The sequence below is a fragment of the Neisseria montereyensis genome (assembly GCF_024834045.1).
In the GTDB taxonomy this organism is placed as follows: domain Bacteria; phylum Pseudomonadota; class Gammaproteobacteria; order Burkholderiales; family Neisseriaceae; genus Neisseria; species Neisseria montereyensis.
Genome location: NZ_JANUXW010000003.1, coordinates 286,506 through 344,176 on the forward strand (window position 1 = coordinate 286,506; position 57,671 = coordinate 344,176).

At 45.5% G+C, this 57,671-nt stretch carries 50 protein-coding genes, 1 tRNA gene and 1 pseudogene (2 of these 52 cut by a window edge); 31 read left to right on the top strand and 21 right to left on the bottom strand.

The features are described 5' to 3' along the window. The 4 genes from glnD to NXS09_RS05660 form a co-directional block, all read left to right on the top strand. Positions 1-2,313: the 3' portion of a [protein-PII] uridylyltransferase gene (gene glnD, locus NXS09_RS05645; protein ID WP_259291580.1), read on the top strand. It extends 258 nt beyond the left edge of the window; only the last 2,313 of its 2,571 coding nucleotides appear in the window; its start codon lies beyond the left edge, outside the window; its stop codon occupies positions 2,311-2,313. Positions 2,314-2,583: 270 nt separating this feature from the next. Beyond that, a complete protein-coding gene (locus NXS09_RS05650) occupies positions 2,584-3,588 on the top strand; it encodes a bile acid:sodium symporter family protein (RefSeq protein ID WP_259291581.1) in 1,005 nt (334 codons plus the stop codon). Positions 3,589-3,808: 220 nt separating this feature from the next. Further along, positions 3,809-5,155, top strand: a complete 1,347-nt coding sequence (gene pcnB / locus NXS09_RS05655; protein WP_259291582.1) for a polynucleotide adenylyltransferase PcnB — start codon at positions 3,809-3,811, stop codon at positions 5,153-5,155. Beyond that, positions 5,145-5,408: a glutaredoxin family protein gene (locus tag NXS09_RS05660; protein ID WP_151051565.1), complete on the top strand. Its 264-nt coding sequence runs from the start codon at positions 5,145-5,147 to the stop codon at positions 5,406-5,408. The genes pcnB and NXS09_RS05660 overlap by 11 nt, the downstream gene beginning before the upstream one ends. Before the next feature lie 37 nt (positions 5,409-5,445). Here the strand turns inward: NXS09_RS05660 and NXS09_RS05665 are convergent, their stop codons facing one another. The 3 genes from NXS09_RS05665 to NXS09_RS05675 form a co-directional block, all read right to left on the bottom strand. Further along, positions 5,446-6,339, bottom strand: a complete 894-nt coding sequence (locus NXS09_RS05665; RefSeq protein ID WP_259291583.1) for a DMT family transporter — start codon at positions 6,337-6,339, stop codon at positions 5,446-5,448. A 138-nt stretch (positions 6,340-6,477) separates the two neighbouring features. Further along, entirely contained in the window at positions 6,478-7,227 is a 750-nt protein-coding gene (locus NXS09_RS05670) for an ABC transporter permease (RefSeq protein WP_259291584.1), read from the bottom strand. 194 nt (positions 7,228-7,421) lie between these two features. Next, a complete protein-coding gene (locus tag NXS09_RS05675) occupies positions 7,422-8,198 on the bottom strand; it encodes an MOSC domain-containing protein (RefSeq protein ID WP_259291585.1) in 777 nt (258 codons plus the stop codon). A gap of 189 nt (positions 8,199-8,387) precedes the next feature. Here NXS09_RS05675 and serB point away from each other — a divergent pair, with 189 nt between their 5' ends. Next, positions 8,388-9,224 (top strand): phosphoserine phosphatase SerB, encoded by an 837-nt coding sequence (serB, locus tag NXS09_RS05680; RefSeq protein WP_259291586.1) that lies wholly within the window; start codon positions 8,388-8,390, stop codon positions 9,222-9,224. Between the two features lie 116 nt (positions 9,225-9,340). Here the strand turns inward: serB and NXS09_RS05685 are convergent. Then, a tRNA-Glu gene (locus NXS09_RS05685) sits at positions 9,341-9,416 on the bottom strand. Positions 9,417-9,608: 192 nt separating this feature from the next. Between NXS09_RS05685 and NXS09_RS05690 the strand changes: the two genes are divergently transcribed. The 18 genes and pseudogenes from NXS09_RS05690 (at position 9,609) to NXS09_RS05775 (ending at position 36,152) form a co-directional block, all read left to right on the top strand. Beyond that, on the top strand, positions 9,609-10,517 hold the full coding sequence (locus tag NXS09_RS05690) for a recombination-associated protein RdgC (RefSeq protein WP_259291587.1): 909 nt from the start codon (positions 9,609-9,611) through the stop codon (positions 10,515-10,517). A 104-nt stretch (positions 10,518-10,621) separates the two neighbouring features. Beyond that, complete coding sequence (dcd, locus tag NXS09_RS05695; RefSeq protein ID WP_151051575.1) at positions 10,622-11,188, top strand: dCTP deaminase; 567 nt, start codon at positions 10,622-10,624, stop codon at positions 11,186-11,188. A 136-nt stretch (positions 11,189-11,324) separates the two neighbouring features. Continuing rightward, a complete protein-coding gene (locus tag NXS09_RS05700; protein WP_259291588.1) occupies positions 11,325-12,095 on the top strand; it encodes a J domain-containing protein in 771 nt (256 codons plus the stop codon). A gap of 181 nt (positions 12,096-12,276) precedes the next feature. Then, positions 12,277-12,446: pseudogene (locus tag NXS09_RS05705) on the top strand (integrase core domain-containing protein); the annotation flags it as partial. Between the two features lie 780 nt (positions 12,447-13,226). Continuing rightward, positions 13,227-13,937: a vWA domain-containing protein gene (locus NXS09_RS05710; protein WP_259291589.1), complete on the top strand. Its 711-nt coding sequence runs from the start codon at positions 13,227-13,229 to the stop codon at positions 13,935-13,937. Positions 13,938-13,958: 21 nt separating this feature from the next. Next, positions 13,959-14,228, top strand: coding sequence for a WXG100 family type VII secretion target (locus NXS09_RS05715; protein ID WP_259291590.1), 270 nt, complete (start codon positions 13,959-13,961; stop codon positions 14,226-14,228). A gap of 14 nt (positions 14,229-14,242) precedes the next feature. After that, on the top strand, positions 14,243-15,571 hold the full coding sequence (locus tag NXS09_RS05720) for a hypothetical protein (protein ID WP_259291591.1): 1,329 nt from the start codon (positions 14,243-14,245) through the stop codon (positions 15,569-15,571). Next, entirely contained in the window at positions 15,561-15,938 is a 378-nt protein-coding gene (locus NXS09_RS05725) for a hypothetical protein (protein ID WP_259291592.1), read from the top strand. Before NXS09_RS05720 ends, NXS09_RS05725 begins: the two co-directional genes overlap by 11 nt. Then, a complete protein-coding gene (locus NXS09_RS05730) occupies positions 15,931-16,152 on the top strand; it encodes a hypothetical protein (RefSeq protein WP_259291593.1) in 222 nt (73 codons plus the stop codon). Before NXS09_RS05725 ends, NXS09_RS05730 begins: the two co-directional genes overlap by 8 nt. Then, entirely contained in the window at positions 16,145-19,330 is a 3,186-nt protein-coding gene (locus tag NXS09_RS05735; RefSeq protein WP_259291594.1) for an FtsK/SpoIIIE domain-containing protein, read from the top strand. Before NXS09_RS05730 ends, NXS09_RS05735 begins: the two co-directional genes overlap by 8 nt. Beyond that, positions 19,327-21,087, top strand: coding sequence for a Card1-like endonuclease domain-containing protein (locus NXS09_RS05740; RefSeq protein WP_259291595.1), 1,761 nt, complete (start codon positions 19,327-19,329; stop codon positions 21,085-21,087). The genes NXS09_RS05735 and NXS09_RS05740 overlap by 4 nt, the downstream gene beginning before the upstream one ends. Beyond that, positions 21,084-21,671: a vWA domain-containing protein gene (locus tag NXS09_RS05745; protein WP_259291596.1), complete on the top strand. Its 588-nt coding sequence runs from the start codon at positions 21,084-21,086 to the stop codon at positions 21,669-21,671. Before NXS09_RS05740 ends, NXS09_RS05745 begins: the two co-directional genes overlap by 4 nt. Next, entirely contained in the window at positions 21,664-22,392 is a 729-nt protein-coding gene (locus tag NXS09_RS05750; protein ID WP_259291597.1) for a PP2C family serine/threonine-protein phosphatase, read from the top strand. The genes NXS09_RS05745 and NXS09_RS05750 overlap by 8 nt, the downstream gene beginning before the upstream one ends. Beyond that, the gene (locus NXS09_RS05755; RefSeq protein WP_259291598.1) at positions 22,389-23,885 is read left to right on the top strand and encodes a protein kinase domain-containing protein; all 1,497 of its coding nucleotides are present in this window, start codon (positions 22,389-22,391) and stop codon (positions 23,883-23,885) included. Before NXS09_RS05750 ends, NXS09_RS05755 begins: the two co-directional genes overlap by 4 nt. Continuing rightward, entirely contained in the window at positions 23,882-27,271 is a 3,390-nt protein-coding gene (locus tag NXS09_RS05760) for a DEAD/DEAH box helicase (protein WP_259291599.1), read from the top strand. The genes NXS09_RS05755 and NXS09_RS05760 overlap by 4 nt, the downstream gene beginning before the upstream one ends. Continuing rightward, positions 27,268-29,403, top strand: coding sequence for a hypothetical protein (locus tag NXS09_RS05765; protein ID WP_259291600.1), 2,136 nt, complete (start codon positions 27,268-27,270; stop codon positions 29,401-29,403). Before NXS09_RS05760 ends, NXS09_RS05765 begins: the two co-directional genes overlap by 4 nt. After that, positions 29,403-32,099, top strand: coding sequence for a DUF8727 domain-containing protein (locus tag NXS09_RS05770; RefSeq protein WP_259291601.1), 2,697 nt, complete (start codon positions 29,403-29,405; stop codon positions 32,097-32,099). Before NXS09_RS05765 ends, NXS09_RS05770 begins: the two co-directional genes overlap by 1 nt. 3 nt (positions 32,100-32,102) lie before the next feature. Next, the gene (locus tag NXS09_RS05775; RefSeq protein WP_259291602.1) at positions 32,103-36,152 is read left to right on the top strand and encodes a DUF2357 domain-containing protein; all 4,050 of its coding nucleotides are present in this window, start codon (positions 32,103-32,105) and stop codon (positions 36,150-36,152) included. 772 nt (positions 36,153-36,924) lie between these two features. Here NXS09_RS05775 and NXS09_RS05780 read toward each other — a convergent pair. The 4 genes from NXS09_RS05780 to NXS09_RS05795 form a co-directional block, all read right to left on the bottom strand. Beyond that, on the bottom strand, positions 36,925-37,434 hold the full coding sequence (locus NXS09_RS05780; RefSeq protein ID WP_151051591.1) for a single-stranded DNA-binding protein: 510 nt from the start codon (positions 37,432-37,434) through the stop codon (positions 36,925-36,927). Then, positions 37,418-38,818 carry an MFS transporter gene (locus NXS09_RS05785; RefSeq protein ID WP_259291603.1) on the bottom strand — a complete coding sequence of 467 codons (1,401 nt, stop codon included), beginning with the start codon at positions 38,816-38,818 and terminating at the stop codon, positions 37,418-37,420. Before NXS09_RS05785 ends, NXS09_RS05780 begins: the two co-directional genes overlap by 17 nt. A gap of 122 nt (positions 38,819-38,940) precedes the next feature. Further along, positions 38,941-39,570: a lytic transglycosylase domain-containing protein gene (locus tag NXS09_RS05790; RefSeq protein ID WP_259291604.1), complete on the bottom strand. Its 630-nt coding sequence runs from the start codon at positions 39,568-39,570 to the stop codon at positions 38,941-38,943. 129 nt (positions 39,571-39,699) lie between these two features. After that, positions 39,700-42,996, bottom strand: a complete 3,297-nt coding sequence (locus NXS09_RS05795; RefSeq protein ID WP_259291605.1) for a DNA translocase FtsK — start codon at positions 42,994-42,996, stop codon at positions 39,700-39,702. Between the two features lie 292 nt (positions 42,997-43,288). Here NXS09_RS05795 and NXS09_RS05800 point away from each other — a divergent pair, with 292 nt between their 5' ends. Continuing rightward, positions 43,289-44,182, top strand: a complete 894-nt coding sequence (locus NXS09_RS05800) for a cupin-like domain-containing protein (protein WP_259291606.1) — start codon at positions 43,289-43,291, stop codon at positions 44,180-44,182. 64 nt (positions 44,183-44,246) lie between these two features. Here the strand turns inward: NXS09_RS05800 and NXS09_RS05805 are convergent, their stop codons facing one another. The 4 genes from NXS09_RS05805 to NXS09_RS05820 all read right to left on the bottom strand — a co-directional run bounded on the left by NXS09_RS05805 (position 44,247) and on the right by NXS09_RS05820 (position 46,636). Then, positions 44,247-44,546 (bottom strand): YrhK family protein, encoded by a 300-nt coding sequence (locus tag NXS09_RS05805; protein ID WP_259291607.1) that lies wholly within the window; start codon positions 44,544-44,546, stop codon positions 44,247-44,249. Positions 44,547-44,682: 136 nt separating this feature from the next. Beyond that, positions 44,683-45,720 carry a dihydroorotase gene (gene pyrC / locus NXS09_RS05810; RefSeq protein WP_259291608.1) on the bottom strand — a complete coding sequence of 346 codons (1,038 nt, stop codon included), beginning with the start codon at positions 45,718-45,720 and terminating at the stop codon, positions 44,683-44,685. Positions 45,721-45,813: 93 nt separating this feature from the next. Further along, positions 45,814-46,398, bottom strand: a complete 585-nt coding sequence (locus tag NXS09_RS05815) for an NMCC_0638 family (lipo)protein (protein ID WP_259291609.1) — start codon at positions 46,396-46,398, stop codon at positions 45,814-45,816. Positions 46,399-46,411: 13 nt separating this feature from the next. After that, a complete protein-coding gene (locus NXS09_RS05820) occupies positions 46,412-46,636 on the bottom strand; it encodes a sulfurtransferase TusA family protein (protein WP_151051448.1) in 225 nt (74 codons plus the stop codon). 432 nt (positions 46,637-47,068) lie between these two features. On the opposite strand from NXS09_RS05820, the gene NXS09_RS05825 reads away from it, so the two are divergent. From NXS09_RS05825 to era, 7 genes are all read left to right on the top strand, one after another. Continuing rightward, the gene (locus NXS09_RS05825) at positions 47,069-47,746 is read left to right on the top strand and encodes a sulfite exporter TauE/SafE family protein (protein ID WP_259291647.1); all 678 of its coding nucleotides are present in this window, start codon (positions 47,069-47,071) and stop codon (positions 47,744-47,746) included. Between the two features lie 85 nt (positions 47,747-47,831). Next, positions 47,832-48,263 carry a type II toxin-antitoxin system RatA family toxin gene (locus NXS09_RS05830; protein ID WP_259291610.1) on the top strand — a complete coding sequence of 144 codons (432 nt, stop codon included), beginning with the start codon at positions 47,832-47,834 and terminating at the stop codon, positions 48,261-48,263. Continuing rightward, the gene (locus NXS09_RS05835; protein WP_151051456.1) at positions 48,256-48,549 is read left to right on the top strand and encodes an RnfH family protein; all 294 of its coding nucleotides are present in this window, start codon (positions 48,256-48,258) and stop codon (positions 48,547-48,549) included. The genes NXS09_RS05830 and NXS09_RS05835 overlap by 8 nt, the downstream gene beginning before the upstream one ends. 47 nt (positions 48,550-48,596) lie before the next feature. Further along, positions 48,597-49,169: an aminoacyl-tRNA hydrolase gene (gene pth, locus NXS09_RS05840; protein ID WP_259291611.1), complete on the top strand. Its 573-nt coding sequence runs from the start codon at positions 48,597-48,599 to the stop codon at positions 49,167-49,169. A gap of 192 nt (positions 49,170-49,361) precedes the next feature. Further along, complete coding sequence (gene adk / locus NXS09_RS05845; RefSeq protein ID WP_259291612.1) at positions 49,362-50,009, top strand: adenylate kinase; 648 nt, start codon at positions 49,362-49,364, stop codon at positions 50,007-50,009. A gap of 154 nt (positions 50,010-50,163) precedes the next feature. Further along, positions 50,164-50,883 (top strand): ribonuclease III, encoded by a 720-nt coding sequence (gene rnc, locus NXS09_RS05850; protein WP_259291613.1) that lies wholly within the window; start codon positions 50,164-50,166, stop codon positions 50,881-50,883. Between the two features lie 49 nt (positions 50,884-50,932). Continuing rightward, positions 50,933-51,856: a GTPase Era gene (gene era / locus NXS09_RS05855; RefSeq protein ID WP_259291614.1), complete on the top strand. Its 924-nt coding sequence runs from the start codon at positions 50,933-50,935 to the stop codon at positions 51,854-51,856. A gap of 84 nt (positions 51,857-51,940) precedes the next feature. Here era and bamJ read toward each other — a convergent pair whose 3' ends face one another. From bamJ to NXS09_RS05900, 9 genes are all read right to left on the bottom strand, one after another. Then, positions 51,941-52,720: a BamJ family beta-barrel-assembly machinery protein gene (gene bamJ / locus NXS09_RS05860; RefSeq protein ID WP_259291615.1), complete on the bottom strand. Its 780-nt coding sequence runs from the start codon at positions 52,718-52,720 to the stop codon at positions 51,941-51,943. 600 nt (positions 52,721-53,320) lie between these two features. Then, on the bottom strand, positions 53,321-54,082 hold the full coding sequence (locus tag NXS09_RS05865; protein WP_259291616.1) for a DUF6630 family protein: 762 nt from the start codon (positions 54,080-54,082) through the stop codon (positions 53,321-53,323). A 2-nt stretch (positions 54,083-54,084) separates the two neighbouring features. Continuing rightward, positions 54,085-54,372 (bottom strand): immunity protein Tsi6 family protein, encoded by a 288-nt coding sequence (locus NXS09_RS05870; RefSeq protein WP_259291617.1) that lies wholly within the window; start codon positions 54,370-54,372, stop codon positions 54,085-54,087. A 35-nt stretch (positions 54,373-54,407) separates the two neighbouring features. Further along, positions 54,408-54,998: a suppressor of fused domain protein gene (locus tag NXS09_RS05875; RefSeq protein ID WP_259291618.1), complete on the bottom strand. Its 591-nt coding sequence runs from the start codon at positions 54,996-54,998 to the stop codon at positions 54,408-54,410. Positions 54,999-55,267: 269 nt separating this feature from the next. Further along, entirely contained in the window at positions 55,268-55,765 is a 498-nt protein-coding gene (locus NXS09_RS05880; RefSeq protein ID WP_259291619.1) for a hypothetical protein, read from the bottom strand. A 70-nt stretch (positions 55,766-55,835) separates the two neighbouring features. Continuing rightward, positions 55,836-56,483, bottom strand: a complete 648-nt coding sequence (locus NXS09_RS05885; RefSeq protein ID WP_259291620.1) for a hypothetical protein — start codon at positions 56,481-56,483, stop codon at positions 55,836-55,838. Continuing rightward, the gene (locus tag NXS09_RS05890) at positions 56,484-56,984 is read right to left on the bottom strand and encodes a hypothetical protein (RefSeq protein ID WP_259291621.1); all 501 of its coding nucleotides are present in this window, start codon (positions 56,982-56,984) and stop codon (positions 56,484-56,486) included. It abuts the gene before it with no gap. Then, a complete protein-coding gene (locus NXS09_RS05895) occupies positions 56,985-57,641 on the bottom strand; it encodes a hypothetical protein (RefSeq protein ID WP_259291622.1) in 657 nt (218 codons plus the stop codon). Beyond that, a protein-coding gene (locus NXS09_RS05900; RefSeq protein WP_259291623.1) for a hypothetical protein crosses the window boundary here: on the bottom strand, positions 57,638-57,671 show its end. Its footprint extends 608 nt past the window's final position; the window shows 34 of its 642 coding nt (coding positions 609-642); its start codon lies off the right edge, out of view; its stop codon occupies positions 57,638-57,640. The genes NXS09_RS05895 and NXS09_RS05900 overlap by 4 nt, the downstream gene beginning before the upstream one ends.

The following is a 57,671-nucleotide window of genomic DNA, read 5'->3' on the forward strand; positions in this document are numbered from 1 at the left end:
ACCGAAGACGAACAAGACGCCATCAGCCGCTTTATACAAACCCTTTGGGATATGCACCTTGTGCCTGCCCTCAAAGCCGGCAGCGTTGATGAATTGTGCGAAAGCGCCGCCGAAGACATTACCGGCGACACCGCTTTTCTCGAAGCCCGTTTTCTGGCGGGTAATGAAGCACTGGCAGAACGTTTTCTGCACCAAATGAACCTGCAACGCGATACCGCTTCGTTTATCGAAGCCAAATGGGTCGAAATGGAACAGCGCCATGCCAAATCGCAAGGTTCGGCCGCCGTATTGGAACCGAACATCAAAACCAGCCCGGGCGGTTTGCGCGATATTCATACTATGTTTTGGATTGCCAAAGCACAAGGTTTGGATACATTCTTAAGTTTGTCTTCTTCCGACGATATCCTCACCCATACCGAAGCCACTATGTTGCTTGACAGCTATAAACAGCTTGCCGCCATACGCATCAATCTGCATCTGGCAGCGGGCAGACAGGAAGACCGCCTGATTTTCGATTTACAATCGCAAGTTGCCGAAAACATGGGTTGGCAGGATGGCGAACGGCGGATTAAAAGCGAAAAACTGATGCGGGTATTTTACCGTGCCAGCAAAACCGTTACCCAACTGAACGGTATTTTGTTGCCGATGCTGCGCGGCCGTGTTTTTTCACTTCTGCGCCAATTTGTCGGTTTGATTGACGACCATTATTATCAAATCGATAATCAAATCGCGGTATACGACAAACAACTATTTGAACGCGAACCCGAACATTTATTTAAAATTCTAGAAATTATTCAAACCCATAACAATATCGACACCATCGCCCCGCAAACCTTGCGGGCATGGTGGGCGGCAACCTTCAAAATCGATCAAAATTTTTACAATAACCCCGCCAACCGCCAACGCTTTATCGGCTTTTTCAAACATGGCGAAGGGCTGACCCACCTGATGCGCTTTCTAAATCTATACGGCGTATTAGAACGTTATCTGCCCGCATGGAAAAATATTGTCGGCCTGTTGCAACACGATTTATTCCATATCTATCCGGTAGACGACCATATCCTGACCGTATTGCGTAATGCCCGTCGCTTGGCGATGGATGCCCATAGCCACGAGCTGCCTTTTGCTTCCGCACTGATGCATGGTTTTGAGCGACAATACATTATCTATCTGGCTACTATGTTTCACGATATCGCCAAAGGACGGGGCGGCAATCATGCCATCGAAGGCATTGGCGACGCCCGCCGTTTTGCCGCCGACCATTTTTTGGATGAAGAGGAAAGCGAGATACTTTGTTGGTTGGTGGAAGACCATCTATTGATGTCTTCCGTTGCCCAAAAAGAAGACATACAAAACCCCGATGTCATCGGCCATTTTTGCGAACGTGTGAAAACGCAAGAGCGCCTAACCGCGCTTTACCTGCTCACCGTAGCCGATATTCGCGGCACCAACCCCAAACTATGGAACAACTGGAAAGCCGGCCTATTTGAAACGCTGTTTCACGCTGCCAGCCACCGTTTGGCAGGCGGAAAAGACAACCGCAGCGCAATGATCAGCCGCCGCCAACAAGCCGCAACCGATCAACTCAACCACGCCGGCACGCCGGAAAAACTGCAAAAGCAACTTTGGCGCATGCTTGGCTCGGCTTATATTGTCCGCCATGAAATGCACGATATCCTTTGGCATACCGCCAACCTTATCCACCATATAGAACAACCGTTGGTACGCTGCCGCCTGTTTGATCCTGAAGGCGATGCTTTGCAGGTGATGGTTTTTATGCCGAATGCACCGCGCCTGTTTGCCCGACTATGCCGTATTTTCAATCATCACAATATGGATATTTTGGCCGCCCGTGCGTTTATAACCGATCACGACTATATTCTCGACACTTTCACGGTGCAAATGCCGCCGCAACACACACCGGGCGATTATCTTGATATACAGAGCGCACTCGAAGCCGAGATCAATAATTTTGTTCACGGCTACGACACCACCGAAAACCATGCCACCCTCCGACCCGTGCCAAGCAGCCGCCGCAGCCGCCATTTGCCGATAGCACCGGTTATCCGCCTGAATTCCGATCAAGACAATCCCGACTGGTACACATTGGAAATTGTCGCCGTCGACCGCCCTTATCTGTTGGCGGATATGGCCGAAATCTTTTCCGCACAAGATATCAGCCTGCGTTATGCCAAAATTTCCACTTTGGGCGAACGGGCGGAAGACGGATTTGTGATTTTCAGTACCGCCTTAGCCAACCCTAAAAAACAGCTTGCATTAAAACGGGCATTGTTTGAACAGTTAACAGTTTAATCAACCCATTTTTATCCGGAGCATTTTGAAACGGGTAAAATCTATTTTGTACCATTATTAGAAAGCAGATAGTTTTAAAACGCCAATCTGTTATTAATGAATTAATAACCTTTAAAAACAGTATAGTCAATTTTAACTAGAATAAGTAAAATACCGCCAAATTCTATTTATTTCTGACAACCCAGCATAACAAGGCCTTTTTTAAAAAAGGTTCGGCTGGGTAGTCAACAATAATATTAAAATCAGATACTACCAAAGGAGTGATTGGCGATGCGTTTTTTGGCTATATTGAGTTATCAGTTAACTCGTTTTACTGCCATAGTGATTTTATTGGCCGCCGGCGTAACTTTTATTGAGCCGGCGACTTTCAGTTGGGTTAAGGGCGATGCCCAAGTTTTGGTTTTGGGCATTATTATGCTTGCCATGGGTATGACGCTGGGTAAACAAGATTATCAAATATTGCTTCAACGCCCTTTTGATATTTGTATCGGCACATTGGCGCAATTCACCATTATGCCGCTGTTGGCGATTTTGGTGGCTAAGTTATTGAATCTGTCGGTAGGATTAACGCTGGGGCTTGTACTGGTCGGCAGCTGCCCGGGCGGTGTTTCGTCCAATATTATGAGTTACTTGGCCAAAGGCGATGTGGCTTTTTCCATCGGCATGACAACCTTATCGACCATTATCGCACCCGTGGTAACGCCTTTATGGCTAACTTACTTGGTCGGGCAAACCGTTGAAATGGATGGCTGGGGCATGTTCCGTTTTATGGTGTTGGTTACCTTGATGCCGATTGCAATCGGATCAATCTGTAATATTTTATTTCATAATCAAAAATGGTTTGAAACCGTTCGGGCCATTATGCCGGGCGTAGCAGTTATCGCTTTTGCCTGTATTGTTGGCGGTATTGCTGCAGTATTTGGTAATCAACTGTTCGAATCCGCATTAATTGCCATTATTGCCATTGCCATTCATAACTTTTTGGGTTATGTCTTAGGGTATTGGGCCGGTAATTTAGTGGGAACAAGCACGGCTAAGAAACGTACACTTGCGATTGAAGTCGGTGTACAAAATGCAGGCCTTGCAACGGGTTTAAGCACCAAATTTTTCCCAACCAATGCTGAATCAGCCATTGTGGCCGCTGTCGCGACCATTTGGCATTCCGTTACAGGTTCGGTTTTGGCAAATTTATTCGCCTGGTGGGATAAATATCAAATGAACAAACAAAAAACCAAGCTTACCAATAATACGGAATCGGTAAGTATTGGTGAATAAAATCGGCATCAATCAAGCGGCAATCGGCATTCACGATTGCCGCTTTTGTATGATTGCGCCCTACTCAATGATTCACCCTGCTTCTGATAAGGTATAATGTGCCGTTTTCTTAAATATTTACTCAGCCGTCTGAAACTTTTGCAGAAACATTTACTATAGATTTTTCTGCAAAAGTTTCACTCAAGCATTTCAGACGGCTCGTATATAAAGACGAGTCCTTATGTTAAAAAAATGGTTACACAAGGTTTTGCCAGGTAAATCGGCCAAACCGCGTCGCACACAAAAACAAGTTATCCCGTTCGGCGAACACCGCATCAGCGCCGATATGTTGAGTTTTGCTGCGGAAAAAGTGGTTCGCAGATTGCACAATGAAGGTTTTGAAGCCTATGTGGTCGGCGGCGCCGTGCGCGATTTGCTATTGGGTATCGAACCGAAAGATTTTGACGTGGCCACCAATGCCACCCCCGAACAGGTACGCAAAATTTTCCGCCGCAGCCGCATTATCGGCCGCCGCTTTCAAATCGTGCATGTGATGGTCGGGCCGGAAACCATTGAAGTAACCACGTTTCGCGGCGGCGGCAAGGTTCAGCAAAACGAACACGGCCGCATTATGAAAGACAATGTGTACGGCTCGATGGCAGAAGATGCCATGCGCCGCGATTTCACCTGCAACGCACTGTATTACGACCCCATCACCCAACAGATTATTGATTTTCATCATGGCTTGGCCGATATTCAAGCCCGCCAACTGGTGATGATTGGCAACCCTGCCGAACGCTATCAGGAAGACCCGGTACGCATTTTGCGCGCCGTGCGTTTATCGGGCAAACTCGGTTTTGAAGTGGAATATGAAACCGCCGCACCGATTACCGCATACGCAGGCCGTCTGAAACTCGAACCGGTCGCACGGCTATTCGATGAAATCATGAAACTGCTGTTTTCCGGCCATGCCATCCAATGTTTGGCGCAGCTCGATAAACTAGGCATTCCCGATAATATCCACCCGATTCTAACCGCCTTACAGCACGCCGTTGCCGATGGCGACAATATCGTTTCCCTAGCCCTACGCAATACCGACGAACGCTTACGCGCCGATAAATCGGTATCGGTCGGCTTTGTTTTGGCGGCAGCGATGTGGCCGCGCTTAAATGAAATTTGGCAGCGCAATACCGCGCAAGGTATGAAACCGGTTCCGGCGTTAACTCAGGCGATTAACGAATTGCTCGATGCGGAAAAAGGCTGGGGCGTACCGCAACGTTTTTCCGCCACCATGCGCGAAATTTGGCAGTTGCAACCGCAATTTGACAACATTAAAGGTGCCCGTCCACACCGCCTTATTGCCCAACAACGCTTCCGTGCCGCTTATGATTTCATGTTGTTGCGCGCCGAAACGGGCAATGCCGATAAAGTATTGGCCAGATGGTGGACCACTTTCCAAAGTGCCGACGATGAAACCCGCTTGCAGATGACTGCCGTAGCACAAAACAACCACAACAACGGCGAGGGCAAACGCAAGCGCCGCCGCAAACCCCGTAAAAAGAAAGAAAACCCACAAGATGCCGTCTGAAAAGCAAGCGCCTAAGCTAACGTTAATGTTTCGCGAATATTGCAGCCTATGCCATAAAATGCGCGATGCCCTGCAACCGTATCAGGCCGAATACGGTTTTGATCTTGATATTATCGATGTGGACGACGATCCCGTATTGGAAGAAAAATACAACGAACTTGTGCCGGTATTATTGGCAGGCGATACGGAAATCTGCCATTGGTTTTTAGATGAAAACAAGCTAAAGGCTTTTTTAGACCAAGAGGCCGTCTGAAAAGCGATAGGGCTAACCATTATCGAGCCGCCAAACTTTAACGGCCTGCCCGATGGTTCACCATCATCACCCCCGCAATAGAAAGCGCCCCGCCGACCACCATCGACCACAAAACCGGTTCGCCAAGCAATAAGGCCGACAGCAATACCCCGAACAAGGGTACCAGATTGGTAAAAATCACCGTTTTAGAAGGCCCCACCGCCCTAATGCCTTGGTAATACCACACAAAAGCCACCACCGTGCCGAACGCCCCCATATAAAAAAGTGCCGCCCATGCCGGCCAGCCCAACGCCGCCCAGTCCACCGAAGCAATATGCCCTGCCGCACTCAGCCCGAGAAACAAACAACCCCATAAAGCCGAATAAGTTGTTGCCGCAATCGGGCTTAGAGAAACCAATGCCCTGCGCGACAATAGTGTATAAGCCACCCAAGCCAAAACCGCGCACAACATCGATAACTCACCCGTGCCAAACGAGCGGCTAATATCCTGAACGGTTCCCGCCAAATCACCCCGCGTAATAATCACCGCCGCCCCCACCAACGCCAACACAATGCCCAACCAACGCAAACGCCCCAAGCGTTCGCCGAAGAAAACGGCGGAACATACCGCAACGGTAATCGGGCTGAGGGTAACAAATAAAGCCGTGCGTCCGGCCGGAATATGCGCCAGCGCACCGAAGAAAAACAAGTTATAGAGAAACACACCGGTCAGCCCTAAAAGCGCCGTTGCGAAAACCTGCTGCCGATTCAGGTGCGGCAATCCGCCTTCCATTCTAAAGGCCACCCATACCAAGAGTAACGAAGCAATCAGATAGCGGCCGAATGCCGCCACACTCAACGGCATCGCCTGAGCCAGCACCCTGCCGCCGATAAAAGTGCCGCCCCAAAACAGGGCGACCAAAACTTGTTTGAACGCGAGCGAGGCAGGCATGTGGTTTGTCTGTATTTTCATATTGTTGTCTAAATCAATGGCAATAGATACAAAAGCAGCTATATCCGCCTTATCTTTTAAATCAGGCCGTCTGAAAAATATTTCAGACGGCCTATATTATTTAAACCATTCAAATCATTAACTATGCCGCCACCACTGCCCCAATTTGCGGGCACCGCTGTCTAAAGCCCAACCGATCAAACCGATTAACACAATCGCCGCCATTAATTCGGAATAGGCCAAACGGTCGCGCGTATCGAGAATAAAATAACCCAAACCTTCATTCACCCCCAACATTTCGCACGGTACCAACACCACCCACACAATACCGATGGCCAAGCGCAAACCGTTGAGAATATCGCCCGTTACCGCAGGCAGCATAATTTTAAACAGCATTTCTTTTTTCGTTGCCGAAAGCGAGCGGCCGAGTTCCAACCATTGGCGATTAATATTTTTCACCCCCGAAGCCGTGTTCAACATAATCGGCCACACCGCCGCAAACGCCAATAAGAAATAAATCGGCGCGTCCCCAATACCAAACAGCATCACCACCACCGGCATCCACGATAAAGGCGAAATCATGCGTAAAAATTGAAAAGCCGGGCTGCTGGCCTGTTCCGCTTTAGACGATAACCCGACCATAAAACCTACCGGCACTCCGATAAGCAAAGCAAAAAACAACCCCACAAACACGCGTTTCAAACTGGCGCCGATATGCGGCCACAATTGGCCGTCTGAAAGCAGATGGCCGAGATTATCAAAAGCGGGCGCGGGTGCGAGCAAATTGGCCAGCGACATATTTTGTGCCAGCAATAACGCCCCTGCCTGCCATAGTGCCACTAAAATCACTAAGCCGAACCCGCCTAGCAAATAACGGTTCCATTTCATTATTTTTCTTCCGTGAAATCTGTTTCAGACGGCCTCAAGATAAGCGAACGTCTGGCTGTCTGTATCAAGTCAATTTTTTTGAAAACACCGGACAAACCGGGATAAAGGAATATAACAAAGGCAGTAAAAATTATCCAGACAATCCGCTGCTACACCGACTGTTTAAACTTACCGCAGGCCGTCTGAAAAATACTTTACAAATAGCTCAATACTTCAACTTCATCACCCACCCGAACACGCCCCTGATTCAATGCCACCAGATTCACTCCGAACACGGCATTTCTCACCTTAGCCAATGTTTTAAGCGGCTCTAGAGACGGATCTTTCTGCCCGTTCTGCAAATCCACCGTCGTCATCACGCAGCGGGTACACGGTTTGAAATTTTCAAATTCCACCTCACCGATGCGGATACGATGCCATTGTTCTTCTTCATACGCCTGCCCGCCCGAAACCACTAAATTGGCACGAAAACGCGCCATTTCCACCGGTTTGTCCAACATATGATTCAAGTCGGTCAAAGAAGCGGTATTGGTGAGTAAAAACGGTGCCCCGTCGGCAAAAGAAAGCGGTGTTTGAGAATAAGACAGCATACGGCGGCTTTGTTTGCCCAACCAATACAAACGCACTTCCATACCGAGTTGCTCAGAGAGCCATTTATCCGTTTCAATACTGCCGCAACGGGCGGCAAAAGAATCTTTCCATACGGTAACATCGGCGCTATCGGTCATTTCAGACACCGAAACCTCACGACAGCTGCCGTCAGGTGCCGTTAATACCAATCCGTCCAATCGAGCATCGGCCTGCCAAAGCAGCATCTTCGGAAACTTGCGCGCGGTCACAAACCCGCCCTGCGGCGTGGCCACCAGCCATTCGCGGTCATGCGGCAAGCCGGTCGGCAAAATATCGGCTTCTGCAAGGGTATTGCCGCCCATAGACTTAACAGGATAACGGATCAATTCGCTTAGCTTCACGGTATTTATTCCATGCTTATCAATGTGTTTAAAAATCATAACAAAATAACCATACGCCGTCTGTATCGGGCTTGAATAAAACAGCGGCCAAAATATACCGCCACCTAGCCATTTCCATAAATTCGTCATTCAGTTTATGAATGATGTTGGCTATAATACCCGCTTTATTCTTTATTCCAAGCCAATACAATGCCATATACTCTAATTCTGCAACACCCCGCCCTTGCCCAATGCGATCTCAGCGTTTTGAACACCTTAGACCTGCCCGAAGGCAAAACACACCGCCATACACTACGGATTCCCGTTTCCGAAACCTTCGCCCTGCCCGATTCGGCCGCTGAAAGTTTAAGCAGCCAATCCATAGACTTTGCCGTTTTGCCCGATATGGCATTTTCCGATTTAGGTTTAATCGTGAGCGATATGGATTCGACCCTGATTACCATCGAATGTATTGATGAAATCGCCGCCGGCGCCGGGTTGAAAGCGCAAGTAGCCGAGATTACCGAACAGGCCATGCGCGGCGAATTGGATTTCGAACAGTCGCTACGCCGCCGAACCGCCCTGCTGAAAGGTTTGGACGAACATTTTTTGCAAGACGTATACGATAATGTTTTACAACTTTCGCCCGGCGCGGAAGCATTGCTCGAAGAATGCCGCCAAAACAATGTAACGTTTATGTTGGTTTCCGGCGGGTTTACATTCTTCACCGAAAAACTGCAAAAACGGTTCGGGTTCGACTATCAATACGCCAATGTTTTAGGAATAGAAAACGGCAAACTCACCGGCCAAGTATCCGGCAGGGTGATTGATGCAAAAGCCAAAGCCGATTTATTAGTCGAACACCGCCAAAAACTCGGTCTGGCCAAGCATCAGGTTGTCGCCGTCGGCGACGGTGCCAACGATATCCCCATGATTACCGAAGCCGGTATCGGCATTGCCTACCATGCCAAACCGAAAACGCAGGCACAAGCCGACGCCTGTATCCGTTTCGGCAATTTGCAAGCCGTTCGCGGTTGGTTCCGCTAATACCGCCTAAAAGCTTTTCAGACGGCCTTATATTTTCAGACGGCCTGATAAAAGTAACCATATTATTTTAAAAACAAAAAAAATCCGCTTGAATAACCAAGCGGATTTTTATAATCTGGCACGCCCACGGGGATTCGAACCCCGGTTGCCGCCGTGAAAGGGCAGTGTCCTAGGCCTCTAGACGATGGGCGCATATATATCCGGAACGCGCACTATAACGATATACGCGCGCGCTGTCAATAAAACGGCGGCATATCGTTTTTCAGACGGCCTAATCCTTCTATTCCGATAGAATAAAATCATAATATAGATTTTACATCACACCGGCCTATAATTAGGCACTTTATTTGCTATAATGCGGCGGTTTAATCCGAAAGAAATATCATGTGGTTCAAACAAGTCAGTTTTTATCCCTTGAATAAAAACAAACTGCCCGAATTGGAAACCTTAGCCGCCAAACTCACCGAAGCCGAATTCACCCCCTGCATGGGTTTGGATTGGTTTAGCGAAGGCTTTTCCGCTCCGGTTTCATTTTCACCCGAAACCGTGTTTCCCGCCGACTATACTTGGCGCATCGCCCTCAAAAAAGAAGAAAAAGTGCTGCCTGCCGGCGTGATTCGCGATATTCTCGACGAAAAAGTGGCGGAAATTCAAAATGCCGAAGCCCGCAATGTCGGCCGTAAAGAAAAACAAGAATTAAAAGAACAGATTACCGACGATTTATTACCGCGCGCCTTTACCCGCAGCAGCCGCACCCAAGCCATTTTCGATATCAAACACGGTTATCTTTTTATAAACAATGCTTCGTCTGCCAAAGCGGAAGCCATGCTGACCAAATTGCGCGAAGCCTTAGGCGGCCTTGAAGCCCGCTTGCCGAACACCAAACAATCACCCTCTTCCAAAATGACCGACTGGCTTTTACAGGGCGCAGCCGAAGGCGGTTTCGAGCTCGATAGCGATTGCGAATTAAAAGGCACCGGCGACGTTGCCCCCGTAATCAAAATATCGAAACAGGATTTAACCGCAGACGAAGTGGTTCAGCATGTGAAAAGCGGCAAAACCGTTACCCAACTCGGCTTGGTATGGCGCGAACAAATTGCATTCGTTTTAACGCAGGATTTCACCCTCAAACGCATCCAATATTTAGACGTTTTGCAGGAAGAAGCCGAGAGCCACGGCGACGATGCCGCCGCTTTAACATTTGCCTCCCAGATTTTAATGGTCGAAGCATTAAGCACCATGCTGGAAGAATTGGCCGGCTATTTAGGCGGCTGGCAGGAAAGCGCGGAATAATCCGCCTACCGATAAACCAAACACCCACGGGCAAAACACCATACGGGTTTCAGACGGCCTGAAACATTCACGGCAACCCCGTGCCCCAACTTAAAGGAAAAACCATGAGCATTAAATCAGACAAATGGATCCGCCGTATGAGTGAAGAGCACGGCATGATCGAACCGTTCGAACCCAATCAGGTTAAAGAAGTCAACGGCCAAAAAATCATTTCATACGGCACGTCCAGCTACGGCTACGATATCCGCTGCGCCAACGAATTCAAAATTTTTACCAATATCAACAGCACCATTGTCGACCCGAAAAATTTCGACCCGAAAAACTTTGTTACCGTAGAAGACGACTGCTGCATTATCCCCCCCAACTCATTCGCCCTTGCCCGCACGGTCGAATATTTCCGCATTCCCCGCAACGTATTAACCGTATGCTTAGGCAAATCCACCTATGCGCGTTGCGGCATTATTGTGAATGTGACCCCGTTCGAGCCCGAATGGGAAGGCTATGTAACCCTAGAGTTTTCCAACACCACCCCGCTGCCCGCCAAAATCTACGCCGGCGAAGGCGTGGCACAAGTGCTGTTTTTTGAAAGCGACGAAGTATGCGAAGTTTCCTATAAAGACCGCAGCGGAAAATACATGGGGCAAACCGGCGTTACCCTGCCCAAAACCTAATCGAAACCCGGCAGCCGAAATCAAACCAAACCGATTTTGGCTGCTATTATCCGTTTCAGACGGCCTAACCGTTTCAAACCGATTTCACCGTTATATTAAAGCCATTCTTTAATCAACGGCCTGCAAGGTAGGGAATATGTCGCAACGCATACGCACCCATTATGACAACCTCAAAGTCGCACAAGACGCACCGATTGAAGTCATCCGCGCGGCTTACCGTTCCCTTTGCAAAAAATACCACCCCGATCAAAACCCGAACAACCCCGATGCCGAACGCATTATGAGCCTGATTAACCGCTCCTATGCCGTTCTATCCGACCCCGAACAACGCCGCGCCCACGATGATTGGATTGCCGCCCAATCCCACCATCACCACCCTACACCCTCAAACACCCCCAAACATCAACCGAGCGAAACATTCAGGCCGTCTGAAAACCCTCCTCAAGCCCAAGCAACCTTTACCCGCTTCTGGCTCGGCCTGGTATTTTTTGCCATTATCCTCAGCCTCCTATTTTGGTTTGCCAAACAACAGCGCGAAGCCGCCCCCGCCTACCCGACCACCCGCCTCGACACCCACACCCCCGCCACCTATCCCGAATTCGCCCAATACATGCCCGGCTACCCCGTTTTAGCAGAACAAGGGCACAATATGGTTAAAATCGACAATCAAAACAAACACTCCGCCGTATTGGCACAAATTTTCCCAAACAATAGCAAAACCGCCATCCGCACCATTTACATACCGCCCCAAGCCGACTTTACCGCGTTTAAATTAGCCGCCGGACAATATCGGCTGCATTACCGGCAATTGGCCGATGATACGCAGGAAGAAGTTTTATTTGAATTGGATGAGCAGCAGGCAGACGCACGGGTGATTGTTTTGGAAGATAGGGGGTTGGGGATTTGAGAGAGTTGGGAAAGATAAGGGGAATATACTTACAAGGCCGTCTGAAAGGTTAAATGGCTTTCAAACGGCCTAATCAAGGTCAAGTATTAAATATAATTATTGTATTAGAAAAAGCTTAATCAATATTATATAAACCAACTTATTTTTTAATAAAGAAGATAAATATGAATAATAAAAATCTATTAAGCGATTTAATCGCAGTTATCAGACGGAGGTTTTAGACTACACCTTTTTAATAATTTAAATGAAGTGAATCAACTTACTGAAGATTGGATCAAGGTTTATAATACCGGAAGACCTTATAATTCACTGAATGATATGACGCCCTCTAGGTACAGACAACGGGCTTAAATAGTCTACGATAATGGTCGTATTAAGAATGGGGTATTTATAATATAAAGCTAAATCGGCAAAGAATATTTGACATCTGGTATTCATTTCAATATATTTTCAAGGTAAATTATATTGTGGGTTATTTTATTTGAAGCATTCCTTAACTGTCTCTATTGAGGTCATGGCAAAACGCAATAGCCCCCAAGAGGAGTATGAGACATAGCCAAAGATAGATGATCGCTGGTTATCAGTGGACGAAATCAAGTTTTCAAATCAGGTTGATGCATTTTAAACTGGGTTTAAAATGCATCAACCTGATTTGAAATACAATCAAAGCCTTATCAATAACAGTAATTTTGTAAGACATGTAATATCAGCATGTTATGACCTCTTGAATTATTTGGCACACCGGTTGCTAAAGACCAAGTGCAGAAAGAAACGCAATTGGTTGAAAAAGCAAAAGGAGCAACGATGCTATCATTTATAGTCACTTCAATTATCGACGGAGATACCTTCGAGGTGTCACCGGAGTGGAAATGGAACGGTGAGACCGGAACCAAGTCCGTCCCGCCGGTTATAATGCTCCGGAATTGCACACCGCCAAAGGTCAGAAAGCGAAGGATGCTTTGTCAAAGCTTATCCATTGGCAGCAGGTTGAACTCAGGACCGCTTACAAAGTGGATCGGGGCCGACTGGTCTGCGAAGTATTTGTCGGGAGCAGAAACCTTGCTGAGTTTTTCCCCGAGTATTGAGAATTGTATGAAATTGAAACCAGCAAATTAATCAGGAGAATGATCCATGTTTGATCCTAAAAAGTTCACCACCCCAACCGCCAAACCGCTTCCCATCGTTCTGCTTCTGGATGTCAGCTCCAGCATGTACGGAGATAAAATCGAGAACCTTAACAAGGCCGTCGAGGATATGCTCGACACCTTTGCGCAAGAAGAAAAGATGGAGACTGATATTCTTGTTTCCGTCATCACTTTCGGAAACCAAGTTGAACTACAGGTGCCCTATACCAAGGCTTCTCAGGTGCAGTGGCAAGGTCTGCAGGCAAATGGTATGACCCCGATGGGAACAGCCCTCAAAATGGCTAAGGCCATGATCGAGGACAAGGAGACCACTCCATCCCGCGCTTACCGCCCGACTGTTGTCCTTGTTTCTGACGGCCAGCCTAATGACAGCTGGGAAAGACCGCTAGAGGACTTTATCTCCGAAGGACGCTCTTCCAAATGTGACCGCATGGCAATGGCTATCGGACGTGATGCTGATGAGACGGTTCTTAAGCGTTTTATCGAGGGGACGCCCCATGACCTTTTCTATGCGGAAAACGCTGGACAACTCCATGAATTTTTCCAGCGTGTGACCATGTCGGTGACAATGCGTACCCAATCCAAGAACCCGAACGTGGTACCGGCTCCGTCGGAGATCAAGCTGGACGGTGGCAGCGTTAAGTCGTTGACAACCGGAAATGCGGCTGCTTCATCTGATGATGAAGGTTACTGGTAAACAAAAATTTGGAGGTAAATCATGCCACAAGCAATTGGCGATCCTGATGAACTTGACCGTTTCGCGCAGTCTCTGATGCAGTTCATCGACACGTTGAATGAAGCGGTTAACGGTTTGAATCATAGCTTTAGTTCCCTCAGGGATACCTGGCAGGACGAAAAACGAGCGAGTTTTGAAGAGGACTATAACGCGCTGGTGCAGCAACTTTCTCATTTTGAAGTGAGCGCATCGGAACAGGTCCCTTATCTTCACGCACTGGCATCACGTTTAAGAGATTATTTACAGAGTTAGAGTTAAGGTGGGGAATGGCGCACGTATCAGTTGGACAAATTGAGAACCTCGAGGAGGCAATAGCCGGTCTTCAGTCGGCCTATGACTCGATGGAGAGTGCCTGTCAAGCCCAGATTGCTGCGGCTGAAGCCAAGTTGGCTGAAACGCAGCAGGAAGCTGATAGCAGTGCTCAACTACTGGACGCTGCTATGGAAGCCGAGATGGAGGCCGGGCAACAGCTGGAACAGACTAATGAGCTGCTCGCCTCGGCCAATGAGCAGTTGAGCTCTACTTGTTCATCTCTTTCTGCCTGCGAAGCGAGTGGCAGTTATGATGAGGATGGCAACTATGAACCTCCCAACTGTTCGTCTGAAGAAGCTGATTTCGCCGCCGCTGAATCAGCGGTCGCCGAAGCGGAATCCACTGTTATGGCAGCTGAGGAAGCGTTGGAAGCAGCGAAAAACCATCGCATGCAGATGGGGCAGAGAAATGAAATGGCTCGTCAGTGTCTTGATATGGCGAGTCAGCTGGCGGAAACCGTTCAGACGGAGTGTGCGACCCGGCTTGCCAGTGCGGCGGCTCACCTTGAGACTGGCAGAGCCCGGCTGAAAAGCGCGAAAACGGCTCTGAACGCCTACCTTGATACGCACCCTCCTGCAGCGGAGTTTTATTCATGGCTGAAATGGTCTCCGGACCCTAGCAAACCGGTTACTCCGAAAGACCTGCATTCTCGCCTGAATCTCTCAGTTGAACAGCTGCTCTATTATTTTGAATACCTCGCCGATCGTGATCCGGCATTCAGAGCCAAGATTGCCGACTACAGAAGCCAGCTTGAAGCTGCAAACGGTCCAGCAGAAAGGCATGCGGTTCAGCTCAAGATTCGCCGAAACCTGAGTGGATATTGTGCGGAAAAAATTGTGGAACAGGCATTAGGCCCGCTCGGATATAAGGCGGACACGCAGGCCCATACCACATTTGAGGACGGCCGATATACCAAAACAGATCTGATCATAGAGGACCTCAAAGTGCCAGTTATTCTCAGTCGCGGTGAAGTCATGAGTGCGCCTGCCGGTGGATCTATCGCCATTGAAGTGAAGTGCGGCCGGGCGTCGTACCTCTATTCTCAGAAAGACCACATGGTTTTTCAGTCCGGCGGACATCAGAAAGCCAATACCTCGATGACGGTATGTTCACGCGACATCAAGGATTTAACTCCAGAACAGGAAGAAGAACTGCGTGAAGCCCTTCGGAATGCCGGTTCACCTATAATGGGTATGCTCCCGACAAAAGACGAGATCGACAAAGCCTGCTGGGACATGGTGACCGATTCTATTGCAAATAACGGAGGAGCTTATGAAAATTAAAATCGCTCTGATACCCAGTGAACACACCAGTAAGGCTCAGGATCTTTCCTCCAAGCTCCAGAATGCGATGGAGGCAGGTGAGATGAGTACTGTTGACCAGCTCACGGAAGAGCTGATTTCATTAACGGATAGCGAGCAATCCTTGTCTCTGTCGGAAAAATACTGGCACCAGCTGATTGAAAAGGTCAGAAGCTTTGATGACGTTTTCAAGTCTGACTACGTCATGGCCAAACCGCAACTCGAGACGATTATTGCAGCCGGTGTGGCTGAAGCATTTGCGGATGTTTCAGGTGTTGTTGAGCGGGCATTGAAGGCTGATGGTGTCGTCCTCCAGCTACCGTTTGAAGAGGCGGATGCCGATGTTTGATGATTTATTTAATGCGACTTCACAACAGATGGGCAGATTTTCTGACACAGTCAGGGACGAGTTTGGCCAGTCAATTGTTTCAGACGTTTTCGAGCCTCTATTGCAGGACATATCCGGCCTTCAGAAAATGGGAGAGTTATTTCAAACCAGAGCTGCTGAAATTGATCAGCTAACAGGAGAACTGCAATCGATAGGAAGCATGAGCCATGAGTAAAAGTGGGAAACACAGGGAGTCCATGCCTAAGCGATTGTTTGATGCCGTTGGTGCATTGAATAAGGCGATTCTAAGGAAAGAAGATATCTTCCATCAGCTTGAAACAGAATTCAAGCAATCGGAGCAGGACTACGACAGAACCGTGGCTAATCTCAGAGCTATCAGCGACTCAGCAGAGAGAGGCGAATTCGTCGCGCTGTATGATAAAGATAGAGGCTTGCAGAAAGATCTGCAATCACTAAGCGATGAGATCCGCAGCATAGAGGATCATATCAAACAGATTGAAAAAGCTATCTCCGATCTCGAGAGTGATAAGGACAGACTTGACCGTGAAATCAACGAGCGCCCCATCTTAATTTCAATTGTGAAATATGTATTCGGTGATATTGAACGTGAGGAATCCGAAAGAATTCAAAGAGAAATTCAGCAGAATGAGCTTGGTAAAGATGATTTAATAAAAACAAGATCCAAACTCAGCTCCCGAAAGGCTGGTTTGGAGAATCGCCAGAATGACCTAAAAGTTGAGCTTTCCAATATACAGGCGAAGATTAAGCGGTTGAGCGATTCCAAACTCGCGGGAGCCAGAAAACGAAATGATGCGTTGAATGCTCTCAAGTCAAAAAAAGAGCGGATTCGAGATATGAAACAGCAGGTACATGATGATTTTGAGAAGGAATGGGTTTCGGCCCTCAAAAATCTTGATGACCTGTGCAAAAGAGTCCGCCAGCGCCAGCCGCATCTGAATGAGTTAACAATTGAAAATATCAACACGGGCACGCATTTTCCTGACGCTCTGGCATTCGGGCGTATGTACCTAACCTATCAGAACTGGAAAGGCTATATCCCACGACTGATCCCCTTTCCATTCAAGAAATCCCTCTGGTTGCCTGACCAGACTACAGGACATCGGCTGATTCACCAACTAATTCTCCGGCTGATGCACTGCATGCCGGTCGGCAATGTTGAAATTACCGCTGCAGATCCGCTGAGACTGGGCACGTCTCTGGGCCCCTTTCTTCCTCTGCTGAAAGTGAAGCGGCTCTTTCCCGAGCAGCGAGTGCTGACCCGGTCGGACGAGCTGGAAAATGCGCTGGCCCTGTTGACGGATTATGTCGAGGATCTGCTTCAGAATAAATTTAAGGGAGAGATTAAGAGCTGGTCCGCCTACAACTCGGCAAACAGCAGCAATCCCATACCCTACAAACTACTATCTATTTTCGGGATGCCGGAACAATTGACGGACAAAAGCCTCTGGTACCTTGGCCGCCTTCTGGAATACGGTCCTGTCTGCGGCGTGCTTCCGGTGTTGACCATTGATGAAGATCGGCTGGAGGATCGAAAGTTTACAGGACTACGCACCGCGATAGACAAATATTCTAAGAGAATGGATTCCATTGTTCCGGCAGAGATACTGACCAAGCATGTTTCTGAAATCAGCGTTGTGGAGGAACAGGAGTTCTGGCCAGAACGTTCTGAACTAGCGAATTTTCTGGCATCCATATCAGACCGATATGAACAGAGCTCAAAATTCAGTAAGAGTCTGACGGATCTCTGGTGCAATTCGGACTACTGGGGGCAAGACGCTGTTCAGGGCATACAGGTGCCGATCGGCTGGACTTCGAATGGCAAGATCGTTCCTTTCTCAATTGGCGGGGTGAATACCGAACACCATGTTCTTCTGGCCGGGCGTTCAGGCTCAGGTAAATCAAACTTGCTCCATATTCTGATTCATAGCCTTTGCCACACATATTCACCCTCAGAGTTGAATATCTATCTGCTGGATTACAAACAGGGCACAGAATTCAGTGTTTATGCTTCCCCTCCGCTGCCTCAGGCGAAACTGGTGGCCACAGAGAGTGATCCCGAATACGGTGTCACTGTTCTGACACATTTGACCGAGGAACTTGAAAAACGCGCTCAGGAGTTCAAAAGCCGGTCTGTCCGCGACTTTTATGAATACAGAGAATCTTCAACAACTGAACTTCCGCGTATTCTGCTGATTATTGATGAGTTTCAGATCCTGTTTTCTGAAGGCAGACAAGTAGCTGAACCTGCAGAGAAAATGTTGAACCAACTACTGAGACAAGGACGAGCCTATGGCATACATGTGCTGCTGTCCACGCAGACACTAAAAGGAATCCAGTCTCTTTCAATGGGTCAGCTAATAAGCCAGATCGGCTGCCGGATCGCCCTTGCCTGTAGCGAGGAAGATTCCGCGATGATTCTTGGCAACAGTAACTGGGAGGCTTCCAAATTGAGCAGCCCCCCAGAGGGGATCATTAACAATTCCAACGGGGCAAAATCGGCAAATCAACGGTTTCTGATTCCATTTGCCGATCGAGAATTGTGCAAAAATCACATTGCCAAGATTACTCAGGTGGCCAACCAACGTGGTTACAGTAGTTCGACAAAAGTATTTAACGGCTCGCGTCTGCCTGAAATGCCCGCAGTTGATTGGTTCAACTCAAAAAACCACGAAACGATACAGTTACACCTTGGTGAAAGGTTGAGTTTTGAAGCCGAACCGCTCTCGCTGGCTCTTGTTAACCGGCCGTCATCAAATTTGCTGATATGCGGCTATAACGACGCAATCCATGACGGACTGCTCGCCTCCATCCTTCAAAGCTTGGATTCTCAGGATGGCATTGATGAGATCATCTACTTTAATGGGCGCTCCATCATACCGGTGGGTGCATCAAAATATCTCGATGGTTCCGGGAAAAAAACCGTTTCCAAATACGATAGTGTTCCCACGCTGAATCTGACCGAGATTTCCGGGAAATTAAAGCAATCAAAAAGAATCGTGATTATTGACGGGCTGGATTTGACCAAAGAATTTCACTCCGGACCGGCGAGTGTTAGACCGGTGAAGAAAGATGAGCCATCTTCACCAGAAGAGAGTCTGAAAAAAATTCTCGAAGACGGTCCGCTACAAGGGACATTCGTTATTGCCTTTGCGGATAACTGGAAACGCTGTAATTTATCGTGCAAGGACCTGCTGGGATTCTTTGAGATGCGTGTCGGATTCTGCATGAATGAAGATGATGCAGGCTCATTCGTAAATGGAGCAATTGGAAAATTTAAAGGACTCGAAACAGACAATCGCGCTGTCTTTGCTGACCGCTTAAAGAATCAAGTCAGCTGGTTCCGTCCTTATGTAAATGGTGAAAAATTATGAAGAAATATTTAATGACATGGTACGGAATAACTGATTTCAGAGCCTCAATTGGACTGGAGCAGACAACCGGCCCCGTTCTGGGAGCTTTGCTGGCGGAAGACTACACTGATGTGGTTATCCTTGGTTTTACGCACCCAGATAAAACCAAGGATAAAACAGGTGCGTTTCAACAAAAAATAGAAAACATTGAAAGTGCTGACCCTGCAACTGCGAAAGAGAGTATTGATTTGTTCTCGAACTCAGTTGAGGCACACAACCACTTTACTCAATGGTTGGAAAATCAGCTTCGGGATGCCGGTAAAAAGGTCAATATACGTTTTCATCCCGTAGGCCTGAAGCATCTCAATGATACAGAAGGCATATATGAGGCTGCGACTCAATCTTTGAATATGGTTGCAGCATCTGAAGGTGAAAAACTGGTTACTCTCTACCTTAGCCCGGGTACTCCTGTTATGGCTTTTGTCTGGGCTTTTGCGGCTCTGAGGCATCCAACTCTTAAAAAACGCCTTATAGCATCTTCTCAGCTCGGAAGACCTCCGGAAAGAATCGCCCTGCCGAACGAGTGGCTAGAGTGGCACGGAAGACAGGTTCGAACAACTGATGAGGAACCTGATCAGTATGATGCCATTTTTCACCTGTTCGGCGAACAGCGGGTGCCGAACCTGCTTGGCGTGATCCAGTTTTCTAGCAGAAAACATATCTTTGTGAATTCCGTACAGTTCCCTGCCGATATCATGAAACAGTTTCTTAGAGAAGCTGAATACGGTGAAATTGCGGTGGATCCGTATGATCCTGAAAATGTCAGAACCACGATTCTAAATCTGATCGCGAAAATGCCTGCCGATGCGAAGATCGGTTTTAACTTAACGGGTGGAACCAAGTTGATGTATGCAGGAGCGCTTGCCGCCTGTCGCAAGGTGAATGCAACGCCATTCTATTTCAATAGCCGTAACAATCAGATGGTTTATCTCAATGACTTTAAAACCGTTGAAACAAAGCTGATTCCATCGGTAGAAACCTTTATCCAGCTCAACAGCAATAATCTGTTTATCTCGAAAGCTGGCTATTGGGCTGATATCCCCGGCATTGAATCTTCTGACCGGAAAAGTCTGACCAATGAGCTCTGGCAGGTGCGTTCTAAAATCTCACGGCTCTACAGAGAGCTTTCCCGTTACAACGATAGCTTTCAGCCGTTTGAACTGCACAATGGGGATATCTACGCAAAGCTCTCCAAGGATAAAAGTGCGAAGATAAGTATCGGTCCTAAGCACTTTGAGTTCAAAGAGTGGCCTGATTTTGCCAAATACCTCTCTGGCGGATGGTTTGAAGAATTCACCTTTATGAAACTTCAGCCCCTTGTTGATGCCGGTTTGATCAAGGATATGCGCATCGGCCTTGAAGTCTCATTCAAAGAGGATGATGCCGACAAGAGTTCATCAAGCTTTAGCGCACAGCTGAGCAACCTGTTTGGGGATACTTATCAGGAGCTTGATATTATCTTCACGGATGGACGACGTCTCTATGTCATTGAGTGCAAAGCTGGCAATGTGAACAGCGAGCACGTCATGAAGCTCCAGAATATCATCCGTTATTTTGGCGGAATTGAAGGCAGAGCTATTTTAGCTTCATGTTTTTACCCGAAAAACAAAGTCGTAAGAAAAAAGATCGACGACTCAAAAAACCTCCTGTCCGTATCAGGTAACAACCTCTTCAGGCAGCTGGAAGAAATGATTCAACCCAGAGGGCATCATCGATGAAAGAAGCCCTCTATATCATTGTTGATGTTTCCGGCAGTATGAATGAGATGGGGAAAATCCATCTACAACGGAATTTGTGTCGTTACGCGGCTCAACTGTGGGGCATTGATCAGCAAAAATATGCGGATTTAGACATCCGTTTTTATCAATGGTCACAGGATATTTCAAAGATCACCATTCAAACCGACGGGGATATTCCTGGCTTAAACGCTGAGGGCTCCTCGAACCTGTGTGAACTCTATGATTTCCTATCCCAGTATCTAAATGATAGCGGAAGCGCGAGGATTCTCATTCTGTCTGACGGCAATTTTCCCAATCCAGACATCGTAAGCTTTCAGAACCAATTGAGCAAATTTCCTGAGCTGATCATCCGAACTGTTGCAGTCGGCGCTGACGCCGACCTGCTGAAGTTAAAAAAAATATCCACAAACAACAGTGTTCATCTTTCAGAGAATATTTCCTCCGCAATTGACAGCACAATCTTTGGTTCTGATGAGCCGTTAATCACGCCAGTATCCACAGCCCGGATTCTGCAATCCGAACCGGCTGAAACAGAAGAGCCAGAGGAGGATTGGGATGCTTGATCAACTTTGGAAAAGCTGGGGTGCCACAGTAATCGGTCCCTTACATGTTAAAGCCGGGATTCCTAATCAGGATTCATGGATGGCACGTCGGTATAAATGGGGAAATGTCGTTGTTGTATCGGATGGCTTAGGCAGTAAGGCACATTCCGATCATGGTTCAAAAGCTGCTTGTCTTGCAGTTTTTGAGGCAGCCAAAAGCTACCAGAATACCCCCGATGCCAATATTATTGATATTTTAAGGCTCATTCATGCCAACTGGCTTGTGAAAATAGCCCCGTACTCTGCCTCAGATTGTTCGGCCACATGCCTTTTCGCCATCCAGATTGAAGAAATTATCACTCTTGGCCGCCTCGGTGACGGAATGATTGCCGCCCTTGGAGAAACTGAAGAAAATCACCTTATTCTCAGTGATAATAAACAGGATTCCTTCTCGAACTATACAAATAGCCTTCAGCAGGAGTTTAAACCCGATCAGTGGGAAACCGCGACGACTAAAAGCACCGTATGCAATGCAGTTGTGCTATGCACAGATGGCATATCCGATGATCTGTTACCCGAAAAGCAGATGATCTTTGCACAGGAACTCTACTCGACTTATGCAGACATGGAGTCGGAAAAAAGAAAAAGGGATCTCAAACGGTGGCTCAATGAATGGCCTGTCCCAGGACACTCCGATGACAAGACGATTGCCTGTTTGTTTAATAAAGGAGGTTCCCAATGAGCCAAAGATTCAACAAGTACGTAGATGAATATCAGAATGTACACATTAAGGACAAGGTGCTCGGTCAAGGTGGCCAAGGCGTTGTTTTCCGTACCAAGGACCCTGATCTGGCGATTAAGCTTGTTACAGATGAAAGCGGGAATCCTGTCACAAATGAAGAGCTGATGGAACGGTATTCAAATCGCTTTAAGCGCGTTCGGCTTCTGCCTCTGCCGGAAAGCCTGAATATATCCGTACCGGCAGCGCTGCTTCAGAACAATGCCGGTTATGTGATGCAGCTTTTGAGTGAGATGGTTCCGTTCAGCCATTTCTGGATAGATGGCAAGTCCGCAGAAAAAATTGGGCCAGGCGATATCCCAGCATGGCTTTCGGCAATGCCGGAGAACGAAGCTAAAAAGATCGTCCATTACTACAAAACTGGAGGGCTAAGGCGCAGACTTCATGCGCTCTACAAGTGTGCGTCATTATTGGCACGCCTCCATGGTAACGGCATGGTCTATGGCGACATATCCCCCAACAATATCTTTATTTCAGAAGGAATTGATGACTCATCAGTCTGGCTGATTGATGCCGACAATATTCGATTTGAAATCACCGCAGGCGGAAGTGTTGTTTACACACCCAAATACGGAGCCCCGGAGCTGGTTCAGAGCAAAGATGGTGGAAGACCATCAAGCGATTGCCATGCGTTTGCGGTGGTGGCTTTCTACCTGCTCTCGCTGATTCACCCTTTTGTCGGGAAAAAAGTGGATGGAACGGATGAAGGCGACTGGGCTGATGAAGAAAATGATGATGGAGATATTGAAGATAAAGCTTATGCCGGATTGTTCCCTTGGGTTGATGACCAAGATGATGATTCCAACTCTTCCGACAGCGGCCTACCCAGATCTCTTCTTCTTACAGAGAAGCTGACCGCTTTGTTTGAGGGCACATTCGGACAGGGAAGGACATCCCCTTTGTTGCGGCCGACAATCTATCACTGGCCTGAAGCTCTCGCTCAGGCAGCGGATATGACCGTCACATGCCCAGACTGCTCGATGAACTATTACTATGATTTCATTCACCCGGAAACAAAGGGTCACAATTGCCCTTACTGTAAAACGCAGAGGCCGCAGGTGTTCATCCTTGAGTCATATCGATGGAATGGACCTGACAAGCCCCTAAACTCACCATGCTGGCGCTATGTACGTGAGATCTCGCAGGAGTCAGAATTGACTGTACCGAGACGAGTCTTTGATGAGTTTACAATGCTTGATTCGGATACAGCAGAGATACTCATTTCTTCAAGCGATAATGACATTCTGATTAAAAAGTCAGACCACGGAAAAGCCGATTTGTCCGTTGCCGCTGATAGCCCCCCTCAAAGTGGTTTTCATAAGCTTTATTCACAGATGAAAATAGACCGAGTAACGCCGGATGTTCAGTTTTGGATATTCGCACATTTGAATAGTCCTCGGTTGGTTAAATGCATAATCAGCGGAGGTGGTAAATGAGACTAAAAGACATAAATGCTGAAATCACCTTTGAATTATGGATGAAACCGGAGCTGTCCGGAGAGACTCCAAACATGGGTATTGGATATATTGCCCCCAATAATGCTGGGCAGGCATACAGATTAAGAATTGATGGCCAACAGTGGAGCGTAGCGCTCCGGGACGCTTCGGCCGGAAAAGATCTGAATTTCCATTTAAAAAGAGGCTGTGCACACCTTGCCGAGGTAATGCAGGTTGCCAAGGACGGTAGTGCACTTGTGAAAGTCATCTTTTTCAATGGAGAAATTGTTGAAATTGGCGATGTGGAGATCGGTATTGATGAGCGCATAGAGTCAACAGCTAAACGAAATGGCATTCTGTTTAATGGAGTCAAAGAACTGGGAAGTATATTAAACGAGAAGTGCAAAATCAGCGTTGGCAACGAAGATTTCTTTCTTCTTATGAGTGGTCCATCCGCCAAGGCTGACTTTGAAGAGGATACTCTTGATGAAGACTCGACTGAAGTTCAAGCCGTTGTTCAGGAGAAGTACCGGGAATTCTCTATCTATGGCGAGAGAGTTCGTATCCCGGTTGAAAGGCGCAATATCGATAAATCAAAGGATATCTATTTTGCGACCAAAGCGGTCTTTAGAGATAATCAGAAGAGTGAAGGCTCATTGCGTCTTGCAAGGGGGGCGGTTCAGTTTTCTGATTATACTAAGACGGGGCGCATCCCTGCTTTAGCTGCTGGAGCTATGAGTCAGCTTACCAAGGAAACCGGGAACTACTTGAAACAGTGGGACGAATACGGTGCTATTGAAGGTGAAATGCTGTTGGCAAGGGCAAAAGCCGTAGGTCGAATAGATTTTCATGGCACAGAGCAGACAACAAAAGGAGTGAAGTTCTTTGTGCCGTCCATCCCGGATCAACTTACCGAAGGTGATGAGATTGAGATCACTTCCGAGGAGCCTTTATATATCAAAAATCCAGATATTACTTGGGAAGCCTACAGCGCGGCTCTAGAAGAAGAATTTATATCCAAAAGGGATCAGAAAAAGAATGATGCTGAAATGCCAGTTTCTGTCTATGCCCCGATCCTTAAACTTTCAAAAACCAGCATTGAATTGGATCTGCCGTCAATTCCATCTGGCCAGATGTTTTTGATTCTATCTATCAATGGTGACAAAATTCAAATAGAAAGACGAATGCGGGCACGATCAGCCATTTTGGAAGGCCGCTGTGCCAATCCACTTCTCGGTCTGTTGATTGAAGAAGGAGGTAGGCTCCCGGACATACAGCGCGTTACCAAAATAAGACCTTTAACATCTTTTGTGAAAGAGAAGATTTTTAAGCACCCCCCCACAGACAGGCAGATAGAGGCCATCGACATCGCATTGAACACTCCGGATATTGCTCTTATTCAGGGGCCTCCAGGAACAGGGAAAACAACTGTTGTTACAGCCATTCTTGAAAGGCTCAACGAGGAATATGACAAAACCAAGTTAATAAGAGGTCAAATACTTGTCTCTGGTTTTCAGCATGATGCCGTTGAAAATATCGTTACAAGGCTAAGTGTTAATGCACTTCCGGCTGTTAAGTTCGGCAAGAGATCCGGTGATTCGGAGTTTACGGAAGATGCTGTCACTGAAAGAATTAACAAATGGTGCTCTAACGTCGCCGAGAATATTCGAAACAAGAATCCTCAAATTGCTCAGACAGAGGATCAGGTAAGACTGGGTGAGCTGTTTGCTGCATATTCATTGTGTCCCTCTAAGAATAACACCGTCAGTTTAATGAAGCGTATTCTGGAGTTGCCCAGAGACGTGATTTCTGAAGAGGTCATTAATGAAGCTGAAGAAATTATCAATTCCCTGCAGACGGAACTGAAACCGAATGATCCTTCCACCTTGCGTCTCGTTCGCGCTCTTCGTGTCAGTGAAGCTGCCTTTGTAGACGACGGTGCGGCAAGAGCTGTCGATTTGCTGAACAAGATCGAAAACGAATCAACCCATTTAGATTTAAGCGTTCTTGAAAAAGCGGCCCGGTGGCGAAGCGGTAAGCCGCTGAGTTTTCTTCCAGAGCTGAGAGGGTTGAAAGAGTCGCTGCTCTATAAATATCTGCCTTCACCCGACTTCAGGACAGAAAAACCAAGAGAGGATGTGTTGAGATTGGTGGCAATGGTATCTCAACTTCTGGAGAAAAAACTCAATTCAACCAATAAACGGGATGCAATCCTGGCAGAGTTTTTACATGAGCTTGAAGATAATCCTGATGGTGTTCGTGAAGCCATCGCGGATTACAACTTTGTGTATGCCGCAACCACTCAGCAGTCTGTCGGGAAAGACATCATTCGCTCAAAGAATAAAAACGTCCGATATGATCAGCGAACGGAAATGGTTAAGTACGATACGGTGATCATAGATGAGGCCGCAAGAACCAGCCCGCGAGACCTGCTTATTCCGATGTCTCAGGCGGAAAAAAGGATAATCCTTGTCGGGGACCACAGGCAGTTGCCCCACTTGATTGACGAAGAGGTCGCCAGAGCCTTGGAAGGTGATGATTCATCTGGTCCACCGGTTGATGTCGATTTTGTGAAGAAAAGTATGTTTGAGTATCTGTTCAACCGCCTGAAAAAACTGGAGAAGAAGGATGGCATCAAACGAACCGTGACGCTGGATGCTCAGTACCGAACACACCCACTGCTGGGTGATTTTGCCAGCAATAATTTTTACCATAAATATAATGAGGATTATCGGTCTCCATTATCTGCAAGCCACTTTCAGCAATATCTTCAAGACATAGAAAACAAAGCCGCTATCTGGATTAATGTACCTAACAGTCAGGGGAAGGAAACTGTCTTGCCCAGCCGAAGCAGGCAGAGAGTATCTGAAGCTAAAGTTATAGCAGAGTACGTGAACAAATGGATTAGCTCTGAAGAAGGTTACGGGCTGAGCTTTGGTGTTATCAGTTTTTATAAGGCCCAGGTATTTGCTGTTTATGAAGCTCTGCAAAAATTCGGCATTACGGAACGGGCCCAGGATGGTACATGGCAGATATGCCAAGAATACCGCTTTCTTGAAAATGGTGAAGAGCGGCTCCGCATCGGCACTGTTGATGCCTTTCAGGGTATGGAATTCGATATTGTTTTGCTTTCCATAGTAAGATCTCAGGACATAAACGCCTTACCGCCTCATATACGCAACGAGCAGGATTACAAGAAAAAGCAGCAAAAACTATTCGGTCATCTCATGTCAGAAAGCCGCCTATGCGTCAGCATGAGCCGTCAGAAGAAGGTTTTAGCCATTGTGGGAGACAGCACTCTTGCGAACACCCAGATAGCAGTGGATGCTGTTCCAGCTCTGAAAAACTTCTATGATTTGTGCCATGAACAGGGGGTAATCCTATGAGTTCAAAACCAAAAGATTATCGCCCTAAAATAATTAGCTTCCATCAAACATTAGATGGGTTAAATATAGCGGCGAAACAAGATATTCTTTGGCCATGCCATGCTTTCAGTATTTCTATTCCGAAAAAGAAACAAAGTAGACTCAATATATTTGAGGAAACTGTTTTGAAGATAACAGAGATTGAATCCGGCTATACAGAAAAGATTGCGTGGCTCACTTGTCTGGAAAAGGAATTGGTGGTCTTTATTCAGAATCGTCTCAACCAGCTCGACCTTTTGAATGAGCGGTATGAGTTGTCTGAGCACGGACAGGAACTTCTGAACGAGTGGCAAAATAAATCAGACGGTAATCTGGAATACACCGTGGCCACAGTGTTTGTAGATCTGCTGTCCGGGAAACTTCTTCCCTATGTCAGCACGGATCAGTTGAGCTATAAAAAAATCTCAAGGATTGGTGACAACGGATTTATTAATTTTCTAATCAATCCAACCAATGAGAAGTCGATAAGTGCAAGACAGATACGCCCTGCAAAAGACTCTTTTTGGAAAACAGTTCCCGACTCCAACGATATCATCAGAGCTATAAGAGAGTTTAAGAAGAAATATAAACGGCATGCTCTGTTGAACCAAGCTATCGATCAGTACCCGCCTCCGGTTCCAATGGCTGAAGCCATATCCTTACGTGAGAATCCGGAACTGGTTTACTTACATTGCAATGCTCTTATCCAGACAGGCAACTCTGACCTTCTGGTGACGGATGGATGCGGCTTTGGCTTCTCTGAAAGCTTTGCTAATTACCTTACTTCTCAGGACTGGAAGTGGGTCATAGACTTGAAGAAAAAAGGTATTATCGACAAGCTGAGTCCAAATCCAAGCAATGAAGAGGCTGAAGATGAATCTTCAGCGGCAGACGGGTTGAAGAAATATCCACGGATAGCTCGCCCACTTCGACACGCACAAGAGTATCTGTCTGATGCTAAAAAGATTAATATAGACTCATCTAATGATGAGCAGGAATTTGTCCGTTTGACCGGCTTGGCGGTAGTTGCCTTGTATGAAGCCATAGAGTGGGCATTACGATTTGTTGTATCTGATAACCCTGTGACTCACTGGGAACACTTGTTCTCGTCACAGTCCTACCGGGAAAATGACAAGATACTGCGCTCATTTGCCACCAAGATTGGGTTTGATGTTTCGGACAGTGTGAAGGCCCTGCTTCAAGTTAAACCTGGTAAAATCAGAGCTGTTGACCGTGGTGTTTCCGAGATGCAGCCGCTACTGGCTCTGGCAATAGCGGGGGCGATAAATGATCCGAACCATCCTCTGAACCATTTGGCCATTGAAGACTCAGGATGTCTTTCTTTTATCAATATACTGAAAGAAGTCAGGGACCCGGTATCCCATGGAAGCTCTACAGATGTTGAACTTTCACTGAAAACCCTTGAAGGTTATCGTGATAGAGCTACTCGTCTCATCCAGGTGCTAATACCGGATATACTGGATATAACCGAAGATGCCTATACAGCAAAACCAAAACAGGAAAGAGATATTAATCAGATCAGATTGAAGGCTAGGATTGAACTGGACTATTTATTGGGGCTTGAATTTGTTGAAACTGTTTCCCCGTCGTTACGAGAAGAGTTAATCAGAGTAATGGTCATAAGTCAGAGTACAACTCTGAATAACGAGCAGCTTCAGCTCTGCATAAATTTACTGGCATCCATTATGCAGCTGTCGTTATTTGAAGTTGTCAAAGAACGGAGATTTTCAATCAAAAACCAAACCAACCTGAAAGAAGAGGCGATTGAGAAAATCGTTCAATCTGGGTTTTACCCCACCCTTGATGCCATTCCCGAACAAATCAGTACGGTAAATACCACACGACTCTCCCGGGCTGTTCAAGGCTCAAACATAACTCTAGGAGCTAACCTTCTTGCAGTATTTTTATTGGGATCAGAAAATGAACTGATTGAGCTACAAAAAAAAGATTCAACGTTTGTTAAATTTGTTGCCGACTTGATCCAACTGCGTGGACACGGCAATAAACAGCAATCTGACTTTTCACGGGACGACATGGAGTCATTAAAAAACAATGTATTCAAGTCAATACAGATAATAATGGAGGTCTTCTAATGGACAACAAAAATAAGCAGAACCCCCAGTCTTCTGCAAATAATGAATGGGGAAATCAGGCTGATAAAACAATGAACGCGGCAGAAGCTAACTTCCTGAATAAGCAACAGGAACTGAAAGAATTAGAAGCCTCTCTGACTCAAAAAGAAGCGACTATCGCACAACGGGAACAAGAGTTAAAGGCTACTAAAGACGCTATAGCAAAAGAGCAAGCTGAGCTGAATGACAGACGTGTTCACCTTGAAGAGATGGAGCTTCAGGCAAAAAATGGTTTCCCGAAGCTCTTTGAGGAAAAGTTTACTGGTTTCAAAAAACAATTGGAGCAGCAGGAAGCTAAATATATGAGCGAGCTGGCATCACTTGAAGCTGACAAGGAGAAATTGCGGCAGAGAGAGCTCGCAGTTCAAAAGGCTGAAATCCAAAGGGACAATGGGTATGCAGATGCCAGGACAAAGCTTGATGACGAGCTATTCAATCTTCGGAAAGAACAGGAAAAGGATCTGGAGTCAAAACGGGCAAGTGCTTTGACTGCCATTGAAAAAGAACTTACAGAGGAGAGAGTCTCCAGAATAGCAAGCATGGAGAAAGAGATTGCTGATAGGCTGAAAGCTCATGAAGCGGCTATTCAACAGGATAAGGATGAACTCGAACAAAAAAGAAAGGCGTTCCAGGAGGAGAAGGCTGAGCTTGATGAGCTCAAAGATGAGCTTGAGTACCAAAAGCAGCGCCTTCAATCCAGACAAGACCAACTTGAGGAAAGAGAATCAAATTTGAACCTTGAGGTGAATGCCAAAGTTGCTGAACGGAAGCAATCTTTCGAGAGTGAGAAGTCTGTGCTTAATGATGAAATTGCCCGTTTGAGAGAATCCATCAAAACAAGCAGTGCCCTCATTTCAAACTTTGAAGAACTAAAGTATAAACTCGGTGACGAAGATCCGGCTGCTGTTTTACTGAAGTTGAAAACCTATGAAGAGGAAATTAAAAAACTGCGTGATGACCTTGCCACACGCCCGACATATGAAATGCAGGAAGCTTTTGACCGTTTGAAATATGAGAAAATTGGAATAGAAGATGCATTCGAACGGCTCTCTGAAGAAAATAGATCTCTCAAAAATTCTGCTCGTGAACAATTAAATCTTGAAATACTGAACGAAGAACTAACCGATAAAAATAAATATTTACAGCGACGGTTTGAATCAGTTGATGCCGAAAATAACCGGTTGATGGAAGAGCTGAAACGTTTACAGTCTTCTTACGAGCGTGAACAGGACCGCGAGGCGAGGATTCGGGACATTGAAACTCCATACATTCAAAAGGAACTGCCTCGTGCGGTAGATAAAGTTGAAGAGCTTCAATGGCTGGATGGAATCAGTAAATCCTGCATTGATTATGGCCTTAAATTCCCACGACGAATTTTATACGCATTCCACACCGCTCTAAAAACCTCCGAGTGGTCCCCTATGACTGTTCTGGCAGGTGTTAGCGGCACTGGCAAATCTGAGCTACCAAGATTGTACTCACATTTTGGCGGCATCAACTTTCTGAGTCTGTCCGTTCAACCGAACTGGGACAGCCAGGAATCTATGCTTGGTTTTTTCAACTCCATCGATAACAAGTTCGATGCCCAGCCTGTTCTGCGTTTATTGGCACAAAGTCAAAAAGCTCACACAGAAGATTATCCTTTTGGACTTAAAGATGTCATGAGTCTAATACTGATGGATGAAATGAATCTTGCTCATGTTGAACTCTATTTTGCAGAATTTTTGAGTAAGCTTGAGCTGCGGCGTGGTCGCAAAGGTAATGAGGTACCGAGCCTTGAAGTTAAGCTTGGTGCAGGTATCCAGCACTATGACCTACCTTTAGGAAGAAATGTACTCTGGGCTGGAACAATGAATCAGGACGAGACAACCAAATCTCTTTCAGACAAGGTTCTTGATAGGGGGATTGTAATCAACTTTCCTCGCCCAACCACTCTGGAAAGGCGCCTTCAACTGAAGCCGTTGGGGGACCAAGCCCCATTATTGTCTCGCAAACTGTGGGAGAGCTGGTGGTGCAGAGAAAGCAAATTCAACGACGATCAGATTTTGCCATTCAAGGGTTTCATTGAAGAAATGAATACCTCGTTGTCCAAGGTTGGCAGGGCTCTGGGACACAGAGTATGGCAGTCCATCGAATACTATATGGCTAACTACCCTGATGTGCTAGAAGCTCAGAGAAACAACGATGATGCAGGCTTGGAAAGGGCAATGAAAATCGCCTTTGAAGATCAACTGGTTCAGAAGGTTATGCCTAAATTACGAGGAATTGAAACCAGAGGGAAATCCAAATCGGACTGCCTTGATAAAATTCGAACTCAACTGGATAACGATAACTATACGATAATCGAAGACTTCGATCTGGCTTGTGAGTTTGGTTACGGTCAGTTTATCTGGAACAGTGCCAATTATTTAAAGGATGCTAATATGGATAACAACGACAAAGACTTAAATGAAACTGACATAACCCAACAAGTAGATGTTAGTATAAATTCTGTACCAATGAACACAGATATTCCAGAACCTTTACAAGCATTCGCTAAAAAAGAAGGAAAAGAGCTTTGGCAGTTAACTATGCATGAGATTAGAGATACGATGCAATGTAATGCCAAAGAAGCCAAGGAACTAAAAGAGAAATGCAATCAAACTAAGGGACTATAAAGAATGAGTGACTCATTAGATATTGATTCTATCGAGTCTTTTTATAAGGCATTAAACGATCGGGATGAAATAAAGGCCAAGGCTCTTTTGATGCTGATGCTGCGCAACTGGCTGACGGAAGTATCAAACTTCGACCCTGTTTCCGGGAATGCCCTGCATACCGGCATTATCGACTTTTTAGATGTCGTGGCAAAATCGGTGCAGGAAGAGTCACCTGAGTGTGAGATAAAGGATCGTATCTATCGAATTGTATCGCACTCGAAGGAAGCTGTTCTGGCTATCATGGAGCATACTCGGGATAAGATATTACGGGAACATGCCATGCTGCCGATACATGCAGCAAGAGAGGTTGACAGCAATAGTGTTCAATGGCTCAGCCGTCAGCCGGGAAGAACAATCCGCGAGAAGCTTTCTGGCAAGCCATATATGAAGGCTGTCAGGCGGAGATCCAGTGTTGATACGGCAGAAAACCGACTTTTAAGAGCTTTTCTATTCCGGCTGGAACAAATTCTAATTGAAAGACAGAATGTTTTATCAGCAGCGGCAGAAGAGATTTGCGAAGAATTGCTTGTTTCCATCCAGCGCTGGCTCAGAACTGAAGATGCCGCTGAAATCGGTGCGTGGGGAAATTTTCCTCCTAACAACACACTTCTTCAGGATAGGCGTTATCGAAAAGTCTGGGATGGTTGGCTCTGGCTCCAAGCTATCGATGAGCAGATCATAGAGGATAGCAAAAGAGTCCATAGAGATATCCTTAGTGTTATTTATTGGAATACCCTTTCCTTGCTCAACCATAGTGGTCGCTTTCGGACAGTTCAGCAACCGGTCGGTATCGACTATGATAATTTTTCTATAGCTACAGAATTACCCGTTCGAGGATATTTGTTTCCTGCGTACGACGCAAAGATAAGGGGGAAGATTAAGTTCATAAAGCCCGATAAGTCATTCGGATTTATAACTTCTGATGATGGAAGAGACCTATATTTCAATCCATACAATCTATCTCGAAAATTAGACATCAATTCCCTATCCACTGGAGATGAAGTTTCTTTTGTTATCGGAATCAACCAACAAGGCGAATGTGCTGACGACATAACCTTTCCAGCAGGAATCATACCTGTAGAGTTCAACTTGACGGGCGATACATGGGAGATAAAAGTCGGTGGGGATAAGTGTTTACTACAGATCGTTTCCGGTAATCTTGTTATTGAGCAAGCTCAGGGTGGAAAAAAGAAATTAAAAATAGAGCCAGCAACTCTCAAAGAGATCCCAAAGAAGATATTGTCATTAGTCACGGATGCCTCGTTTGAATATTCTGAACAGACTAATAATCAAAGTGGCCCAATACGGGTAGATAGTTCTGTTGTAGACCTGTGTTCTATCCGTCCGGTATTCACGAATAATACTGGCTCTCAAGCGCATCTACCGTTCAGATTACTTCAGCAGCACTGGCCCCTAAATGTTAATGGGGGGTTAGTGATAGACTGCGGTCACGCAAAATCAATCATTCTGCGTTCCGATATTGAAACGGTCAGTATGAGAAGCCTCTTTTCACATAGCTCAACACTACTCGATGCCACTAAAAGCAGTGCGTCGATGTTTTTTATTAAAAAGTTGAGTGACTATATCAAGACAGACAAGCTGACCTATCTTATCCCTGATTGGGGCAATGACTTTGATTTGGAGGGAATAAGAAAAAGCGTCAATTTTTATTTTGATGAGTCGACCCCGCTTCCCAAAAGCATAGCTGCTATCTTTGCATGGCAATCATCGAAAAAATTTGTACAGGATAGAGTCCGAGAGAATGATTTTGTGCTGGTGGTTGATTCATTTGACGGTGGCATTTCAATAACCCCTGTTCAGGCAATATATCAACAAGAGCTGGCCGAAATATTGCCTGAGACACAAGGCATGAGCTGGGAACGACACCCTACGGTTATTGTGCCAAATAGAAGTATTCATACTGCCATGGCCCGCAATCTTGACCGTAATGGATGCCAAACATCCGAAGAACTCCTCCATTTGTTCGGTTTCGATGGTTTAGCCAGTGATTCTGGAGAAGTATCCTTTGTGAAAGATGATCACGGGTATCACTTGCCGTGTTCTATTCGGGAGGTTCTGACTCAGGATTTAGATCCCAATATATTATCAACAGACATTATCAATGACTGCCTGAACTACTCTACAAGCAGGGATTGTCGAGGAGTTGGTGTCTTTATCCTGCCTCTTGAGGATACAATCAGAAAATCTGATGTGCGAATGGATTACAAGTGGCTGGGGTCTGCATGGTCACCAATTAAAGGCTGCCAGACTTTAAACAGATGGCAGGAAGAAGTTGGTGACATTGCTCTTTGGCGTGATCATCTGCCAGAACTGTCGATCAAAATCGTTCGTGATGGACACTTTGAAAATTTCTATCTGGTAAAAGATGCGACAGTAACACCGAAACGTGGCAGAACAGTGAATATACCAGTAGAAGAGTCATTTACTCTTCCAGCAGGACAAACACATTACAGTTTTCCTCTACAGCAGGGAGAAGGCAAGAAAGAGCTGCAGTTTGTTGCATACCTGAAGTCGCCAGCATTTCCTTTGAAGAGGGATACGACCTGCAAACTGAAAATGACCTATACCTATGGTGCGGATAATCCATACGAACTCAAATTCATTCCATTGGATTCAGCAGAAACAGGTTTTAAATCTATTCGGGTTGAATGGCGCCCAGCATCAGAGGGGGCGGCTGCCGATCTTGAGAACTTACCGGTTCCAGATTTTCCAGCTCGTAAAAGCTGGTCCGATTTTCAGAAGTTTCCTAAAGAAGATGGCAAGAGCTTCTCTGACCTTCTGGATTGGTGTTGCTCCAAAATTGCAGGCTTGAATGATCTGATCTCGTTCGATTATGAAGAGGAATTTCAATCTATCCTTAATAGAAGAAAAGTCGGCTATTTGGAATGGGGAACCACTGACCGTACCGGGAAATACTATTGCCGAGTCAATGTTGAGGGAGAGAGTGTATTTTGCCACAGTTCCCAATTTATTGAGGCTGTTGATGAAAATTCCCTATATGAAGGATGTCCGGTTTATCTAGATGTTTTTACTAATGAAAAAGGTCCTGCCGGATCAAATATATCATTTTCAGAGAGCTTACCCTCACGGCTCCTAGAGAAGGCACAGGATACCATCGATCAGAAGCTTTCAAGAATGATAGAGTATGCTGAAAAAGGAATTTTCAGTCTCCGATTTCCAGTATTAACCATCTGGAATCATGGCCACTCCCTTTCAGAGTCAGATGTGCCGGACTATTTTAGGAACGCGATATTCGAAGGTACTAAAAAGATCATATCAATCATTGAGTCAGAAAATATGCCGGAAACTCTTAAAGAGGAGCTTTTCTTCTTTCTGTGCTGTCTACATAAGGATGCCCCCAGAATTGTTGGCTCCCGGCTTCTTAATGCAGTAAAGGATAAAAAGCTTTTGCGGAGGTACTACAAGAATATTGCATTCGCCATAGGTAATGCCGAGCTACCTTTCCAACAAGAGCTGTTGGAGAATGTTATCGACCCTATTGATAATGAGGGCCTGACCAGATCCATTACTATGGAGGTTTTGTCGATAGCCCTTTGGCGGTCTAAAACATTGATCAACAAATTGACGAAAGAGGAGCTCGGAGCTTTATCTAGAAACTTATATGGCTGCCTTGAGTTCGACATCCAGAAGGTTGTCAATTATAGGAAAGGATATCAGATAGCGACTCTCTGTAAGCATTTGGAGCTTCTTCTTGCACTCCTGAGAAGCCGAGGGATTGAGGGCGAAGAGTTCAAAATGGTTTTCGCCCCGGATAATGAACTGACCAAAAAATATGTGACCTTGGTAGATGATGTTTCCAGAATAGTGATCAGTAGTGACATCGAGCTGAAGTCTCGAATCAGCCTTCAAATTGAAAAGCCGGAAACGTTCTGCAACACACCCGATCTGCTATACGCATTGCGGATGTACCTAACGGGAAACTCTGGAGCAAACACTATTGTTATCACAGGAGTCAGTGATGAAGACTGAGGTTTGTTTAACACCCCCGAGTATGCAATCGAGAATCGAACCCATGTCCGTTCTCTGTTTTGGAAAAAGGTAGTGTAAATGATCTGCTCCCCAAAAGTTGGACTTTAATCCAACTAATTAAGGAGCAGATTTTTTATGGCATAGTAGACAAAAGTGTGGAGGTTAATTATTTACTATCACTATTACCCACTCCATTTATTTAAAAAATATTTTACAAACATAGTTTTATAAATTTTTTTAATCCATTATGATTATTTAATTTTTATTTGAGATCTTTAAATAAGCTTTCTATCCTATTTGTTGTCCTTTCAATATTTAAAGTTCGAATGCTTTTCAAAGGTAAATAAATAATCCATATAGCGCTTTATACTCTCATAAACTCCCTCTTACATTTCGATGTTTATAAGGATAATAACCTCTTTTATTAGGTATTTCAGAACGCTCTTTAAGAAATGAAACGATAGGTAATAGACCAATTATGTAAACGAATATAAAATTCATTTTTCGAACTCGTTGTCAGCGTTAACAACAATATCTTGCATACAGCTAGGAACCCATAAGGTTGAATAAAAATCAGGAATACCAGTTTCTTTATTACTTAACAAAGGAAAACGTTCTCCATTCGTAAAAAGAGTTGTTTCTAGTCTATACATAATTTTAATTTACACAATTTATATATATATATAAATATAAAAAAGAGAACCCTTAATTATAAAAAAGGGTTCTCAGTATTTATTTTGGTTTTATTTTACAATAATTTTATATATGGAATTCAAAACGGAATATCATCATCAATATCATCCACCGGTGCGGCAGGGGCTGCCGGTGCTTGGCGGCGGGGGGCGGCCGGCGGCGGGGTTTGCGGTGCGGGTGCGCTTTGATAGTTTTGCTGCGCAGGCGCCTGATAGCCGCCCTGCCCGCCGTCGTATTCGGCGGAACTGCCGCCGCTGCGTGAGCCGAGCATTTTCATTTCATTGCCGATAATTTCGTATGCGGTGCGCTCTACGCCGTCTTTGCCGGTGTATTTGCGGCTTTGGATACGGCCTTCGATATAAACGGAACTGCCTTTTTTCAGATACTGTCCGGCAACTTCGGCCAAGCGGCGGTATAAGGTGATATTGTGCCACTCGGTGCGCTCTTGGCGTTGGCCGCTGTTGCGGTCAGTCCAGACTTCGCTGGTAGCGATGCTGAAATTACATACCGGATCGCCGTTGGGCATATAGCGGACTTCGGGGTCGCGGCCAAGGTTGCCGATTAAAAGAACTTTATTTAATGATGACATGGTTTACTCCTGAGATAATTTGTTCGGCCGCTGCGGCATCAAAGCCTTTTTGTAATGCTTTAATAAAAACGGTTTGTTTGTCCATACTGAACGACACGGATTCCACGCCGCTCAAAGCAGACAATTCGTTGCGTAAAGTCTCGGTATGGCTCCGTTGACTTTCGGGAATGGTAAAAGCAATATTTTTTACCGGTTTCGGTGCCGGCATATAAAATGCAATGATTATCCATAATAGCATTAATACCGTGCAGAAAGTAAACACGCCGTTAAAGCCGTATTGTTGGAACAATAAGCCGCCGACGGCGCCGCCGGTAAACAAGCCGACCGATTGCAAGGTATTGTATACACCCATAGCGGTGCCTTTTAAATCGGGCGGTGAGATTTTCGACACCATAGAAGGCAGGCTGGCTTCCAATACGTTGAAACCGATAAAATAAACCACCAATAACAAGGTAATCAGCCATACCGAATGCAGGCTGAAAAACAGGCCGATGGGGGCGACGGCAATACAGGCAATGCCGCCGATAAATACTTGTTTCAGTTTATTGCGTGTTTCGCCAATAATAATCAGCGGCACCATCACCACAAGGCCGATAATGGTGGTGGGCAGATAGATTTTCCAATGCTGCTCTTTAAATAAGCCTAATTCCACCAAGGCAAAAGGCAGGGTGGTAAATAAAGCCATTTGGGCGGCATGCAAAACAAAGATGCCGAAATCCAAGCTTAATAATTGTTTGTTTTTTAACACTTCGCTGATTCTGGAAGGCTGCGCTTCCATATCTTCATGCAGTTTGGATGTTTCGGGATTCGGCGTCATCCATGCCACTACCGCGATGCTGATAAGGGTGAGGATTCCGGTTAACACAAACAAACCGGGTACGCCGATCCAGCCGGCCAATACCGGCGCCAATACCAAGCTCACGGAAAAGGTTAGGCCGATACTCAAGCCAATCATGGCCATGGCACGGGTACGCACTTCATCGCGCGTTAGGTCGGCCAATAATGCGGTAACCGCGGCACTTATCGCCCCTGCCCCCTGTATGGCACGGCCTACAACCAGTATTTCAAGCGAATCGGCGGATGCTGCGATAAAGCTACCGGCGGCAAAAACAATCAGCCCGACATAAATCACTTTCTTGCGTCCGAATCTATCGGAAGCCATGCCCAAAGGCAATTGCAAACAGGCTTGCGTTAAACCATACATACCCATGGCCAAGCCGACCAAGGCTTTATTATTGTCGGCACCGGGTAAGGTGGCGGCATAGAGTGCCAAAACAGGCAGCACCAGAAACATGCCCAACATACGCAAGGCATAAACACCCGCCAACGAGCTACTGGCACGCCATTCGAGCGGAAACATTTGTGTACGGTTTTCTCTTGCCATATTTCGCCTGTCGTATCTTTTCAGACGGCCTATAAATAGCTTTAAGGCCGTCTGAAACGGTTTGATTAGATTAAAGAAAGCAGATTATTAAATATTTGTTTTAAAACAAATATTTGATTAAACTAGCCCCAACGCCAATGATTGCGCCATGCACCGAGTACGGCGTTCGGATATTTATTGCTGCCCAAGCTGCCGTTGAAGCGTGCCAAAGCGCGTACTAAATTGCCGTTTTCAACATTATTGTAATGTCTCAGAATAGTGCAACCGTAACGCAGGTTGGTGCGGATATCAAATAAATTATGATCGGATTTCCCAATATAATTTTTCCAAAACGGCATCACCTGCATCAAACCGCGCGCACCGACTTTACTAATGGCATATTGGCGGAATGCGCTTTCCACTTCTATCAGCCCCAATATCACTTGTGCATTCAATCCGGCGCGGCTGGCTTCATAGTGAATATTGATTAACAGCCGCTCCCTCTGCCCTGCGTCCGGCACATAATGCGCCAAACGTGCCGACATCTCACGCAGCCAACGTTCGCCTTCGGCGGGGTTATCAAAAACCAAACGCGGCGGGTTAACATTGTTCACGGCACCGCGCATTACCGAGGCCACATCATCGGATAAAGTTTCTTCGCGCTGGGCGCCTGCATAGAGTAGCTTCGGGCTGAGTAATGCCGCACTTCCGGCCAATAATAAGCGGCGGCGAAAAAAAGATGCCGGTAGATTTTTCGGTGTCTGACGTTCCATAATGTATGAGATTATTTTTCTATTCAATTAATATTTTGTTTCAGACGGCCTACATAAATAAGACTAAATAAGGCCGTCTGAAAACGGTATCGGTTTTATTATTTTACATTATCACTTCTTTTAGCGGTATTAATCTAAATGTTCACTACTTTGTGCCAATACGGTTCGGTTACCGTTGGCTTCGGGCGCGGAAACAATGCCGTCTGCTTCCATTTGATCAATCAAACGGGCGGCACGGTTGTAGCCGACGCGCAGATAACGCTGTACGGATGAAATGGTTGCTTTACGGTTTTTAATCACGCAAGCAACCGCATCATCATACATCGGGTCTTGCTCTTCGTCGCCGTTGCGTTGGCCGTTGGCATTGCTGAATATATCATCACTGCCCACGCCCGCAGTCAGGATATCGTCGATATAATTCGGCTCGCCAAACTGTTTGAGGTATTCGACCACATGGTGTACTTCGTCGTCCGCCACAAAAGCGCCGTGAACGCGTTTCGGATAGCCGGTGCCCGGCGGCAGAAACAGCATATCACCCTGTCCAAGCAGGTTTTCCGCCCCCATCTGATCCAAAATCGTGCGGCTATCGACCTTGCTCGATACTTGGAAAGCAATACGGGTCGGAATATTGGCTTTAATCAATCCGGTAATCACATCCACACTCGGGCGCTGGGTAGCCAAAATCAAATGAATACCGGCGGCACGGGCTTTTTGCGCCAATCTTGCGATAAGCTCTTCGATTTTCTTACCGGCCGTCATCATCAAATCGGCAAACTCATCCACCACCACCACAATAAAGGGCAGTTTTTCCAAAGGTTCGGGGTCTTCAGGATTGAGGCTGAACGGGTTGGTTAATTTTTTACCGTGTGCGGCGGCTTCGGCTATTTTTTGATTGAATCCGGCCAGATTACGCACGCCCAAATGACTCATAAGACGGTAGCGTTTTTCCATTTCGTTCACGCACCAAGTCAGCGCATTGGCGGCCAGTTTCATATCGGTAACCACGGGCGCAAGCAAGTGCGGAATGCCTTCGTAAATAGACAATTCCAACATCTTCGGATCAATCATAATCATGCGCACTTCTTCGGGCGTTGCTTTAAACAGCATCGATAAAATCATCGCATTCACACCCACTGATTTACCCGATCCGGTGGTCCCCGCTACCAATAAGTGCGGTGCTTTGCCCAAATCGGTAACCACCGGTTCGCCGCTGATATCCTGCCCGAGCGCAAGGGTAAGTTTGGATTTCGATTCCTGAAACGCCGGCGAATTGAAAATTTCACTCAGGCGTATCATTTGCCGTTTCGGATTGGGCAATTCCAAGCCCATATAGGTTTTGCCCGGAATGGTTTCGACCACGCGGATAGAGGCCACACCTAAAGAGCGCGCCAAATCTTTTTCGAGATTGATTACGGCATTGCCGCGCACACCCACATCCGGCTCGATTTCATAACGGGTAATCACCGGGCCGGCATAAGCATCCATCACTTTGACTTTAACTTTAAACTCAGCCAGTTTTTCTTCAATGGTAATACTGTTTTCAAGTAGTGCTTCTTCGGTTTGGGTGGCGGTAGGGTCAAACTGCGGCGGCTGAAGTAAAGCCACCGTTGGCAAGGTGTTTTCACCCGACGGCTTAGTAATATTATGATGCGTTTGCACGGCCGCGGTTTCAGACGGCATCGCTACCGCTGCCTGCATGGCGGTTTGCACAACCGATTGGTTAGGATGTTCGAATACGGCGGCGGTTACTTCATCGGTATGGTTTGAGGCCGTCTGAAAATGGTCGCCCTCCTGTTCGGAATCCGACTCTTGCAACAGGCGGTCGGTAATGCTCCAATTCGGTTGCGAACTAATATGGGCATTGGCCTGCTGTTCCATGCGGCGGTTTAACGCTCGTGAGGGTCTGATGGTTTCCGTTTGTACATCGTGAAAAGAAGGCGGCGGCGGTATATCGATAACCTGCCGTTCCACTTCCGGCACGGGCGGCGGTTCGCTGATAATAGGCGCGGCTTCGGGAACTGCCGAATAAGGCGTGAATCTTGAATAAATAGGCGCAGCTGCCGTGGTTGCGGCGGTAGCGACAGGTTTCACCGGCTGAAGTTGGGCGGAATGGCTTTGCCCCACCCTCGCCGCTTCGGGAATTACACTTTCGCGCATGGCCGTATTAATCCGGCGGATACGCTGGCGGTTTACAGGCGAATCGGTTTTGGCTAGATTGGCAAAAACTTCGCCCTCAGGAATAATCTTTGGCTGCACGCTTTGAACCGGCTCTTGTGCCGATACTTGGCGGCGGCGCGCCAAACGTTGGCGCAACAGATTGGAACGGATATCCTCTTCACCGATGATTTCGGGATTATCCAACGCCTGCTCGACCGATTCGACCATTTCGGTGCGGGGTGAACCGTAGGTAAGCTGACGCACCTCCGACAATACCCGCTCACGGGTGCGGATAACCGCAGGGTCGTCCAATTCAATGGTTTTCAATTGTCGTACAGGGGCGGGCGGCTCAACCTCTTGCAAGGCGGGTTTGAATTGCCAGTTTAACTCAACCACTTCCATATCCGGCGAAGGATGGGAAAAAGCACGCACGGCCTGAGGATTGGTTTCTTTCTCTTGCCATTCGGATAACTGGGTTTCGTGCAGGGTGCGGGTTGCTTCTTCCAAGGTAATCACCGGCAAAGAAGCATCAACAGGCTTGGCCGTGCGGTATTCTTCTTCATCAAAAGCCACATAGGGCGCAGGGGCAATGGCCTTGCCGGTAACCGTACGCTTGGCAACAGGCTCCTCCTTATGCTCTTCTTCCGCCGTTAAAACGGCACCGAATAGCGGCACTTCGCCTTTTTCTTCGGCAAAAGAAGCGTCTGCTTCCTGCTCCTGATGATTATCGCTTGCGGCAGATTCCGAATCTTGTTGCTTGATTTCCGGATCCGGTAAAACAGGCTGAGGGCTGTTGTCCGTATTGGCAGCAATATTTTCGGCAGTCTCTTCAGCCATTCCGACTTCGGAAAAGGTTTGATCCGCCGCCTCTTCAAGGGCAGCGGTTTCTTCTTTAGGTGCGGCTGCAAAAATAGGCAGCTCGTTAAAATCGTCTTCTTGCTGTTCTTTACGTTTGCCGCCTAATGTCGCTTCCAGTTTACGGCTGTGTTTGGGCGACAGGGCGCGGAATTTTTCTACGGTTTGATCATAAACCGCTTTCGCTTCTTCGGCCGCACGATAATGTTGACGGGTATTTTTCAGGTTCGGATCCACGCCGCGCAGCATTTTCGGCTGTGGGGCATCGTGCGGCGGTTGTTCTTCCCCTTCATCGGCTTCGTGACGGCTCAGATAGGTCAGTTCGCGCAGCCATTCCTTCTCCTGACGGTGACGCATCCATAAGACACCGACAATCGCGCATAGCAATACAATCAGTAAAAATATCCAAAACATGAATAAAAGCAGCCCAGTTGATTTTTGCAAAGTGTCTATTTTAGCCTGTTTCGCCGTTTTAAAGAACAGTTTTCAGGGCAATCGGCAGCTTTTTCGGAATAACGGACGACAAATTACGGATAAACGAATTTATTCCTGCGGCTTACCGCGTCATTGAATGGCAATAATCCAACAAAATGTCTTAACAATTTCAGACGGCCTGTATTCATTTAAACGGCTTCTGATAATTTTGATAAAAATGGTTTCCGTACACGCTGAATTTTACTAAAATTCTCATTTCATATCTTACTTTATGCATTTATTAACCATGGGCTTCAAACTCACCCCTATCGACATTGTCGACGACATTAGCCGTGAAGACTTTCACCGCTATTACCTCAAGCCACGCAAGCCCGTGGTGATTCGCAATATGGCAAAAAAATGGCCGGCTTATGAAAAATGGTCGTTAGACTATATGAAAGAAGCCATCGGCGACATTGTCGTTCCTTTATACGACAGCAGCAAAGCCGACCCTGCCGCGCCAATCAATGCGGCCAGTACCGAAATGAAATTCGGCGATTATATCGATTTAATCCAAAGAGAACCGACCGACCTACGCATCTTCCTCTTCGACCCGATTAAACACGCGCCATCGCTGTTGCAAGATTATATTTTCCCGCAAGATTTAATGGGCGGCTTTTTAGACAAATATCCGACCATGTTTTTCGGCGGCATCGGCTCGGAAACCTTTTTGCACTACGATATTGATATGGCGCATATTTTCCACACCCATTTCGGACGCAAACACATTATTTTGTTTGATTACAAATGGAAAGAACGCCTCTACCGCATCCCCTATGCCACCTACGCACTTGAAGATTACAGTGTCGAAAACCCCGACACACAACGCTTTCCGGCCTTAGACGGCGTCGAAGGCATCGAATGCTTTTTGGAGTACGGCGACACCTTATTTATGCCGACCGGCTGGTGGCACTGGATGAAATACCTCGACGGCTCGTTTTCCCTTTCATTACGCGCATGGGACGAAAGCTGGGCGGTGAAAGCGCAAAGCGTCTGGAATCTCACCGTTCAACGCCAATTCGATAATATGATGAAAGCACGTTACCGGCAGCGTTATATGGCATGGAAAGAACGCCTTGCCGTGAAACGGGCAGACAAAGCTTTACTCAAAGGGTTGCCGAGATAAACAAACAATAAAGGCCGTCTGAATTGGTTTTCAGACGGCCTTTGTTATGGATTATGGTTTGCCGTTAAAAATCGGTATCCGGCATAATATGTTTATCGGCATGATAGCGCTGCAAATGAACCCGACGGCAAAAGCGAATAGCCGGCCGAATCAGCATTTCAACGCTGCCGATAATAAACAAATATGTTCCCAACTTAACTTGGGAAGGATAGAGAAACAAAACACTACCCACTAAAAACCAGATACCGATTAATAAATCATTGGCGATACTCAGCGTTTCATAGCGTTGATGAATAATCAATTCTTCCGAACCTAAGTGCAACTCAATCGGAATATCTTTTTTACTTTGATCCGTCATTTTCATACCAAAATCCTTGTTTTATATTATTTTCTCTGCCCTATCCTACCTGATATTCCTCATCATATACAAAACACCCTCACAAAATATCAGGCCGTCTGAAACCTTTCAGACGGCCGTTACTACTATTCAGCTCAAACAATCAATATTGAACCGTCCAAGCCACCTGTTCGCCGCCGCGCATCGGAACCAATACTTCGCCGTCGCCGAAAGGAATGGCTTCTTCTACCGGACAAGGTTGTTTGATTAAAGTGATACTGCGCGGGTTTTCAGGCAGGCCGTAGAAACGGGCGCCGTTTTTTGAAGCGAAGGCTTCCAATTTATCCAAAGCGCCTGCTTTGTCAAACACTTCCGCATAAAGCTCAATCGCGGTTGCCGCACTGAACATACCGGCGCAACCACATGCATTTTCTTTCAGCGAGCGGGCATGCGGGGCGCTGTCGGTACCTAAGAAAAACTTATGGGCATAATCGCCGGTAACCGCTTCAACCAATGCCTTACGGTGGCTTTCACGCTTCAACACCGGCAGGCAATAACGGTGCGGGCGCACGCCGCCGACCAATAAATCATTGCGGTTCAACAGCAAATGCTGCGGGGTAACGCTGGCGGCGACATTGTCGCCTGCTTCCATCACCAAACGGGCGGCATCGGCGGTAGTAATGTGTTCGAACACCACTTTCAAATCGGGCACCTGCTGTAAAACGGGTTTCATCACCCGTTCGATAAACACGGCTTCGCGGTCGAAAATATCCACTTCCGGATCGGTAACTTCGCCGTGCACCAAAAATAAAACGCCCTGCTTGGCCATTTCCTGCAAAACCGGAATCAGTTTAAACAAATCGGTTACACCGGAATCGGAATTGGTGGTTGCCCCGGCCGGATACAGTTTGAACGCCACAATGCCTGCGGCTTTCGCTTCCCGCACCAATTCGGGCGTGGATTTATCGGTTAGATACAGCGTCATCAACGGCTCAAATGTGCTGTTCGGCGGCAAGGCATCCATAATGCGTGCTTTATAGGCCATTGCATCGGCCACGCTGACCACCGGCGGTTTCAAATTGGGCATAATCACGGCGCGCCCCATCTGCCTTGCGGTAAACGGCAATACGGCTTTCAGTGCGTCGCCGTCGCGTAAATGCAGGTGCATATCGTCGGGCTGGATAATGGTCAGGGTTTGCATAATATTCCTTTATTATATTTTATGTGCTTTTAAGTTTAAGGCCGTCTGAAAACGTTTACCCGGCCATGCGGGTGATTCAGACGGCCTATTTCATTATTCACCGTTAACGGCAGGTATATTGGCCGGCGGGCGGATAAACGAGAGTGCCAATTGTGCCGGCAACTGTTCCGAAGACGACATATTCGCCGTCAGCCTTATATCACCACCACTGTCGGTTTCATGCCAAATATAGGCGATGCGGGTAAACGGAAACGGCGAAGAAACAAAGCTTTTTTCCTCCAAACGCGGTTCTATACCCGGCCGCCCTGCCAATGCGATACGGTCAAACGCTTTTTCGACAACCGTTCCGTCTGCCTTGGCAGTTTTGACATTGCAAGAATCGGAAGTGGTACTTAGATAAAAAACCGCACCCTGTCGCTCTGTTTGCCAAACCGATTGGGCGTCTAATTCCATCATCCCCGGCGGCAGGTTTTTAATATCTTCCGCCGTCATCTTTTGAAACGGTTGTTGCCCCGCCCATTCGCCAACCGCAGCAGCACCACCGCCGGTTTGCACGCAAGCCTGTTCAAATAGTTTAACGGCTTCCGTTGCGTAAGCGGCCGATTGTTCGGGCTTAACTTCTTGGCTACAAGATGCCAAAGAAAATACGGCAATTGGCAACAACAAAGTTTTCAACATTTCAGACGGCCTTTTATTTATGGCGCACCACCAATTTAAACACCCCGTCGGCTTCGGAAGATTCCAGCAAAACATGGCCGGTTTGGCGGCAGAAAGCGGCAAAATCATCCGGCGCGCCGTGATCGGTTGCCAGCACGGTCAACAATTCATCGGCATCCATTTGCGCTAATGCTTTTTTGGCACGCAAAATCGGTAAAGGACATTTTAATCCGGTAACGTCTAAGGTTTGTGTATTCATGATTCATTCTCGTATTTTTTAAGACAACACACAATATGCCGCCGCAACGTGTGAAAACAAGTCTACCGCTGCTTTTGGCGACAGGGGAAAGCATATCGGCGGTTATTATACAGCAAGCTGCGGTTTAAACAGGGAAAATCGGTGCAAACTGTCAATATATGTAGGGGCGGATTATATATCCGCCCGTTTGTCGGGTTGTGACCAAGTTTTTTATATGGTCATACCTTATAGCAAGGCTGGGGCGGGCGGATATATAATCCGCCCCTACATAAAATCAGGCCGTCTGAATATTATCGTTACGGTATAGATTTCAATTAAATTCACGATTTTTTTAACACAAACCATTCCGTATCGGTTTTTATTGCAAACAACCGCCCGCCCCGATTCGTGCAAATGTTACAATGCACGCGGTTTTTCCCCTATGCGACGGCCATGAGCAGCGATATTACTTTTTTTACTTTGTTTTTAATCGGCTTTTTCGGCGGCGGCCATTGTGTCGGCATGTGCGGCGGCTTGAGCAGCGCGTTTGCCCTGCAACTCCCGCCGCATATCAACCGTTTCTGGCTGATTTTATTATTGAATAGCGGCCGCATCAGCAGTTATGTTCTCATTGGTTTTTTAGTCGGCCTGTTGGGACAAATCGGTATTTCTTTAGACCAAACCCGTTGGCTGCAAAACGGCTTGTTTGTCGCCGCCAATCTTTTATTGCTGCTTATCGGGCTTTATCTGGCCGGCTTGTCGGCATGGGCGGTAAAAGTAGAAACCGTCGGCCGACCGATATGGAAAAAACTCAACCCTTTATTAAACAAACTGCTGCCGATACGCAGCATCCCCGCCTGTTTCGGCGTCGGCATGTTGTGGGGTTGGCTGCCGTGCGGTTTGGTATACAGCGCTTCACTTTATGCCTTGGGCAGCGGCAGCGCATGGCGCGGCAGTTTGTATATGCTGGCTTTTGCCTTAGGCACACTGCCCAACCTATTGGCTATGGGCTTTTTCGCCGCACAATTAAAAAGCCTGCTGCAACGCAGGCCGGTCAGGTTAATCGCCGGCCTCATGGTTGCCGCATGGGCGTTATGGCAATTATTCCGTTTTTTTCAGACGGCCCATTAACTCTAAATACGCCGCCTGCCGACAAAAATATCCGTTTTGTTTATAATATCCCCTTTTTACTGCTTACCACAGGCAAGAAAACCCTATGAAAACTGTTGAAAAAAACGTCTTGGTGCTGCATAGCGCCGAACAAATGTTCGAATTGGTCGATAAAGTGGAAGACTATCCGCAATTTCTGCCGTGGTACAGCAAAACCGAAGTGATTGAACGCAACGGCAACGAACTGAAAGCCCGCCTATTTATGGACTATATGCGGGTGCAGCAATCGTTTGCCACCCACAATCACAATGTTCCCGGCCGCGAAATCCGTATGGATCTGCTCGACGGCCCGTTCAAAACCCTGCAAGGCACATGGAAGTTTATCCCTTTGGGCGACGATGCCTGCAAAATCGAATTCAAACTGCAATATGATTTTTCCAGCGGCCTGCTGGCAACTTTGATTTCACCGGTATTCGGACATCTTTCCAGCACGCTGGTCGATGCGTTTGTTAAGGAAGCCGACCGCCGTTATGGTTAATATCGAAATCGCCTACGGCACGGCGGACAAGCAATTATTGCAACAAATGCAGGTTGAAGAAGGCACTACCGCACGCGAAGCCGTTATCCGCAGCCGCATTGCCGAAGAATTTCCCGATGCCGATGTTCATCATGCGCCTTTAGGGATATTCGGCAAACAAGTGAAAGACGATACCGTTTTGCGCGATAAAGACCGTATCGAAGTTTACCGCCCGCTGCTTATCGACCCCAAAGAAGCCCGCCGCCGCCGGGTGCAGGAAAAACAAAACAAGGGCCGTCTGAAATAATATATTCAGACGGCCTCCATACCGTATATTGAAAGTACAACAAAACTATGGCCATTAAATTAATCGTCGGTCTCGGCAATCCCGGGCCGGAATATAAAGATACCCGCCACAATGCCGGTTTTTGGTTTATCGACGAACTGGCATGGGCATGGAAAGCCACGCTCAAAGACGAGAAAAAGTTTTTCGGGGAAGCGGCACGGGTTGCCCGCCCCGAAGGCTATATTTGGCTGCTCAAACCCAATACCTTTATGAACCGCTCCGGTCAGTCGGTCGCCGCGTTGGCCTTGTTTTACAAAATCAAACCCGAAGAAATTTTAGTGGTTCACGATGAACTGGATATCCCCTGCGGCCGTATCCGCTTCAAACTCGGCGGCGGCAACGGCGGCCACAACGGTTTGAAAGACATCCAAGCCCGACTCGGTACCCCCGACTTCTACCGCCTGCGCTTGGGTATCGACCACCCCGGCGACCGTAATCTGGTAATCGGCTATGTATTAAACAAACCCAGCAAGGAAGATAGACAGGCTATTGAGGATGCCATCGCCAAATCATTACAAGGGCTGCCCCTTATTATCGAAGGCAATCGGGAAGAAGCCGCCCGTTTTCTACACAGCAAATAAATTATCTACACCGAGGCCGTCTGAATCTTTCAGACGGCCTTCATAATGATTGCAAGCCATAAATAAAAAATTAGCCGGAAAATCCGCTTAAAACCGCTTGAAACCTTTTCATCGGCGATTAACCATATTAAGATAATAGGCCTTTAAAGAATCTTACTTCTCCATCCACAAACTACCGTTAAGGAACACAGCATGAAAGTTTTACTGCTCGGCGCACCGGGTGCAGGCAAAGGCACACAGGCTCAATTTATTACAGCCGCTTTCGGCATTCCCCAAATTTCCACCGGCGATATGTTGCGTGCAGCCATCAAAGCCGGTACCCCTTTGGGTTTGGAAGCCAAAAAAATCATTGACGAAGGCGGCTTGGTACGCGACGACATCATTATCGGCATGGTCAAAGAGCGCATCGCCCAAGACGATTGCCGCAACGGTTTCCTGTTTGACGGCTTCCCGCGCACTCTGGCGCAAGCCGAAGCCATGGTTGAAGCCGGCGTTGATTTGGATGCCGTGGTTGAAATCGACGTGCCCGACGAAGTGATTGTCGACCGCATGAGCGGCCGCCGCGTCCACCTTGCTTCCGGCAGAACTTATCACGTTACCTACAATCCGCCCAAAACGGAAGGTAAAGACGACCAAACCGGCGAAGATTTGGTGCAACGTGACGACGACAAAGAAGAAACCGTCAAAAAACGCTTGCAGGTTTATCACGACCAAACCGCCGTATTAATCGGTTTTTACAGCAAACTCACCGGCGAACACGCTCCGAAATACATTAAAGTAGACGGTACGCAAGCCGTAGATGCCGTGAAAAACGAAGTATTGGCCGCTTTAGGCAAATAACCGTTAAACACCTGAAATAAGGTACAATATAGGCCGTCTGAACTTTTTTCAGACGGCCTATAATATTTATTACCATAACCAGTCTTAATCCTTTTCGGCATTTGAACACCAAGTATCGAAGAAGATTCGGGCTTAACCACGCCAGAAAACTTTCATGAAACCCAACCCGCAGAAACAACAAGCCTTCCGACACATCCAAAAAGCAATCGGCTACACCTTTAGCGATTCCACCCTACTCGAACGCGCCCTCACCCACCGCAGCTATTCCGCCTACAATAACGAACGCTTGGAATTTATCGGCGATTCCATCCTCAACTATACCATCGCCCGTATGCTGTTCGACCACTACCCCAAGCTGCCCGAAGGCCGCTTATCGCGAATGCGTGCCAATTTGGTCAACCAAAACACATTGGCCGATATTGCCACCAAACTGGATTTGGGCAACGCGCTTTTTCTCGGCCAAGGCGAACTGAAAAGCGGCGGATTCCGTCGCCCTTCCATTCTTGCCGACGCGATGGAAGCCATCTTTGCAGCCATTAGTTTCGATGCTGATTTTGCCGCCGCCGAAAAAACCATCCAAAAACTGTTTGCCGACCGGGTCGCTTCGGCCGATACCACCGAATTAAACAAAGATGCCAAAACCCTATTACAGGAAACCTTGCAGGCACACCGTATGGCCTTGCCGAAATACCGCATCGAAGACCAACGCGGCGAAGGCAGCGAAGCCGAATTCTTAATGGCCTGCGACTTGGGCGAGCTCGGCCACATTACCCGCGCCAGAGCCAACAGCCGTCGCGCTGCCGAACAAGCCGCCGCCAAAGAAGCCTTAGCATGGTTGCAGGCCAAATTGGCTGCCGACAAGCCAAAAAACTAATCATCCTTTTTCAGACGGCCGTCTGAATCTATCCGACAGAATGCACAATATGAATATCGAAAACTTCCTAGATGCCACCGACTCACCCAACGGCTACCGTTGCGGTTTTGCCGCCATTGTCGGCCGGCCGAATGTGGGCAAATCCACGCTGATGAACCATCTTATCGGCCAAAAAATCAGCATTACCAGCAAAAAAGCGCAAACCACCCGCCACAAGGTTACCGGCATTTATACCGACGACACCGCGCAATTCGTTTTTGTCGACACGCCCGGTTTCCAAACCGACCACCGCAACGCCCTTAACGACCGCTTAAACCTCAATGTAACCGAAGCGATGAGCGGCGTGGATGTGGTGATATTCGTGGTCGAAGCACTAAGGTTTACCGAAGCCGACCGTACCGTTATGAAACAACTGCCCAAGCATATCCCCGTATTGCTGGTGGTGAACAAAATCGATAAAGAAAAAGCCAAAGACAAATTGGTGTTGAGCAATTTTATCGAATCGGTACGCAGCGAATTTGATTTTGCCGGAGAGGAAGTCGTTAGCGCCAAGCATGGTTTGCGGATTGCCAACCTGCTGGAAAAACTAAAACCGTTCCTACCCGAAAGCGTACCGATGTATCCCGACGATATGATTACGGATAAATCCGGCCGCTTTTTGGCGATGGAAATCGTACGCGAAAAGCTTTTCCGTTATTTGGGTGAAGAATTGCCTTATGCCATGAATGTCGAAGTAGAACAATTTCAGGAAGAAGACGGGCTATACCGCATTTATATCGCCGTGTTGGTCGATAAAGAAAATCAGAAACCGATTGTCATCGGCAAAGGCGGTGAAAAGCTGAAAAAAATCTCAACCGAAGCACGCTTGGATATGGAAAAACTATTTGATTGTAAAGTGTTTTTAAAAGTGTGGGTGAAAGTGAAATCCGGTTGGGCGGATGATATCCGCTTCTTGAGAGAATTGGGGTTATAAAACCTATTTCTATTTAAAGAATAGGCCGTCTGAAAACCTAAATATTCGGTTTTCAGACGGCCTTTTATATTATCAATAATAGAATTATTGGCCGTTAGCCTCTGCGCCGACTTTCAATAATTTCACATCGAATACCAAAGTAGAGTTCGGGGTGATTTTATCGCCCATTTGCGCCGGGCCGTAAGCCAGTTCGGCAGGAATATACAAGGTGTATTCGCCCCCTTCTTTCATCAACTGAATACCTTCCTGCCAGCCTTGAATCACTTGGCTTAAAGCGAAAGTTACCGGCTCGCCGTGCTGTTTGCTGCTGTCAAACACCGTACCGTCAATCAAACGGCCTTCATAATCAACGGTAACCGTATCGGTTGCTTTAGGTGTTGCACCGGTACCTTCTTTGTTGACTTTATATTGCAAACCGGAGGCAGTGGTTTTCACGCCTTCTTTGGTGGCATTCTCTTTCAAAAAGGCTTGGCCTTTTTCTAAGTTGGCTTTGCCTTCTTCCGCCATTTTGGCTTCGGCTTTTTGTTGCTGCTCGGCCAAGAATTTCATCATCACTTCTTGCGCCTGTTGGTCGTTCAGCTTGGTTTCTTTGCCGTCAAGCACGGTTTGCAAGGCTTCGTTGAAAATTTTCAAATCAACTTCGGTACCCTGATCTTTCATTTGTTTCAATGAGCGGCCGATATCCATACCCATAGCATAGCTGGCCTGCTCCACCGGTGTACCGAGTGCGGAAGCCGCGGCGGAAGCAGTTTGTTCGCCCGAAGCAGCAGCGGCTGCCTGACCACTGTCGCTGTTTTGTTGGCATCCGGCCAGAGCCAATACGGCAGCCGCAGCCAATGCGCCCAACTTAAACGTTTTATTCATTATATGGTTCCTGAATCACAAAAAATGGAATTACTGATTATAACCAAGTTTGTGCCTATTGGCGTATATGCCGTCTGAAAAAAGATGATTTTTCAGGTCTTGTTTTGTAAGGAAAAATAGAAAGAGCGTTATTATATGGCATTTGATTATTGAATAAATTAGCAATCGACAAGCTTCGCTTAATAAACACCATCAAAATATAAGCGAGAGTAGTGGATTTTTTTGATTTACTTTAATATTATTTTTCTATATACCCCTCAATTTCATCTTGCAAGTCTTGAGCCCAAATAAATTCAATATTAAAACTGTAATCTGAATTTAAAATAAAAATGGCTTTATTCCATTTGTTTTTTCCGCCTTCGGTGGTGACTTCATGCAGTTTTAAAATAGAACGAGCTAACGAAAAGCCACCTGGAGCATTAAACCTTTTACCTTCATCTAAGAACCCCTTAAAATCAACACTGCTGCCGATAACCTCTAAGTGTAACTTTGCCTTTTTCCATTCTTTTACTTCAATACTATCAATTATCGCTTGTCCAATTTGATGATAAATTTCTGATACTTCTATTTTAATCCTGTTAATAATTTAAAAATAACAACTTATTTTATAGAAAGATAATTATATCCCATGTTATTAATCAGTTTCTCTACTTTATTTATATCTCTACTTTTATGAATAAAAATCACATATTGATCAGATTTTGTATCTATAAATCCTAATTGATAACCTAGTTTTCTTAATGGTTTATCAAAATCTTCAAATACATTATCATAAGATACAGAGGCATCTTCTTCGTAACTATCTACCTTTGGTAGCTCAGTGGATTGATAAAAATTATCTTTTAGTGAACTTTTAACTCGCCAAATTAAATCTTCAATACCAGAACGCACATCAAGAGCCATAATAAAATGAATATCCTGCTCATCTAAAAACGCCATAACATAGTTTAAAGTTGTCATATATTCTTCATCGTCACGGAAATCTCTTAGCGTCTGTAAAAATGGAATAACTTTATTCTGCGTTTCAGTAGAACAGCATAGCTTTGTTAGCTTGATATAAGCTTCTTTTTCTGTTGGATTAAGATCTGGAAGGGATGAGATATGCTTTTCTTCAAAAGAATTTTCTTTTTCTAAAATAAGTGATGGTGGTGTTTGATGCTGGCTTTTGGCTTGTTTAGCAAACCAACTCTTTCCAGTAAATTCCTTTTTAGACCAAAGCAAAATAATAAAGAGTAAAACAGCCCAAAAACTTAGTAAAAACTCCACCGCATTTTGATGAACATATTCGAATGTAAATACTTCATAGATACCAATTAACAATAAAATCACGAATAAAATATAATAAATGGATGTTTTTTTCATAATTAGATTGTTTTTTTACTCTGCTTTTTTATTAATTCAATGATTTCAACAACTTCATAAATTAGATTAGCGAAATCTTTATAATCAACTTCAAATTCTTTGACAGCATATAATCCAATGGTGATTTCATCTAATTTACTACCATCATTTTTTTGATGTAATGTATCCAAAATATAATTTAACTGCTCTCTTGTTGAAACTATGGGTTGCCAATCTGAATGAGTCGAAAAATATTCAAATGATTTTTCGAGCGTTTTTTCAACGAGTTTTATTGCCTCTATTTTTTCCATTTTTCATATCTTTTAAACTCATATTATTTGTTATTTTATATTACAGATTTCCTATTTAGGTCGAAAATATCTGCATTTTTCTCTTCCAACAAACTTTCTAATGCATCCAAACCATTGTTATTTCTATAATCTAATTCAGATTGTGAAATTGGGATAGCTAAAAGCCAATGTACTGTTTTAGAATCCAATTTAAGTGGCTGTAGTTTATCCTCCCAAAGGAAAGGGCTTACAAACATTATGTGGCTCATTTCCAACTGAGAATAATACATATCTACCATTCGCATAAAGACACTCCCCGGCTGTACTTCCCATTTGTTTTTGGTGATATAAAAGCCACAAGTAGCCAATATATTAGGTATATTATCGTAAATTTTTAAGCCTGACATTAGGATTTCAACCGAAATATTTTTCGTACCACCATCCTTTAGTTCAATCGGATTCGGGAAATGTGAAACCCCAATTGTTCCCCAAAAATTTACAGATGCATCCATAGGATCTTCAACATTAAGAATATCTAAATAGTTCTTTTCATCCTCATCCCAATATCTTCTGAAATTAGGATTAATTCCTAAAATAGGGTGCAGATACTTAGCAATTTGTTTGTTAATAGCAATTTTTTCTTCCATATCTTTTAACTTTATTTGTTTGTTAGTTTTATTATTCGTAATACTTCCCTTAGTGAAGTATTACGTCAAGTTCAGTCCAATCTTCAATATTTAAATGAAGTTTAGTTACCTTATTTTTGGGGTGATTTGGTGTTGTCGTATTCAGCATCATCACCTAAGCCAACAATGATTTCAGACAACACTCTTAGGTATTTCATAATTTTCTTATTTTATTCAATATACTTTCATAATCAAAAAGATATTCATAATCATAAAAATATTGTGGTGCTTTAAAATTTTTGTTTAGCTAAATCTTTTTGTATTAAATTTTTGATCAACTCATCAAATTCATCTTCTTTAGGTTCAATTTCTAAATGATGGATATCATAATTATCTTTAATAAATTGAAATGCTCTTTCTGAAACATATAACTCTCCTTCTTTTACAAAAAAATCGTCTACTCCTTCTTTCCCGGTAATTCTCATCCAATAAAAAGGAGGAAGAGGCTTACCATGTTTTGTATTAGAAAAGTTATAATCAAAATAAATGTCTTTAGTTACTTTTATTTCATCAAAATAATATCCGGAAAATTGTGTTTTTTTAAGGCCGTCTTTAAGCCTGAGCGTTACAATCGTTTCAGGAAAATTCCACATTAAATCGTCGCCCAACCAATCTTCAATATTTAAATGAAGTTTAGTTATCTTCTTTTTTGGTGAGGTATCGTTGTCATATTCAGTATCATCACCTAAGCCAACAACGATTTCAGGTAATACTCTTAAGTAGTTCATAATTTATTTACCCTCAAATTTTTAATTAAAAACTTATTTTATTAATCAATCAATTAAACACACTATTTCATCATTTTCTTATTTGATTCAATATACTTTCATAATCAAAAAGATGTTCATAATCATAAAAATGTTGTGGTGCTTTGAAATAATTTTTTGACAAATCAATTTCCGTCGTTTCTTCTACCGTCTTTTTTCGAGAACCATCTTTTTCTGAATGCCTAAGTTCAATTACAATCAGTTTATCCTCCGTGTTTTTCTTATTTTTTGGAATAAATTCTAATTCTTTTCTGATTGATTCAGTTTCATTTTTAGAGAAAATAACAATTTGATTTAGAAAGGATTGATGATTAGGTAGTAGTTCATAAATACCTTCTTTAAAAAGCTTTTGCATATCTATTCTAACAAAATTCATCTTTAAAAATCTGACTATATTTCCCTCTTCATTAGAACTTAAAAACGATAAATCAAAAATACCATCACCCGAATTGACACTTACAAAAGGCTTATCTTGTTTGTAAAAAGTTAGATAGTAAGTAGTGTGATTCTCAAAAGCATATTTAGCTAAAGTATCAATATCTTTATATAATGCTTTCCGCTTATCTTTTGGGACACCTTGATAAAAAAAAGACAAATGCTTTAGAGTTTCTTCTTCATCTAATATCTTTTTTTCAATCTCATCGAATTTTTCAAATTTATATGTAATATTATTATCCATTTACTCGTAATTTTCTAAGATTAAACCATTCATGCGGACTTGTTCTGCTTCCCATAGTTCGTAAAGTTTAGCGATGATGTTGTGGATTTGTTCATTAGAAAGTTGGTGTTGGGTAGGAAAATTGATTACAAAATTATTTTTCAGTTTTTCATTCCCTCTGCTCATTCCAATTCTTGTAGAAAAGTTGGCGGCTAACTCATCCTCTTTTTTACCATTCCAAAGAGAAACAGATGCACCTAAATCTTCATCAAAATGCTTTAAAATCATTTCTTTTATAGTAGTTTCATTAAGTAAAATTTTATTATTTGCCTTTTTCTTACTGAAAGCTAATTCGCAATAATCCTCAAAAATATTTTCTGAATTATCACGTAAAAACACCAAAGATTGTAGCATTTTATCTGTTAAAACAGCGATTGACTCCTTTCGGTTTCCCCATAAAACACTAATAGAAGTTATGTTTTCTCCTGTATTTAAAAGTTTTGTTTTAGTAGTTTTCATCATCTATTTATCCTTAAAAACTAAATCCATTCCCTTGTCTTTAAACGCTTCGTCTAATTCGCCTTTTTCCCAACGTTTTAGTGTGAAAAAGCTTTCCCAATCGCCAAATTCAGGACGCTCTTCCCAATTGCTTTCTACATTCAACGGGCGTTTGCTTGTCCATACACACTCTTCTTCCGCTCCCTTTTTCCACTCTATAACTTGTACATTGCCATTGGTTTCAAAAGTGTAGGCCCATATTTTTTTATAATCCTTATCGGTTTTTTTGTTTTCCGTCCATTCCCAAAACTTTATGCCTATTAAGAAATATTTCCCGTTTTCTTGTGGTCTGAAAACATAGTACATATAGATATCTTTATCTTCGTCTAAAAAAGAAATGACAATATCTTTCACAATATCGTGGTGTAAATAGGACTCCACTCTATTCTCATTCATTTTACATACATAAAATTCCAATCCGTGTTCATAGGCAAATTTCGCCCATTCTTCGCTACTCGTACACGTTTTTAAAAATTTATGGGCTTTCTTTTGGGTTTCGATATCCCCAAAATTAGGATTGTATCGAGGTTTGTAGAGATGGGAATAATACCAAAGTGTATCTTCTTCACTTTGCATTTTACGTTTCCCTATAAACCAATCTTGATATATATATTTTTTCATAATTTACTGATTTTATTCAATATACTTTCA

Coding starts and splice junctions, on each gene's coding strand:
- NXS09_RS05780 (WP_151051591.1), bottom strand. CDS start 37,434: ATGTCATCATTAAATAAAGTTCTTTTAATCGGCAACCTTGGCCGCGAC.
- NXS09_RS05775 (WP_259291602.1), top strand. CDS start 32,103: ATGAGTGACTCATTAGATATTGATTCTATCGAGTCTTTTTATAAGGCA.
- serB (WP_259291586.1), top strand. CDS start 8,388: ATGCCATATACTCTAATTCTGCAACACCCCGCCCTTGCCCAATGCGAT.
- era (WP_259291614.1), top strand. CDS start 50,933: ATGAATATCGAAAACTTCCTAGATGCCACCGACTCACCCAACGGCTAC.
- NXS09_RS05725 (WP_259291592.1), top strand. CDS start 15,561: ATGAAAATTAAAATCGCTCTGATACCCAGTGAACACACCAGTAAGGCT.
- NXS09_RS05880 (WP_259291619.1), bottom strand. CDS start 55,765: ATGAACTACTTAAGAGTATTACCTGAAATCGTTGTTGGCTTAGGTGAT.
- rnc (WP_259291613.1), top strand. CDS start 50,164: ATGAAACCCAACCCGCAGAAACAACAAGCCTTCCGACACATCCAAAAA.
- adk (WP_259291612.1), top strand. CDS start 49,362: ATGAAAGTTTTACTGCTCGGCGCACCGGGTGCAGGCAAAGGCACACAG.
- NXS09_RS05660 (WP_151051565.1), top strand. CDS start 5,145: ATGCCGTCTGAAAAGCAAGCGCCTAAGCTAACGTTAATGTTTCGCGAA.
- NXS09_RS05665 (WP_259291583.1), bottom strand. CDS start 6,339: ATGCCTGCCTCGCTCGCGTTCAAACAAGTTTTGGTCGCCCTGTTTTGG.
- NXS09_RS05835 (WP_151051456.1), top strand. CDS start 48,256: ATGGTTAATATCGAAATCGCCTACGGCACGGCGGACAAGCAATTATTG.
- NXS09_RS05765 (WP_259291600.1), top strand. CDS start 27,268: ATGAGTTCAAAACCAAAAGATTATCGCCCTAAAATAATTAGCTTCCAT.
- NXS09_RS05795 (WP_259291605.1), bottom strand. CDS start 42,996: ATGTTTTGGATATTTTTACTGATTGTATTGCTATGCGCGATTGTCGGT.
- NXS09_RS05800 (WP_259291606.1), top strand. CDS start 43,289: ATGCATTTATTAACCATGGGCTTCAAACTCACCCCTATCGACATTGTC.
- NXS09_RS05885 (WP_259291620.1), bottom strand. CDS start 56,483: ATGGATAATAATATTACATATAAATTTGAAAAATTCGATGAGATTGAA.
- NXS09_RS05815 (WP_259291609.1), bottom strand. CDS start 46,398: ATGTTGAAAACTTTGTTGTTGCCAATTGCCGTATTTTCTTTGGCATCT.
- NXS09_RS05690 (WP_259291587.1), top strand. CDS start 9,609: ATGTGGTTCAAACAAGTCAGTTTTTATCCCTTGAATAAAAACAAACTG.
- pcnB (WP_259291582.1), top strand. CDS start 3,809: ATGTTAAAAAAATGGTTACACAAGGTTTTGCCAGGTAAATCGGCCAAA.
- pth (WP_259291611.1), top strand. CDS start 48,597: ATGGCCATTAAATTAATCGTCGGTCTCGGCAATCCCGGGCCGGAATAT.
- NXS09_RS05895 (WP_259291622.1), bottom strand. CDS start 57,641: ATGAAAAAATATATATATCAAGATTGGTTTATAGGGAAACGTAAAATG.
- NXS09_RS05755 (WP_259291598.1), top strand. CDS start 22,389: ATGAGCCAAAGATTCAACAAGTACGTAGATGAATATCAGAATGTACAC.
- NXS09_RS05715 (WP_259291590.1), top strand. CDS start 13,959: ATGCCACAAGCAATTGGCGATCCTGATGAACTTGACCGTTTCGCGCAG.
- NXS09_RS05820 (WP_151051448.1), bottom strand. CDS start 46,636: ATGAATACACAAACCTTAGACGTTACCGGATTAAAATGTCCTTTACCG.
- NXS09_RS05790 (WP_259291604.1), bottom strand. CDS start 39,570: ATGGAACGTCAGACACCGAAAAATCTACCGGCATCTTTTTTTCGCCGC.
- NXS09_RS05750 (WP_259291597.1), top strand. CDS start 21,664: ATGCTTGATCAACTTTGGAAAAGCTGGGGTGCCACAGTAATCGGTCCC.
- NXS09_RS05830 (WP_259291610.1), top strand. CDS start 47,832: ATGAAAACTGTTGAAAAAAACGTCTTGGTGCTGCATAGCGCCGAACAA.
- NXS09_RS05720 (WP_259291591.1), top strand. CDS start 14,243: ATGGCGCACGTATCAGTTGGACAAATTGAGAACCTCGAGGAGGCAATA.
- NXS09_RS05760 (WP_259291599.1), top strand. CDS start 23,882: ATGAGACTAAAAGACATAAATGCTGAAATCACCTTTGAATTATGGATG.
- NXS09_RS05735 (WP_259291594.1), top strand. CDS start 16,145: ATGAGTAAAAGTGGGAAACACAGGGAGTCCATGCCTAAGCGATTGTTT.
- NXS09_RS05890 (WP_259291621.1), bottom strand. CDS start 56,984: ATGATGAAAACTACTAAAACAAAACTTTTAAATACAGGAGAAAACATA.
- bamJ (WP_259291615.1), bottom strand. CDS start 52,720: ATGAATAAAACGTTTAAGTTGGGCGCATTGGCTGCGGCTGCCGTATTG.
- NXS09_RS05825 (WP_259291647.1), top strand. CDS start 47,069: ATGAGCAGCGATATTACTTTTTTTACTTTGTTTTTAATCGGCTTTTTC.
- NXS09_RS05730 (WP_259291593.1), top strand. CDS start 15,931: ATGTTTGATGATTTATTTAATGCGACTTCACAACAGATGGGCAGATTT.
- NXS09_RS05740 (WP_259291595.1), top strand. CDS start 19,327: ATGAAGAAATATTTAATGACATGGTACGGAATAACTGATTTCAGAGCC.
- NXS09_RS05710 (WP_259291589.1), top strand. CDS start 13,227: ATGTTTGATCCTAAAAAGTTCACCACCCCAACCGCCAAACCGCTTCCC.
- NXS09_RS05870 (WP_259291617.1), bottom strand. CDS start 54,372: ATGGAAAAAATAGAGGCAATAAAACTCGTTGAAAAAACGCTCGAAAAA.
- NXS09_RS05805 (WP_259291607.1), bottom strand. CDS start 44,546: ATGAAAATGACGGATCAAAGTAAAAAAGATATTCCGATTGAGTTGCAC.
- NXS09_RS05875 (WP_259291618.1), bottom strand. CDS start 54,998: ATGGAAGAAAAAATTGCTATTAACAAACAAATTGCTAAGTATCTGCAC.
- NXS09_RS05865 (WP_259291616.1), bottom strand. CDS start 54,082: ATGAAAAAAACATCCATTTATTATATTTTATTCGTGATTTTATTGTTA.
- NXS09_RS05770 (WP_259291601.1), top strand. CDS start 29,403: ATGGACAACAAAAATAAGCAGAACCCCCAGTCTTCTGCAAATAATGAA.
- NXS09_RS05650 (WP_259291581.1), top strand. CDS start 2,584: ATGCGTTTTTTGGCTATATTGAGTTATCAGTTAACTCGTTTTACTGCC.
- NXS09_RS05745 (WP_259291596.1), top strand. CDS start 21,084: ATGAAAGAAGCCCTCTATATCATTGTTGATGTTTCCGGCAGTATGAAT.
- dcd (WP_151051575.1), top strand. CDS start 10,622: ATGAGCATTAAATCAGACAAATGGATCCGCCGTATGAGTGAAGAGCAC.
- NXS09_RS05670 (WP_259291584.1), bottom strand. CDS start 7,227: ATGAAATGGAACCGTTATTTGCTAGGCGGGTTCGGCTTAGTGATTTTA.
- pyrC (WP_259291608.1), bottom strand. CDS start 45,720: ATGCAAACCCTGACCATTATCCAGCCCGACGATATGCACCTGCATTTA.
- NXS09_RS05785 (WP_259291603.1), bottom strand. CDS start 38,818: ATGGCAAGAGAAAACCGTACACAAATGTTTCCGCTCGAATGGCGTGCC.
- NXS09_RS05700 (WP_259291588.1), top strand. CDS start 11,325: ATGTCGCAACGCATACGCACCCATTATGACAACCTCAAAGTCGCACAA.